General features: G+C 36.6%; 32 protein-coding genes and 1 pseudogene. 31 read left to right on the top strand and 2 right to left on the bottom strand.

Features of this window, described 5'->3' with window-relative positions; translation table 11 throughout:
* From RTP52_RS07990 to RTP52_RS07950, 9 genes and pseudogenes are all read left to right on the top strand, one after another.
* Positions 1-307 (top strand): annotated as a pseudogene (locus RTP52_RS07990) (hypothetical protein); the annotation flags it as partial.
* 32 nt (positions 308-339) lie between these two features.
* Positions 340-2,037 (top strand): hypothetical protein, encoded by a 1,698-nt coding sequence (locus RTP52_RS07985; protein WP_312370347.1) that lies wholly within the window; start codon positions 340-342, stop codon positions 2,035-2,037.
* A 217-nt stretch (positions 2,038-2,254) separates the two neighbouring features.
* Positions 2,255-3,217, top strand: coding sequence for an ABC transporter permease (locus RTP52_RS07980; protein ID WP_312100399.1), 963 nt, complete (start codon positions 2,255-2,257; stop codon positions 3,215-3,217).
* A gap of 12 nt (positions 3,218-3,229) precedes the next feature.
* Positions 3,230-4,456, top strand: coding sequence for a carbohydrate ABC transporter permease (locus RTP52_RS07975; protein WP_312370344.1), 1,227 nt, complete (start codon positions 3,230-3,232; stop codon positions 4,454-4,456).
* Positions 4,457-4,525: 69 nt separating this feature from the next.
* Complete coding sequence (locus RTP52_RS07970; protein WP_312370342.1) at positions 4,526-6,070, top strand: FAD-dependent oxidoreductase; 1,545 nt, start codon at positions 4,526-4,528, stop codon at positions 6,068-6,070.
* A gap of 138 nt (positions 6,071-6,208) precedes the next feature.
* Entirely contained in the window at positions 6,209-7,714 is a 1,506-nt protein-coding gene (locus RTP52_RS07965; protein WP_312370339.1) for a DUF4127 family protein, read from the top strand.
* Between the two features lie 18 nt (positions 7,715-7,732).
* Positions 7,733-8,425, top strand: coding sequence for an N-acetylmannosamine-6-phosphate 2-epimerase (locus tag RTP52_RS07960; protein ID WP_312370336.1), 693 nt, complete (start codon positions 7,733-7,735; stop codon positions 8,423-8,425).
* Positions 8,426-8,436: 11 nt separating this feature from the next.
* The gene (locus tag RTP52_RS07955; protein ID WP_312103157.1) at positions 8,437-9,291 is read left to right on the top strand and encodes a MurR/RpiR family transcriptional regulator; all 855 of its coding nucleotides are present in this window, start codon (positions 8,437-8,439) and stop codon (positions 9,289-9,291) included.
* 60 nt (positions 9,292-9,351) lie between these two features.
* The gene (locus RTP52_RS07950; RefSeq protein WP_312370333.1) at positions 9,352-11,424 is read left to right on the top strand and encodes a family 10 glycosylhydrolase; all 2,073 of its coding nucleotides are present in this window, start codon (positions 9,352-9,354) and stop codon (positions 11,422-11,424) included.
* A 189-nt stretch (positions 11,425-11,613) separates the two neighbouring features.
* Here RTP52_RS07950 and nifJ read toward each other — a convergent pair whose 3' ends face one another.
* Positions 11,614-15,141 (bottom strand): pyruvate:ferredoxin (flavodoxin) oxidoreductase, encoded by a 3,528-nt coding sequence (gene nifJ, locus RTP52_RS07945; protein WP_312103152.1) that lies wholly within the window; start codon positions 15,139-15,141, stop codon positions 11,614-11,616.
* Positions 15,142-15,774: 633 nt separating this feature from the next.
* On the opposite strand from nifJ, the gene greA reads away from it, so the two are divergent.
* From greA to RTP52_RS07875, 14 genes are all read left to right on the top strand, one after another.
* The gene (gene greA, locus RTP52_RS07940; protein WP_312103149.1) at positions 15,775-16,257 is read left to right on the top strand and encodes a transcription elongation factor GreA; all 483 of its coding nucleotides are present in this window, start codon (positions 15,775-15,777) and stop codon (positions 16,255-16,257) included.
* A gap of 104 nt (positions 16,258-16,361) precedes the next feature.
* Complete coding sequence (lysS, locus tag RTP52_RS07935; protein WP_442913530.1) at positions 16,362-17,870, top strand: lysine--tRNA ligase; 1,509 nt, start codon at positions 16,362-16,364, stop codon at positions 17,868-17,870.
* 424 nt (positions 17,871-18,294) lie between these two features.
* Positions 18,295-19,197, top strand: a complete 903-nt coding sequence (locus RTP52_RS07930; RefSeq protein ID WP_312370331.1) for a ComEC/Rec2 family competence protein — start codon at positions 18,295-18,297, stop codon at positions 19,195-19,197.
* A 49-nt stretch (positions 19,198-19,246) separates the two neighbouring features.
* Positions 19,247-19,459 (top strand): DUF3006 domain-containing protein, encoded by a 213-nt coding sequence (locus RTP52_RS07925; RefSeq protein WP_312103144.1) that lies wholly within the window; start codon positions 19,247-19,249, stop codon positions 19,457-19,459.
* 281 nt (positions 19,460-19,740) lie between these two features.
* Positions 19,741-20,175, top strand: a complete 435-nt coding sequence (locus RTP52_RS07920) for a hypothetical protein (protein ID WP_312103141.1) — start codon at positions 19,741-19,743, stop codon at positions 20,173-20,175.
* Positions 20,172-21,233 (top strand): hypothetical protein, encoded by a 1,062-nt coding sequence (locus tag RTP52_RS07915; protein ID WP_312370328.1) that lies wholly within the window; start codon positions 20,172-20,174, stop codon positions 21,231-21,233. Before RTP52_RS07920 ends, RTP52_RS07915 begins: the two co-directional genes overlap by 4 nt.
* A 29-nt stretch (positions 21,234-21,262) precedes the next feature.
* A complete protein-coding gene (gene cdaA, locus RTP52_RS07910; protein ID WP_312103137.1) occupies positions 21,263-22,144 on the top strand; it encodes a diadenylate cyclase CdaA in 882 nt (293 codons plus the stop codon).
* Positions 22,125-23,366 (top strand): CdaR family protein, encoded by a 1,242-nt coding sequence (locus tag RTP52_RS07905; protein ID WP_312103134.1) that lies wholly within the window; start codon positions 22,125-22,127, stop codon positions 23,364-23,366. The genes cdaA and RTP52_RS07905 overlap by 20 nt, the downstream gene beginning before the upstream one ends.
* A gap of 125 nt (positions 23,367-23,491) precedes the next feature.
* On the top strand, positions 23,492-23,767 hold the full coding sequence (locus RTP52_RS07900; RefSeq protein ID WP_312103132.1) for an HPr family phosphocarrier protein: 276 nt from the start codon (positions 23,492-23,494) through the stop codon (positions 23,765-23,767).
* A gap of 98 nt (positions 23,768-23,865) precedes the next feature.
* The gene (leuA, locus tag RTP52_RS07895) at positions 23,866-25,536 is read left to right on the top strand and encodes a 2-isopropylmalate synthase (RefSeq protein ID WP_312370324.1); all 1,671 of its coding nucleotides are present in this window, start codon (positions 23,866-23,868) and stop codon (positions 25,534-25,536) included.
* A gap of 262 nt (positions 25,537-25,798) precedes the next feature.
* Positions 25,799-26,575: an ABC transporter permease gene (locus tag RTP52_RS07890; RefSeq protein ID WP_312103127.1), complete on the top strand. Its 777-nt coding sequence runs from the start codon at positions 25,799-25,801 to the stop codon at positions 26,573-26,575.
* A 40-nt stretch (positions 26,576-26,615) separates the two neighbouring features.
* Entirely contained in the window at positions 26,616-27,359 is a 744-nt protein-coding gene (locus RTP52_RS07885) for an ABC transporter ATP-binding protein (RefSeq protein ID WP_312103125.1), read from the top strand.
* A gap of 26 nt (positions 27,360-27,385) precedes the next feature.
* Entirely contained in the window at positions 27,386-28,561 is a 1,176-nt protein-coding gene (locus tag RTP52_RS07880; protein WP_312370322.1) for a glycosyltransferase family 1 protein, read from the top strand.
* A complete protein-coding gene (locus RTP52_RS07875; RefSeq protein ID WP_312370320.1) occupies positions 28,558-29,748 on the top strand; it encodes a CDP-glycerol glycerophosphotransferase family protein in 1,191 nt (396 codons plus the stop codon). Before RTP52_RS07880 ends, RTP52_RS07875 begins: the two co-directional genes overlap by 4 nt.
* Before the next feature lie 337 nt (positions 29,749-30,085).
* Here RTP52_RS07875 and RTP52_RS07870 read toward each other — a convergent pair whose 3' ends face one another.
* Entirely contained in the window at positions 30,086-31,678 is a 1,593-nt protein-coding gene (locus RTP52_RS07870) for a S1C family serine protease (protein WP_312370317.1), read from the bottom strand.
* Between the two features lie 466 nt (positions 31,679-32,144).
* Between RTP52_RS07870 and RTP52_RS07865 the strand changes: the two genes are divergently transcribed.
* The 8 genes from RTP52_RS07865 to RTP52_RS07830 all read left to right on the top strand — a co-directional run.
* On the top strand, positions 32,145-33,566 hold the full coding sequence (locus tag RTP52_RS07865; protein ID WP_312107185.1) for an undecaprenyl-phosphate glucose phosphotransferase: 1,422 nt from the start codon (positions 32,145-32,147) through the stop codon (positions 33,564-33,566).
* A 248-nt stretch (positions 33,567-33,814) separates the two neighbouring features.
* On the top strand, positions 33,815-34,216 hold the full coding sequence (locus RTP52_RS07860) for a hypothetical protein (protein ID WP_312107184.1): 402 nt from the start codon (positions 33,815-33,817) through the stop codon (positions 34,214-34,216).
* A 254-nt stretch (positions 34,217-34,470) separates the two neighbouring features.
* Positions 34,471-35,919 (top strand): ATP-dependent Clp protease ATP-binding subunit ClpX, encoded by a 1,449-nt coding sequence (gene clpX / locus RTP52_RS07855; protein ID WP_312370315.1) that lies wholly within the window; start codon positions 34,471-34,473, stop codon positions 35,917-35,919.
* A gap of 23 nt (positions 35,920-35,942) precedes the next feature.
* Positions 35,943-37,028, top strand: coding sequence for a C39 family peptidase (locus RTP52_RS07850; protein WP_312370356.1), 1,086 nt, complete (start codon positions 35,943-35,945; stop codon positions 37,026-37,028).
* Between the two features lie 88 nt (positions 37,029-37,116).
* Positions 37,117-38,835: a S8 family peptidase gene (locus RTP52_RS07845; protein ID WP_312103938.1), complete on the top strand. Its 1,719-nt coding sequence runs from the start codon at positions 37,117-37,119 to the stop codon at positions 38,833-38,835.
* Positions 38,836-38,900: 65 nt separating this feature from the next.
* Positions 38,901-39,191: a hypothetical protein gene (locus RTP52_RS07840; RefSeq protein WP_312103936.1), complete on the top strand. Its 291-nt coding sequence runs from the start codon at positions 38,901-38,903 to the stop codon at positions 39,189-39,191.
* A 215-nt stretch (positions 39,192-39,406) separates the two neighbouring features.
* Entirely contained in the window at positions 39,407-40,573 is a 1,167-nt protein-coding gene (locus RTP52_RS07835) for an ABC transporter substrate-binding protein (protein WP_312103933.1), read from the top strand.
* A gap of 103 nt (positions 40,574-40,676) precedes the next feature.
* A partial coding sequence (locus RTP52_RS07830) for a branched-chain amino acid ABC transporter permease (RefSeq protein WP_312370312.1) occupies positions 40,677-41,199 on the top strand: 523 nt, incomplete at its 3' end.

Below are 41,199 nucleotides of genomic sequence, written 5' to 3'. Positions count from 1 at the left end.
AATCGCTCAATCAAAAATTCCCGAAGTATTGAAAAGACTCGACCGATTTTTACGAGATTTTCGGTATCAATGGCATAAGGAGAACAAATCCTTTGGCTTTGAAATACAATTGATACGTCTTGGCGGATTAAAGGAACGACTTTACTACGCGAAGGAACAAATTTTACTATGGACAGAAGGGGGGATAGAACGGATCGACGAATTAGAAGAGGAGAGACTTCCATTTGCTTATTTTGAACAAGAAGATGGAAGTAGACTAAATTATAATTTGTGGAACGTTATTGTATCACCGGCTGTTATGGGATGAGGTTAGACGAAATTTAAAAGGAGGATTATATCATGATCAACAAGAAATTTAAGAAAGTTGTATCTATGCTCTTAGTTGGCGCAATGGTAGTTTCTATGGCTGCCTGCGGTAAAAAGAGTGATGACAACAAAAAGGGTAATGAAGGTAATAATGAAGGCAACAATACTCAGGTTGAAGCAACAGCAACTCCTGCTCCAGAGAAGGAAGCTGCAAAATCTTTAGCAGATTATCCTAAGGTTGATTCCTTTAATTACTACAGTATTGGTGCAGGTATTACGGATGAAGAGTTCAATGCACTTGAATTGGCTAAATTAGTGGAAGGGCAAACCGGATACAAGGTTACTTATGCACAGTCCCCTGCTGATCCGATGGATGCGCAGACTGCAGTCACTAACATCTTTATGTTAAAGCAGGACTACCAGGCAGTAAAGGTTGGTAAGGATCAGTTCTATACTTTATTGGCTATGGGTGCATTAAAACCTATTACGAAGTATGTGGAAGGTTCTACAAACTTAAAAGAACAGATCTCTGAATTTGGTTGGGGAACTGCATCCAAAGATGGTGAAATTTACGCTATCCCACAGAAAAATGCTTTCGCAACTACTTCTGTTGGTATCTGCTATCGTAAGGATTGGTTAGAGGAATACAATGCAGAAAATCCAAATGCTCAGATTCCAGTCCCATCCGAAGAAAATGGTTATTCCATGTCATTAACAGATTATAAAACAATGTTAACATACTTTGCTACCAAGGTTCCAGCAGGTGGATACGCTATGGCAGTTGATACCAATGTCGTTTACATGGAAAACATCTTACCAGCATTTGGCATTTACAATGAATGGGCAGATATTAATGGAGAACTTACTTATGTAGTAAATCAGCCAGGTTTTGCAGAATATGCAGCATATATGGAAGACCTTTATGACAGTGGATTAATTCTTTACCAAGCAACTTCTGATGATGCAGGTGCAGTGAAATCACTTCAGACTAGAAATGTAGGTGCTGGACGTATTGCACACTGGAATGCATATGCAATCGAAACTACGAATGCAAAAGAAGGAACAGATCTTTCTACTTATACAGATGATAGCATTGGCTATATTTCCGCACTTGTTCCAGATGATTGCAAGGGAGATAAGAGTAAAGTTAGAGTTTTTGCAACAGAAGGTTATTCTTACTACACTGTAGTTCCAAACTTTGCTACAGAAGAACAGGCAGCAGCTTATGTTGATTACGCAGATAAGAAATTAGATAAGGATTTCTTCCTTAAGTTAGTACTTGGTACAGAAGGTGATACTTATAGCATTGTGGATGGTCAGTACTATCCAATTCTTCCAGCGTTCAATGATAAGCAGGGCTTCTCTGATAAGTTCATTGATGGTACAAGAGAAAATGACTATGCAGCATACTGGTTATGTCGTGTTAGAAAGACAGAAGCACAGAATAAGATGTTTAGCCAATCTAACTACAATATTGGTGCAACAGGTATTCAAAACCCAGTAACTGTAATGCCTCCAAACGAAGCTTATGACACATATTACAATGCAGCAAATATTGAAGTTAAGAATGCAATTGTAATTTCTATGTTCGAAAAGAACGTTCCATTTGATTTAGCAGCAATTCAAGCTAAATTCGATGAGTTTGAAGGTAAGGCTGTTACAGAATCAGTAAATAACTGGTATGGAACTTGGGATATGAAAGATCAGTTTAATCCAGTAAAAGCAAGATAATTTTAGCATAAAAGGTGCGTTTTATGCATCATCAATCTGGTTATCGTAAACATGATTTTGTTTCGATAATAGGAATTATAATGGTTGGGGCATTTGCTAAGGAATAACTGCAACAGCCCCAATCTTTCAAAATTGCATCACCTGAATACGTAGGTGCCTGACAAAAGGGGTAAGGCCACTACGTATTCTGGTGATGGAACTTAAGGAGGTTAGGATATTGAAGAAAGTTAATCAAAGGACAGGTAAAGAAAGCTTTCGTACTCAGATGAAGCAACACGGTAATTTATTCATCTTCTACATTCCAGCAGTGGTGTTTGCTATATTATTTTCCTACATACCGATGGCTGGTCTTATCATGGCTTTTAAAGCGAATCCGAATCTTTTGGGAAGTTCATCCGCAGTACGAGGTATATTAGATGCAAAATGGGTTGGTTTTGATAACTTTATTAAGATATTTAGTAAGCAAGAAGTAATCAATGCATTATGCAACACCTTAATTATCAGTACTTTAAAAATTGTAATCGTATTCCCAATTCCAATCGCGTTAGCAATTCTCATCAACGAAATGCGTGGTAAAGTAGTCCGCAAGTCATTAGAAGTATCGATGTATATTCCTTATTTCTTATCTTGGGCTACCATTGGAGGTATCTTCATTGCCTTATTAAATAAGGATACTGGTTTTGTAAATAACGTGTTAGCTTATTTTGGACATGACCGTGTAGGTTTTGTTACAAGTAATGATACATTTCGTTCTGTAATAGTAACAACAACTGCGTGGAAGGATATTGGATGGAGTACCATTACTTATATGGCTGCAATCACAGCATTAGATCGTAATCAAATTGAAGCTGCAAAAATTGATGGTGCAAGTAAGTGGCAACAGATTCGTTATGTTACCCTACCTGGAATCATGCCGGTTATTGCTGTTATGTTAATTCTTAGAATTGGTTCTATTATGAATGCAGGTTTTGAACAAGTATTTGTTTTCTATTCACCATACATTCAAGCAAGCGGTGATATCCTTGGAACTTATACTTATCGTTTGGTAAGGGAAGCAGCGTTGATTCCACAATATGCGTTATCAACTGCTGTAGGATTCTTTAACTCAGTTGTCGCATTAATCTTAGTGGTCGGTGGTAACTTCATCTCTAAAAAGTTCTTCAACCGCGGAATATGGTAGGAGGGGTCATAGATGAAAAAGAATAAAGTAAAAGTTCATTTAACCAAAGAAGAAAGAATCAAAAATCATATCCGTAGGGCGATGCTTCTTTGCCTTATGGTATCCCTCGGTATCTTATTTGCACAATTTATTGATAAACGCTTTAGCGAGAGTGCAAAGCGCGGAATGGACATTGCCTTTGTAATCCTATGGGCTGTTATGGCGGTTGAGAGCGTAGTTCGTATTCTTCGTATTAGTAAGAAATCAGGATTTCACGAATATTTTAAATTTGATAAGGCAGAGTTTATTTATCTTTTGACATCTGCAGTGATAGTTCCAGCATCTTTATTTGTACCAAGTCTTCTTGGGGCTAGAATTATCTGTATTTTTAAGTTACCGAATGTACTTCGCAGATATAACGATGAGAATGTATTTCAGATTATAGCAAAAGGAATTGCAATAATATTAATACTTTTCTTTTTTGTTCCGTTTTTAAATGTATTTGCAAGTGCATTATCAGCACCAGGTCAAATCATTAACATTGTTCCAAAAAACGTTGATCTCTTTGCGATGAAATACGTTCTTTCAGACAAAGCCTTCCTTCGTTCCTTTGGAAACTCGATTTTTATTACTTTAGTTGGTACTTTAATATCTGTTGTTTCTATGGGGATGGCAGCTTATCCACTTTCTAAGCCACATATGCCACTTAGAAAAACAATGATGTTGTTCTTTATGATAGTAATGCTTTTCTCAGGTGGTATTGCACCAAATATATTACTGGTTAATGCACTCGGCATAATGGATACCATCTGGGCATTAATCTTACCATCTGTAGTTATGGTTTATTACCTACTGTTATTAAAAGGCTTCTATGAAAGCATCCCGGTGGAATTAGAAGAATCTGCGAAGTTAGATGGTGCAAGTAATTTTAGTATACTTTTTAAGATTATTATGCCAATTGCTTCTCCTATGATTGCAACAGTATCCTTCTTTACTGCAATCAGCTACTGGAATAACATTAACAGTTCAATTCTTTATATAACAAATAACAAATCCATCTATCCGGTTCCTATGTACATTAAAAACTTCCTTGGCCAAAATCCAATGGAGATTGCGATGAACAACCCAACCTTATTAACTTACTGGGATGGAATCAAGATGAGTTATGTATTAATGTCAATTGTTCCAATTGCCATAGCCTACCCATTTATCTTTAAATATTTAAAGAATGATGTGTCAGCGGGTGCAGTAAAAGGCTAAAAAGAAATCATGTGCCTGCGTTACCTTCGGCTAAAATACGATGCACAAAACGCAGGAATGGAGGTAAATATGAAGTATGATATAGCAATTATAGGCGGTAGTTTAGGTGGAGTTCAAGCTGCTATCAGTGCAGCAAAACAAAACAAAAAGGTTTATCTGTGCGAAGAAACAGACTGGATAGGTGGCCAATTAACATCACAGGCAGTTCCACCAGATGAACATCCATGGATTGAGGAATTTGGAGCAACTAAGCGTTATTTGGACTTTCGTAAATCCGTCCGTGACCATTATCGTAGAATACCGGAATTTAAGGAGGAAGTAAGACAAAAGGAATGTTTCTGTCCTGGGAACTCTTGGGTATCTCGTGTTGCACACGAACCTAAGGTAGCACTTAAATTATTTGAAGATATGATTTCTGAGTATCAAAAGGATGGACGTCTAACCGTTGAATACTTCACAGTTGCAGTTGATAGCACTGTAGAAAACGATACAATAAAAAGTGTTACAGTGAAGAACCTTCAAACGAAGGAAAAAAAGGCTATTGAGGCTGAGTATTTTCTTGATGCTACGGATTGTGGTGACTTGTTACCAATCGTTGGTGCAGAATATCGTACCGGTGCGGAAAGTAAGGAGTTAACAGGAGAGTTACATGCACCTGAGGTTTCGGACCCTTATGATATGCAGCCAATTACCTGGGTAGCTGCGCTTGAATTAAATCCTGACGGGGATTATAAAATGGAAAAGCCAGAAAAGTATGACTACTTTGCAAGCTTAGGTGTTCCATACGATGACAATTTACTATTTAGCTGGTATATGGCAGATGCTCATACACAGAAGAAGACATTTCTTCCGATGTTTGACGGAGAGTATGATGGGTATCCCCTTGGACTTTGGAGCTATCGTAGAGTTATAGATACAGCGAATTATACCGATGGAAGAAAAGAAGTCACCTTGTTAAACTGGCCACAAAATGATTTTGCACTAGGTAATGTATTTGATGATAAGGATGCAAAAGAAAACTTAGAATTATCTAGACAGCAGACACTTTGCTCTATTTACTGGTTACAAAACGAAGCTCCTAGAGCTGATGGAGGGAAAGGCTATGCAGTAAAACTTCGCCCAGACATCATGGGAACCGAGGATGGTCTAGCAAAGGCTGCTTATATTAGAGAGTCCAGAAGAATTGTAGCTAAGAAAACAATTTGTGAGCAAGATGTAAGTAAGCGAAATAATGAACTTCCACCTAAGTTAGCAGATTCTGTAGGTGTTGGGCATTATGCAATTGATATTCATATGACCACGAAATCACATAGCTTTTTATACGATGCTACGTATCCATTTGAGATACCATTATCCTCAATGATACCAGTACGTATAAAGAATCTGTTACCAGCTTGTAAAAATATAGGTTCTACCCACTTAACGAGTGGATGTTATCGTTTACATCCAGTAGAATGGAATGTTGGTGAGGTAGCAGGTTATGCAGCAGCATATTGTATTGACCATAAAGTTACATTCGAAGAGTTATTAACTAGCGAATTAAAGACATTCCAAGAGGAACTTGAACGTGAAGGTGTACAGCTTCATTGGGATTTTAGTAAAATGTCAGTATAAGGCGCAGTGGGGCCTGTGAGATTCTTTCATCAATCTTAATAGGTATAAAAAGATGCGCAGGGACTAAAGATGATAGCTTGGCCCTGCGTATCTTTAACACAAGCTTAATATGCGCATACGCGCAGGAATGAGGTAAAAATGAAAAATACAAAGAAGGTGGTCTTATTACCGTTAGATGAGCGACCATGTAATTTTAAATTTCCTTATCAGATTTTTCACAGTGATGATTTTATTATAGATAGGATAGAACCGTTAGGGGATAAGAAGATACCAGCAGATGTCCGTGAAGTTTCTCGGATGTTAAAGGAAAAATGTAAAGAAGCAGATATTGCAGTTTTGGCGATGGATACTTTACTTTATGGTGGACTAATACCATCCAGACTTCATCATTTTAATAAAGAAGAGGTAATGGAACGCCTTAATCTACTACGTGAAATCAAGAGCCAAAATAATAAGTTAAAAATCTATGCTTTCCAGTGTATCATGCGTTGTCCTAAATATTCTAGCAATGATGAGGAACCAGACTATTATGAATATTGTGGGGAGCAGATACATCAATTAGGAAATGCTATTCACAAAGAAAAATTAGGGATTCCTAGTGAATCTGAGGAAGAAGTTCTTTCTCAGACCAAGAAAGAACTACTTTCTCAGACCAAGAAAGAAGAACTTCTTTCTCAGATCAAGACAGAGGATTTAAAAGATTATGAAAATCGTAGGGAGTTTAATCTTTCCTTTAATCTTGAGGTTTTAAAGCTGGCGAAAGAAGGAGTTCTAGAATTCTTAATTATACCGCAGGATGATTCAGCTCCTTATGGATATACAGCAATGGATCAGGTTTCTGTACGTAAAGAAATTTTAGAAAGTTGCCTTTCTGACAAAGTTATAGTTTATCCTGGAGCAGATGAGGTAGAGATGACCTTACTATCTCGTGCTATGAATGTGGTTATGGAAAAGCGTCCGAAAGTATATGTAAAATATGCCTCCGTTCATGCTCCTTACTTAATTCCTTCTTATGAGGATAGATCCCTTGGGGAGACTGTTAGATATCATATTATGGCTGCTGGATGTATCCAGGTGGATAGCGTGGCAGAAGCGGATTTTGTTCTTGCCTTATCTGCACCGAGGGGAAAGATGCTAGAGGCTGCAAGTCAGCCTGCATCCAATACAGACTATGATGTAGAACGCAATCTTACTGAATTTGTATATGCGATTGAAACATTTATTTCTGAGGGGAAACCAGTTGCAATTCTTAACCAAAAAGAGTTATTATTAAAGGTAGCAGGATATGCTGGTTGGAATACCTCATCGAATACGATAGGTACTGCATTGGCTGAAGGGGTTAAATACCTCTATTATGGAAGCAATAAGAAACATATGGAGTTTTTACTTCTTCGATATTTAGAAGATGCAGGTTACTGTGGATTCATTAGAAAAGAAATCACCGAGAAAGAATTGCCCGCATTAGGAATGAATTATTTTGATATCAAAGAACAGAACGGTGTTGTTAGTGAACTGGTAAAGAAATATCTACAACATTTTGCAGATACAAAACTTACATCAATCGCGAAACATATTCTGATTGAGGATATAAAAATGCCATGGCGCCGTATGTTTGAGACAGACATTACGGTATCATATCGATAAAATCTTGGGAGGCTTACTATGAATCAGAACAAAGACATACTTGACCAAATTAGAGGGGGCTTGGTGGTGTCTTGTCAGGCATTATCAACAGAACCTTTATATAGTTCTTATATTATGAGCAGAATGGCATATGCCGCACAGCTTGGTGGAGCTGTCGGCATTCGTGCCAATACACCGGAGGATATTATAGAAATTAAGAAAACTGTGAATCTTCCTGTTATCGGTTTATATAAGCAGGTATTTGAAGACAGCGATGTCTACATAACGCCAACGATGGAAGCTGTTCGTGATATTGTAGCTGCAAACGCGGAGATTATTGCAATCGATGCAACGGACCGCTTACGTCCACATGGAATCTCTTTGGATGCCTTTTTTAAAGAAGTAAGAGAGATGTATCCGAATCAATTGTTTATGGCTGACTGTGCCACTTATGAAGAGGCAATCCATGCGAGGGAGATAGGATTTGATTTGGTTGGCACAACCCTTTGTGGTTATACAGAGCAAACAAAAGGTGTAGCGATTCCAAATTTTGATTTGTTGCAAAGGTTAGCAAAAAATAGTAAAATTCCAGTAATAGCAGAAGGAGGCATTTGGTCACCAGAGCAATTAAAGCAAGCATTGGAATGTGGAGTACATGCAGCAGTTGTAGGTACTGCAATTACTAGACCAATGGATATCACAAAACGTTACGTACAAGCAATTCAAAAATAGGGGAGGTACTTATGGCAGAAGGAATATTTGCAAGAATTGAAAGTTCATATTCAAAATTTACAAAATCAGAGAAGATAGTGGCTGATTTTGTCTTTGAAAATCCGGAAAAGGTATTATATACATCGATTACAGATCTAGCTGAGATTTGTGGAGTTGGGGATACTACGGTATTTCGTTTCTGTAAAGCGCTCAAGTTAAATGGTTATCAGGAGTTTAAGATGTTTTTGGCACAGGATATTGCAGTGAGAACAGGCTCTGATTATACCATTAATGGCTCGGTTAGTCAGGATGATGATATACAAACTATATGCAAAAAAGCATTGGCTGTTGACATCGCTGCTCTAACGGAAACATTTGAGGGCTTAAACTTTGAAGCTGTAACGAAGGTAGTGGATATGATATCCGGTGCGAACAAAGTTCAATTTTTTGGTATGGGTTCCTCTGGCGTTATTGCGCTAGAAGCGAAGATGAAGTTTATGAGAATTCTTCCGAATGTAGAACATATAGCGGACTGCCATATGCAGTTTATGTCTGCTGCACTTTTATCAAGCCGCGATTTGGCGATTATTTTCTCTTACTCTGGGTCTACAAAAGATTCGATAGAGATTGCTAATCTCGCAAAATCCAATGGCTGTAAAGTAGTCAGCATTACAAGATATGTCAACTCACACCTTGCAAATATATCAGATGTTGTTATCCCATGTGGTTCCAATGAAGGACCTTTAGATGGTGGTGCATCCTCTACTTCCATGGTACAATTTTATATTTTGGATATTTTGTATTTATTATATTTTACAAAGCATTATCATCAATCGAAATTAAACAAAGCGAAGACAACGGAATCCATTTCATCTAAGATTTTGTAACTTGGAATGGATGGACTTTTTATGCCCATCGGTGGGCTTTTTCGTTAAATTGGAGGCAAAATGAAAGATTGTCAGGTTCACATCGAAGGTTTGTGCATAGAAACCGCGTTTATATACGATTTCACTAGTCATGGAGAATTATTTCCGATTGATTATGTTTCTATAGAAGCAAAAGAAGGTAATAAAGATGCAAATAATAGCATTCCAATAGATAGGAATCGAAAAGATAAGTTACACCTATTAACAACGGATCAATTAAGTAATCTAACTCGAACTACGCTTTCAAATTCTCTAGTGATTTGTATCGATGAGAATCAAGCGGTATCGGAATCCTTATTTGTTATTGAGGGTGAGGTTTATAGTAATGAAATAGGTTCCTCTGCTTCACTAGAGAAAATAAAAACTGCCAGTGTAGCTATGATTGTATATCTCGAGGGAGATTTAACAACGTTAAAGAATTCTCTAGTAAGCCAGGATAAGAATATAGCGTTAGGAGAGAACAGTTCATTTGCTAAGCAGGTTTTTGAGAGCTTTTTAAAAGGAGATGTTGTTCGTTATAAGCTAGGAGTAAACTATATCAATACTCTTGATCTCGCATCTCTTATTGCAAAACGTATGGATTCTACTAGCGTATTTCTTACCATGGATTCTAAAGAATATGCAACAGTCGAAGAGGATACCTTCTTATTGGAAGGAAAGTTAGAACATTTTCATAAGGAAAAGAAATATGAATTAAGGATTGTATACGGAGATGGTAGAGAAGAGTCATTTAAAGAAATGAAAGCTTCAGTTACAAGTGATAGGTTCTCAGTGTCCGTTCCATTAACTCTTGGTGCAAACTATATCGACTGTACATTGCTAGAAGATGGAGTAGAATTATCGGATTCGAAGCATACGCATATAGTTTTTTATAAACAAGCAAGGAATCAACCAAAAGAAATTATCATGTGGGCAGAACAGTATGTAAATGCGGAGACCACCAAAACAGTGGAAAGAATAGAAGCCTTGATTCAGACAGCAAAGGATGCTGGCATTACAGCTTTTGCACTTGATGTAAAGGGATGTGAAGGGTATGCGGCTTATAGGAAGGCTACCTTAACCAATGTAAAATATATGACAGAAACTACAAATCCAAAGAAAGCCTTCCATATGGAGATTGATTTCTTAGAAGAGTTTGTAAAAGCTGCACATGCGAGTGGATTAAGAGTTTATGCAAGTTTTAACTTCTTTGTAGAAGGAAATATCGCATCGAATGATTTTGCAATCGATTTGCCAAATACTCATCCAGATTGGGCAGAGGTACTTCATGTTCCAGAGGATCAAGGGGAGTTAAAAAGCGTATTAGAAACCAAAAGAAACTGCATGTTATGCTATGTGAATCCAGCAAATAAAGAGGTTCAGGATTTTGAGCTATTGCGAGTAAAGGAATTATTAGATCACTATGAAGTCGATGGCGTTATTATGGACCGTACAAGATATGATAACCAATATGCGGATTTTAGTGAAGTTACTAGAATTCAGTTTGTAGAGTATCTTAAGAATAAAGGAAAAGAGTTAGTTCATTGGCCGGGGGATATTTATTCCTTTGATGCGGAGCAAAAGATGATTTTTGGACCGTTATATCTAGATTGGCTTACCTTTAGAAGCAGTATAATTCAAGGTTTTGCAAAAAGATTAAGAGGAATAGTTGACGAATATGCAGAAAATCAAGAGAGACCAATTGCTTTAGCAGCTTATGTTGGATCTTGGTTTGACTTGTATTATCAAAATGGTGTGAACTGGGGAAGTAAGGACTTTAGATATAATGAGAGACTGAATTTCCCTGTTTCAAAGCTTTATACCGAAGAATACAGTAAAACTAGCTATGTAGATTATATTGATTTCCTTATGATCGGCTGCTACTATGATACTTCAGAGATGATTGAAAAGTATACAACCATCGGTAATATCGTAACAAATAATCAGGTTCCAATGATGGCATCGATGAGTCTTCCAGATCTTAATACCGAGGAATTATTAAAAATCGGAACGAAAGCTTGTATCGATTTCAGTGACGGAACAATGATTTTTGATTTGTGCTATACTGATTGGAATATGTTAAGACCTGCTTTGAAAGCTGCACTTACTAAGTAATTAAATAGTGATAAACAAGGAAAAAGTTCTTCGTGAATTTTCCCTTGTTATGGATTAACACCCTATGGTAAAGAAACCATAGGGTGTTTTGCTGTAGGAACAAAAAAGAAACAGTCCCCTAAGGAACTGTTTCTTTTTATTCTAACAAATAAGATAGTAACTATTTTATTTGCATTAAATTACTTTGGATTACTCAGCCATCTTTACAAGTCTAGCATATTTCTCCGCAGCATCCTTCTCAGCCTTTGCAAATAATTCAGCAGCTCTTTCTGGATTTGTTCTGCTAAGTCTGTTGTAACGAACTTCGCTCTGAAGGAATTCTTGGTAGCTAGCCTTTGGAGCCTTAGAATCTAACACGAATGGATTCTTTCCATCTTCCTTTAAGTTAGGATTGAATCTGAATAAGTGCCAGTAACCAGCTTCAACAGCACGTTTCTCTTCTGTCTGAGCACCTGTCATACCGCCCTTGATACCATGGTTGATACATGGAGCATAAGCAATAATTAAGGATGGACCTGGATAGTTCTCAGCTTCTGTGATAGCCTTGATACACTGATTGTAATCAGCACCCTGAGCGATCTGTGCTACATATACGTAACCATAGCTCATAGCGATTGCAGCAAGGTCTTTCTTCTTAACTTCCTTACCAGCAGCAGCGAACTGTGCAATAGCACCGGTTGGTGTAGCCTTAGAGGACTGTCCACCTGTATTGGAGTAAACTTCAGTATCGAATACCATGATGTTTACATCCTGACCGGAAGCGATTACGTGGTCAAGACCGCCGAAACCGATGTCGTAAGCCCAACCGTCACCACCAAAGATCCATTGAGACTTCTTAGCTAAGAAGCTCTTGTTCTTTAAGATGTTTTCTCTATCTGCATTGTCACATCCGCAAGCTTCTAATGCAGCAACTAAATTCTTAGTAGCAGGAGCATTTGCAGTGGAGTTATTCTGTGTTGCAAGGAACTCTTCAGCAGCAGCCTTAACATCAGCACTTGATGAATTAGCAATTAAGTTCTCTGCAGAATCGATAAGGCGTTTTCTAAGAGCTGTTTGAGCTAATTGCATACCGAAACCGAATTCAGCATTATCCTCGAATAAGGAGTTAGCCCAAGCTGGACCCTTGCCTTCTTTATTAACTGTATATGGTGTAGAAGGTGAAGAACCACCCCAGATAGAAGAACATCCAGTAGCGTTTGCAATGTACATTCTATCACCATATAACTGAGTAACTAATTTAGCGTAAGGTGTTTCACCACATCCAGCACAAGCTCCGGAGAACTCAAGTAATGGCTGTTTGAACTGGCTACCCTTAACAGTTGTCTCTTTGAATTTCTCAAGGATTTCAGCAGGAGTTTCTAATGATGCAGCATAATCAGCGTACTTCTGATCATCGTAGTGGTTCTCAAGTAAATCCATGCTAAGAGCTTTACTACCCTTAACTTCTGGACAAACATGAGCACAGCTTCCACAACCTGTACAATCAAGTACGGAGATAGTGATAGCAAACTTCTTGCCTTCTACTTGCTTCATAGTAACCATCTTCATGCCTTCAGGAGCATTAGCAGCTTGTTCCTCAGTCATAACAACTGGACGGATAACTGCATGAGGACATACATAAGAACAAAGGTTACACTGTAAACAGATTTCTGGATTCCATACAGGAACGTCGATTGCAATACCACGTTTCTCGTATGCAGCTGTTCCTAGAGGTACAGTACCATCTGCATCCTTAACGAAAGCAGAAACTGGAAGACTGTTACCGTCCTGAGCATTTACCTTGTGAAGAATTGTGTTAACATAATCAAGAACTTCTGGTCTACCAACAGTTGCTTTAGCAGCTAAGTCCTCATCGGTAGCGTTAGCCCATTCAGCAGGAACTTTAATTTCAACGATACCTTCAACACCACGGTCGATTGCGGTATGGTTCATCTTAACGATGTCATCACCCTTCTTAGAATAAGAAGCAGTAGCAGCATCTTTCATATATTTTACAGCATCCTCAATAGGAATGATGTTAGCTAATTTGAAGAAAGCAGCCTGAAGGATAGTATTGATACGTCCACCAAGACCAACTTCTTTACCAATCTGGATACCGTCGATGGTGTAGAACTTAATGTTGTTCTGAGCCATATAACGTTTTACCTGACCAGGAAGGTTCTTCTCGATTTCTTCCATGTTCCAAGAACAGTTAAGGAGGAATGTACCATTCTTCTTAAGATCTTGTACCATGTTATATCTTCTAACGTAAGCTGGCATATGACATGCAACAAAGTCAGCTTTGTTGATTAAATAAGTGGATTTGATTGGGCTATCACCGAAACGTAAGTGGGAGATAGTAACACCACCGGATTTCTTGGAGTCATAATCAAAGTAAGCCTGAGCGTACTTATCTGTATGGTCACCGATAATCTTGATGGAGTTCTTATTAGCACCTACAGTACCGTCAGCACCAAGTCCCCAGAATTTACAAGCTGTTGTACCCTTGTTTGCTGTATCTGGATTCTCTGCAATATCAAGAGAAAGATGAGTTACATCATCGTTGATACCAATAGTGAACTTCTTCTTATCCTTGTTGTTATAAACAGCAATAATCTGAGCTGGTGTAGTATCTTTAGAACCTAAACCATAGCGGCCAGTTAATACAGGAAGATTAGTAAACTGTGTATCCTTAAGAGCAGCTACAACGTCTAAGTATAAAGGCTCACCAAGAGCACCTGGCTCTTTTGTTCTATCAAGAACAGTAATCTGCTTAACAGATGCAGGAATAGCCTCTAATAAATGCTTAGCGGAGAATGGTCTGTAAAGACGAACCTTGATAAGACCAACCTTAGCACCACTTGCATTCATATGGTCGATTGTCTCTTCGATAGTATCGCAAACGGAACCCATTGCAATGATAACATGCTCTGCATCAGCAGCTCCGTAGTAGTTGAATAATTTATAATCAGTACCGATTTTAGCGTTAACCTTATCCATGTATACCTGAGTAAGTTCAGGAATTGCATCATAGTATTGGTTACAAGCTTCTCTTGCCTGGAAGAATACGTCAGGGTTCTGAGCAGTACCTCTTTGAACTGGGTGCTCTGGATTTAAAGCTCTGTTACGGAATGCATCTACAGCTTCCATATCAGTCATTTCTTTTAAATCTTCGTAATCCCAAATAGCGATTTTCTGAATTTCGTGTGAAGTTCTAAAACCATCAAAGAAATGGATAAATGGAACACGGCCTTCGATAGCTGTTAAGTGAGCTACAGCACCTAAGTCCATAGTTTCTTGAACATTACCGGAGCAAAGCATAGCAAATCCTGTTTGACGACAAGCGTAAACGTCGGAATGATCTCCGAAGATAGAAAGTGCATGACTTGCAAGAGCACGTGCAGAAACGTTAATAACGCCAGGTAATAACTCACCAGCGATTTTATACATATTAGGGATCATTAATAATAAACCTTGGGATGCGGTGTAGGTAGCTGTTAATGCGCCTGCCTGCAAGGAACCGTGAACAGCACCTGCAGCACCTGCTTCAGATTGCATCTCGGATAACAATACTTCGTGTCCGAAGATGTTCTTTCTTCCCTGAGTTGCCCACATATCTGTGTAGTCAGCCATTGGTGAAGATGGTGTGATTGGATAGATTGCCGCTACATCGGTAAATGCATATGACACGTGAGCCGCAGCGGTATTACCATCCATGGTTTTCATTTTTCTAGCCATGTTTGAATATCCTCCTTATATAATGGTAATTGTAGCTTTCATCAATTACCTAGGTTTAATGTATTTTAAAAAATACCTACATAAAAGAGTATCACTAAACCAATAAATAGTAAAGGCTTTCTTTTGTTTTAAAAGTGAAAAATAAGTGAATTCTACAAATATATAAAGAAATTTAAGGAATTATTAATGGAATATGTAAAAAATGGTAAATAATGGGTCTGTTTTTTTACTTCTATTATAATAGGGAAAGAACTCAAATTAGAAATAATCATTCCAAAAAATAACAGTAACTACCTAAATATAACAAGTATGATTTTTAAATATTCTGTCATACTACTTCCATACAATTGAAAACTATGTATGAAATTCAATTCTTGGACATATAAATGAACAAGAAGATGTGAGGTTAAAGAAGTAGACCAGGTCATAAGTGAACCAAATGTTTTTATGGGGAGAAAGAAGGATTTGTGTCGATAAGGATTTCATAATATATCCCTTTGGTCTTGTTGACAAGAGGTTTTGAATACGATATAATACTTTGAATATTGGTATTATATCGTTTTTATGCTTATTAGCTAGACTGCAGAGATATATTCACAAGAGAATAATGTAGTATGGAGGAAGGGTATTTTAATGGCGGAGAAGAAGAATATTTTGACCTATGAAGGACTGAAACAATTAGAGGATGAATTACAAGATTTAAAAGTAAACAGAAGAAAACAAGTTGCTCAGAAAATCAAAGAGGCCAGAGAACAAGGTGATTTGTCAGAGAATGCAGAATACGATGCAGCGAAAGACGAGCAAAGAGATATAGAGGCAAGAATCGAAGAAATCGATAAGATTTTAAAGAATGCCGAAGTTGTTGTAGAAGATGAGGTTGACGTTGGTACCATAAATATTGGTTGTCTAGTTAGAATCTTAGATATGGAATTTGACGATGAATTATTATACAAGATTGTAGGTTCTACCGAAGCGAATAGCTTAAAGGGTAAAATCTCAAATGAATCACCAGTTGGTAAAGCATTAATCGGCGCAAGAAAAGACGATGAGATTGAAGTCGAGATCAATGGCAACATCTTTAAATATAAAGTTCTTGAGATTCAGAAATCGAATTAAGATTTATAATGGCTGCAATGCGCAGAGAAAAGAGCGACCACAAGAGGTGCAACAGCATTTTAAATGGTCGCTTTCTGCAATATAGTTGCGGATAAACGGAAAGGATGAAAACAGTGGCAGAGGAGAATAAGGTTCAAAACGCAAATAATGTGCAAGATGTAAATGAATTAATTAAAGTAAAAATGCAAAAGCTTGCTGATTTACAAGAAGCAGGAAAAGATCCGTTTCAGATTATGAAGTATGATGTGACTCATCATACTATGGATATCAAAGAAAACTTTGAGAATGTAGAGGGTCAGATTGTAGCGATTGCTGGTAGAATTATGACAAAGCGAGTAATGGGAAAAGCCTCCTTTATCAATATTCAGGACAAGCTTGGTAATATTCAATCCTATATTCAAAGAGACAGCATAGGTGAGGAAGAATACGCTGGATTTAAGAAGTTCGATCTCGGTGATATCGTAGGTATCAAGGGTGAAGTATTCAAAACACACGCAGGGGAAATCTCTGTACGTGCAAATGAGATTATTCTATTATCAAAATGTTTACAGGTATTACCTGAAAAATTCCATGGTTTAACAGATACAGATACAAGATATCGTCAAAGATATGTTGACTTAATGATGAATCCAGAAGTAAAAGAGACATTTATTAAGCGTTCCGCAATCATTCGTGAAATCCGTAATTATTTAGATGGAGAAGACTTTATTGAAGTAGAAACTCCAGTTTTAGTTAAGAATGCAGGTGGTGCTGCTGCAAGACCATTTATGACACATCACAATTCTTTAGATGAGGACTTAAACTTAAGAATTTCCTTAGAGTTATATCTAAAGAGATTAATTGTTGGTGGCTTAGAAAGAGTATATGAAATCGGTAGAGTGTTCCGTAATGAAGGCTTATCTGTACGCCACAACCCTGAATTTACTTTACTTGAGTTATACCAAGCATACACAGATTATAACGGAATGATGGATTTAACAGAAAAATTATTCCGTACTGTAGCAGAGAAAGTGCTTGGTACAACAAAGATTTCTTATGAAGGTGTTGAAATCGACTTAGGTAAGCCATTTGAACGTATTACTATGGTAGAAGCAGTAAAGAAATATACAGGAATTGACTTTGATCAGATTAAGACAGAGGAAGAAGCTAAGGCACTTGCAAAAGAGCGTCATGTTTCCTTTGAAGACAGACATAAAAAGGGCGATATCTTAAGCTTATTCTTTGAAGAATTTGTAGAAGAGCATCTAATACAACCAACCTTTGTAATAGATCATCCAGTTGAAATATCCCCTCTTACAAAGAAGAAACCAGAAAACCCAGAGTTCACAGAGCGTTTTGAGTTATTTGTTACTAAGAGAGAAATGGCAAATGCATACTCCGAGTTAAATGATCCAATTGATCAAAGAGAACGTTTTGTGGCACAAGAAGCATTAAAAGCTGCTGGAGATGAAGAAGCTAACTCCATGGACGAAGATTTCTTAAATGCATTAGCATATGGTATGCCTCCAACAGGTGGTATCGGAATTGGAATCGACCGTCTCGTTATGCTATTAACGGATTCTTCCGCAATACGTGATGTATTGTTGTTCCCTACAATGAAAAGTTTAAGCTAATAGCGAATTGGATATAATTTAACCTAATCAGGGAAATATCTCGCTTCAACAAGCGAGGGACTTACCTGTTTCATAATGCCACGTAGTGGCAATGAGGTTATGAGCAAGTAGCGTAAGCGAATTGCGAATACAGAACCACGATAAGAGGTTGTTACACAGTACAAATCATTGCAAGTGATTTCTTACAATGCGAAGGGGCATAGGAAGATACAACTGCCTTACTGTGTAACAACCTTTTTCTAGCCTAATTAAGGTAGTTTTCTTTCACACTTGAAAACATGCCTTCTCAGTAGTTCGGAAGTTTTCGCCGAGGATGACGCAGGCACAAACTTCTGTGTCTTCTTCTTTATTTTATGATTGACAAGTTATATACTTATTAAGTTTGTAATAACATAAGAGAAAGTAATAAAATGAGGAATTTTAGATGAAAAGAAGTAAGAAGATTAGTACAATTACCAAATTATTACTTATTATTATATTAGTAATTGGACAGTATCTATATACAACAGACCAACGAAGACAAACAGAAGAAAATAAGGAAACAACTGCAGAGGTTACGGACGATCCGTTAATGAAGGTTCACTTCATTGACGTTGGCCAAGCGGATTGTATTTTAGTAGAAAATAACAGTAAATACATGCTGGTGGATGGAGGTAATAATGACGATAAAGATGTTATACTGGATTATTTAAATCGTCTTGGTGTAAAAGAGTTTGAGGCTATTATTATGACACATCCACATGAAGACCATATTGGAAGCATTGATACAGTCATACTTAATTACAAAGTAAAGAAAATCTATGCACCAAAAAAAGAACATACTACAAAGACCTACGAAGATGTGTTAAATGCAGTAATGGAGACTGGAAATACACTCCAGGCACCAAAGCCTGGGGATAGTTTTAGTTTTGGTGCGGTTACGGTAACGTTTTTAGCACCGAGTAAGGATTACGGTAATAATTTAAACAACTGGTCGATCGGAATTAAAGTTAGTAATGGCAAACACTCCTTTGTAATGTGCGGTGATGCCGAGAGGGAAGCAGAGGAAGATATGTTAGCTACAAAACTTGATTTAAGTGCAGACGTTTTAAAGTTATCGCACCACGGAAGTGATACTTCTTCAACGAAAGAGTTTGTAAAGGCAGTAAATCCAAAGTATGCGGTCATTTCTGTAGGAAAAGACAATACCTATGATCATCCAAGTAAAAGTACGATTAAGATGCTTAAGGATAATAAGATTAAATATTTTCTTACGGATGAACAAGGTACTATTGTAATAACATCGGATGGAGAAAAATTAATAAGCAATGTATCACCGATGCAATAACAACCAATTCCATAAGACTTGAAAGCAAAAAAATGCAAGGAGCTTGTTTATGAAATATATAATTGATAGATTTGAAGGAACCTACGCAGTCTGCGAGGATGAGACGAAAAATATGGTAAATATCCCAAAGTATAAGCTTCCAATGGAAGCAAAGGAGGGAGACCCCCTCATTGATGACGATGGTATCATTCGAATCGATGATAAAGAAGCAGATGAACGTCGTAAAAAGGTGAATCAGATGATGAATAAGTTATTTAAATAAAATGGGAATGTATTACAGAATATTTAAATTTTTAAAAACTATCGATATTCAAAAATCATTGTGATATAATATTTACGTTACACTGCCTGTATTATGCGGTAATTGCTTTTTTGCGAAGATGGAATATATCAGTTGAATTAGGTGAAAAATAAAAGTAACTGTTCCTTTTCATTCTGAGGGGACAGTTACTTTGATACATATCTTCGCAAAGGTTAAGATTTTTAACCATAAAGTTCGTGTTACGATATATAACACAAACTAAGTATGTAAGGAGGCGCGAAATGCTAAATAACAGGAAAATTAGGTTGATGACAAAACTTGCTGCTTATGAGAATAAAGAGGGCAAAGAGGACATTCGACTTAGTAAGTATTATAAAACAGATTATGTCAGACTTCAGGTATTAAAATCATTTACAGCAACCACCTTTGGTTATCTGTTGTTATTACTTATGATTTCTATCTATAGGTCAGAATATTTAATTGAGAATGCGGTTTCATTGGATTATCGCTCCATTGGAATGACAGTTCTTGGATACTTTATTGTATTACAAACGATATCAATTATAGGGACCATGATTGGATACTCTATAAAGTACGATCGTTCAAGGAAAAAATTATCCAAGTATTTCAATTTATTAAAAAGGCTTCGTATCATCTATAAAGAAGAAGACGGCAGCCTTATGAATGAGCTGCAAAGGGAGGATACGTCAATATGATGCAAATTCTTGAATTTCGTGAGAAACTTCGCGAAATCTATCAAAAATATCAGAACTATTTAAATCCATTGTTAAAATTTATCGTTGGATTTGTCGTATTTCTGGTAATCAATAAAGCAATAGGATATAATGATAAGCTTAACAAGATAACTATTTCCTTTTTACTAGCCGCAGTAAGTGCGTTTACACCATCCGCTATTTTAGTATTGTTAGCGATGATATTATCTTTAGCGCATGTCTACTCGGTAGCAAAGTTTCTTGCAATTTTATTGGTGTTTATTTATCTTATTTTATATTGCTTTTTTATAAGATATACTCCAAAATACGGGTATGTAGTTTTAGGTATTCCGATATTATATATACTTCATATTCCATATGTGATACCGTTGCTACTTGGATTAATTGCTAGTCCAATCACGATACTACCAACATCTTGTGGTGTAGCGATCTATTATATTATCCATATTATTCAGGAGGAAGTGGCAACAGCAACGGATATTACCAAAATGGATGATATTTTCCCGATTTTTATTAATATTATTGATAAAATCGTTGCAAATAAACAATTGATTATGTCAATTATCGTATTTGCTTTAGTTATAACTTTAGTTTATGTGATACGTCGATTAAAAATTGAGTATGCGTTTGAAATTGCAATCGGTGCTGGAACCATAACTACCATTATAGGCTTTTTAATCGTAGACCTTCGACTTGGCATACCAAAACAGATTGGTGCAATGATTTTAGGAACCTTAATTTCCGCTCTGATTGTAATTATAATACAATTTTTCCGCAGAGTACTTGATTATACAGCTGTAGAAAATGTTCAATTTGAAGATGATGATTACTATTACTATGTAAAGGCAGTTCCTAAAATAAAAGTAAGTATGACGAATGTCAAGGTGAAAAGAATCAATGCACAACATGATTCTGAAGAAGAACTTGACGATTCCTTCGACGATGATGACAGAGAAGATACAAAAGAAGTAGAACGTCAAATTCGTGATACTAGAACAAGAGAAGCTAGATTACAGGATAATATGAATCGAAGACGATAAGAAAGATACGAATAGGTGGGGATGTAAGCATGGAATCAATTAAGACGTTTATACAAGACTATTTAGTACGCCTTTCTTTACCACAATTAAAGATAACGGATATCATTGAGATATTCTTACTGGCATTCTTAATCTATAGTGTGATTAAGTGGGTAAAGACAACACGTGCATGGTCCTTAATGAAAGGATTAGTAATCTTGTTTGCCTTTTGGGTCATTGCCTACATCTTTAAATTTAATGTGATTATTTGGATATTTGTGAATACGATTAATGTTGGTATCATAGCATTAATTATTGTATTCCAGCCAGAGTTTCGAAAGGCGCTAGAACAACTAGGGCAAAGGAGTATTATTTCTCCGATGTTCTATCTTAGTGATACCAAAGAAAAACCAGAACGATTTTCTGATGAAACTTTAAATGAGCTTGTAAGAGCAACATTTGAATTAGCAAAAACAAAAACTGGAGCTTTGATGGTGATTGAGCAAGAGGTATCCTTAGGTGAGTTTGAACGAACTGGCATTTCACTTGATGCTGTATTAAGTAGCCAGTTGTTAATTAATATTTTTGAACACAATACACCGCTCCATGATGGAGCGATCACAATTCGTGGAAATAGAATTACAGCAGCAACTTGTTATCTACCGCTCTCTGACAATATGAGACTTTCAAAAGATTTAGGAACAAGGCACCGTGCTGCGGTTGGTATTAGTGAGGTGACAGATAGTTTTACAATTATTGTTTCAGAGGAAACGGGAAAGGTATCCATTGCTAAGGGTGGACAATTAATCCGTAGTGTTGATGGAGATTATTTAAGAGCTAAACTTTTAGAGATACAAAAAAAGGTACCGGGCGAAGTTAAGAAGATAAGGTTATGGAGGGGAAAGAGAAAGAATGAAAAAGGTAATAACTAGAAATATACCGCTTAAAATCATATCTTTCCTTATCGCAGTGTTATGTTGGGTAATGATTATGAATATCTCAGACCCCTACATAACCAGTACGATTGATAATATTGAAGTTAAAACCATTAACACAGAGACTATGGAACAACATAACAAGCGTTATGATGTAGAGTCTGGTGATATTATCTCAATTAAGGTTCGGGGAAAACGCTCGATTATCGACGGATTAAAGAATACTGACTTTGAAGCGGTTGCTGATTTTAAAGAGATGTCTATGGTGGATGCAGTACCTATTCATGTATCACCAAAGCAATCTTATAAATACAATGCAAATGAAATAGAGATTCTGGAGCAGACTCAGATGATGACACTGACACTGGAAGAGTTAGATAAGCAAACCTTCCGTGTTAATGTAAGACAAACTGGCGAAGCGAAGGCTGGTTACTATGTTACGGAATTAACCGCTAATCCGAACATTATCGAAATCTCTGGATCGAAAAGAAAGATTGCGAAAATAAAGGACGTTGTTGTAGAGGTTAACGTTGAACAGGTAAGTAATTCCTATCAAGTAACAAGAAAACTAATTGCTTATGATGAAAATGGGTATATTATAGATTCTGATAAACTTGATTTTGAAACCAAAGAAGTAACAGTAGATGTGACGGTATTACCAACAAAGACAATACCAATTCAAGTATCTGCGGTTGGAACTCCAGCATATGGGTATAAGTGCACCGATGTTGTTTGGGAACCAAAAACCATTACAATTGCTGGAGAACAAAAAGATCTGAATAATATTTACTGGTTAAAGCAAGAGATAGACATTAACGGCAAGAAAGAAACCTTCCCAGAGAAAAGAAACATTGAAGCAATCTTAGAAGATACTTATCATGGAGTGTATACCTTAGTCGGTGAAAGTAATACGTTTGACATTACGGTTAAGATTGATCAATTAGGCAGCAAAGATATACCGATACGAATGTCAGACATTCAGGTCAGAAACTTAGATAGTGATTATGAAGTTATTTTTAAAACACTTGGTTATGTAAATGTACGCGTCAGGGGTGTTTCGGGATCTTTAAGTGAAGTATCTGCATTAACGATACGGCCATATATAGATTTATCCAATTATGGTCTGGGAACCCATTCGGTTACAGTACAATATAAAGCGAATGAGGGGCTCACAATTCAGCCTGTTACGATTAGTGTTGAAGTGGTGAGGAGAGAGTAGTGATGTTAAGTTTCTTAAAAAGCTAAAGTGACTATAGGGCTAGGGAGTGTAGAAGATTGATGAGTCTACTACACTCCCTAGGCAATACTCTATTGTAGAGGTGAGTCGCTTAAATGGAGGTAGAAATGATTAGCGGTAAGGTTGTAATCAAAAGTGAAACAGGTCTTCATCTTAGACCAGCCGGGGATCTATGTAAATTAGCTATGGAATTTTCATGCAAGATAGAAATGAAACTAGGCAATCGTACCGTAAATGCAAAAAGTGTATTGGGTGTTTTGTCGGCATGTATTAAGTTCGGTGATGAAGTTGAGGTTATCTGCGATGGGGAGAATGAGGAAGAAGCATTTGATAAGATGATAGATGCTCTTGAATCAGAATTCGTAGAATATCACGAAAAATAAATGAAAATATAGAACTATTTGTACTAAATTTCGAATGACTTATAATACAAGTGTTGATATAATAGTCGAAAGATATTCAGCGCATTGATGAGGTAAGCATGATTAATTATAAGAGGTATCAAAAAAATCCTATAGTTACGTATCCAGAGCGTGAATGGCCAAACAAGGAAATTGTTAAAGCACCTACATGGTGCAGCGTTGATTTAAGAGATGGTAATCAAGCTTTGATCGAACCGATGGTTGTAGAAGAAAAAATCGAATTTTTCAACCTTCTAGTTAAACTAGGATTTAAGGAAATAGAAGTTGGATTTCCAAGCGCATCCCAAATTGAATATGATTTTTTAAGACAGTTAGTTGACCGTAAATTAATACCGGATGATGTTATCATTCAAGTTCTGGTGCAGTGTAGAGATCACTTAATTCAAAGAACTTTCGAAGCTCTCCAAGGAGTAAAACAAGCGGTAGTACATATTTACAACTCAACCTCTACTCTGCAGAGAGATGTTGTATTTCACATGAATCGTGAAGAAATCATTCATATTGCAGAGCAAGCAACGAGGTTAGTCAAGGAATATGTAAGGGATTTTGAAGGCAAAATCATATTAGAGTATTCACCGGAGAGTTTCACCGAAACAGAACTCGATTTTGCATTAGAAATCTGTACTGCGGTTCAAGAAATTTGGGAACCGTCAATAGAGAATAAGATGATATTTAACCTTCCTGCTACGGTGGAAATGAATACACCGAATGTATATGCAGACCAGATTGAATGGATGTCAAAACATTTGAAAAACAGAGAGAGCATTATCTTAAGTGTACATCCTCATAATGATAGAGGAACGGGAGTTGCCAGCACAGAATTAGCAATACTAGCTGGTGCAGAACGTGTGGAAGGTACCTTATTTGGTAATGGAGAACGTACTGGTAATGTTGATATCTTAACGATTGCATACAATATGTTTTCTCAAGGAATTGATCCTAATCTAAATATTGAAAATATAAATGATATCATAGAAATTTATGAACGCTTATGTAAAATGCAAGTACACGAAAGACATCCGTATGCAGGGAAATTAGTATTTACTGCGTTTTCTGGTTCCCATCAGGATGCCATTAATAAGGGAACAAAAGCCATGAAGGATAGGAACAGGGAATTTTGGCAAGTGCCTTATTTACCGGTTGATCCAGCCGATATTGGCAGATGCTATGAACCGATTGTTCGTATTAATAGCCAATCAGGAAAAGGTGGCGTTGCCTTTATTATGGAAACTTATTTTGGATATAAGTTACCTAAGGCAATGCATAAGGAATTTGCAGATGTAATACAACGAATTTCCGAAAAGCAGGGAGAAGTAACTCCAGAGCAAATTATGCAGGAATTTAAAAACTGCTATCTGGAACGAAAGGAACCACTTCATTTTGTACGATGCAAGATGGAGGATGTGACTGACTCGAATAATACCTATGATACTATTGTAACAGTTAGCTACCGTAACAATGGAGAAGAAAAAGTATTTCATGCTACCGGCAATGGTCCGATTGATGCAGTACATCATGGATTACAAGAAGTTGTCGGGAAAAAAATAAAGATACTTGATTATAGTGAGCATGCCCTTAGAGAAGGTGCAAATGCTCAAGCAGCAGCCTATATTCACGTAATGGATAAGGATTCTGGAAAAGCTGCCTTTGGTGTCGGCACCAGTTCCAATATTACAAGAGCTTCTCTAAGAGGGTTATTCAGTGCAATCAACAGATTGTATTATTTATAGTTGGCTTATCAGAAGTTTGTTTTATAAATTTTGATAAAAGGTGCGTATTTTTCACCTCGGGTCCGATAATCAGATCACGATTTTAGTTCCGATTAAATATCGTAGTAACAAATGCTGCTACATAATCTTGTCTATTGACATATCCATTCTTGAATGAGATACTGTCTCTGGTAGATTGTGTAGCAATTTTTAATAACGTTTCTTTACGTTTGGTTTTTACGGCTTCCAATGCGTAAATGCGTGCGCAAGAATGGAGGATAATTTGAAAAGAATATTAAGTAATTTTAAAAAGTATAGATACTTACTAGTGGAACTAATAAAAAAAGACATTAAATTAAAATACCGAAATTCCGTATTAGGTTTATTTTGGACCATGTTAGAGCCTTTGTTAACAATGATTGTTTTAACAATTGTATTTACAACCCTGATGGGACATGACACACCTCATTACCCAGTATTCGTATTATGTGGCCGTTTGTTGTATTCTTACTTTTCAAACGGCACCAAATTAGCTCTAAAATCGATTCGTAGAAATAGTGCAATGATAAGAAAGGTTTATGTACCAAAGTATATCTATCCACTATCTTCTACTTTATCAGGATTTGTAACATTTTTAATATCATTATTTGTTTTATTTGTCGTAGCTATCCAGCAGGATATAAAACCTACCTGGCATCTTTTAGAGGCTATCTTTCCTATGTTAACATTACTTGTTCTAACTATTGGTGTTGGATTTATTTTAGCAACCTTAGGCGTATTTTTCCGTGATACAGAATATCTTTGGGGTGTTATCCTAACGCTTATTATGTATGCATCAGCTGTATTCTACAATCCAGATAAGATACTAAAAAGTAGCAACGCATGGATTTTAAAATATAACCCACTGTTTGGTATCATACAGAATTTCCGAAATGCAGTTTTAGGGGATCCAATGAATACAAAGTATTTTTTGTATTCTGCTGGGATTAGTGTACTCTTACTTATTATTGGCGTATTCATGTTTTATAGAAAGCAAGATAAATTCGTATTATATATCTAAGAGATGCGAAAGGCAAGGTTAGGAACTGAATGGAGGAAGAATGGATAATAATATAGCATTAAAAGTAAATAATGTTGGTGTTAGATTTAATATGAGCGCAGAAAAAGTCGATAGCTTGAAGGAGTTTGCTATTAAGCTAGCTCGAAGAGAAATTCGTTACAATGAATTCTGGGCTCTAAAAGAAGTATCATTTCAGATAAAAAAAGGACAACGTGTCGGAATCTTAGGTTTAAATGGTGCTGGTAAAAGTACTCTTTTAAAAGTTATCGCTGGAGTATTAAAAGCAACCGAAGGCTCGGTAACAAAGTATGGAAGTATTGTACCATTGCTTGAACTTGGAGCCGGATTTGATAAAGAATATACTGGCGCTGAGAATATTTATTTATACGGAGCAGTACTCGGCTATCCTAAGAGTTTTATCAAGGAGAAATTTGATGAAATCGTAGAGTTTTCCGAGCTAGGAGATTTTATTAATGTACCATTAAAAAATTACTCCTCTGGTATGAAATCCAGACTTGGTTTTGCGATTGCGACTGTAGTAGAGCCAGATATTTTAATTTTGGATGAGGTTTTGTCGGTTGGTGATGCTAAATTTAGAAAGAAAAGTGAAAAGAAGATAAAGGACATGTTTGATAAGCAGATTACTGTTTTGTTTGTATCACATAGTCTTGCGCAGGTGCGTTCTATATGCGACCGCGCTATCATTATTGAAAAGGGTCGAATTGTTGCGCAGGGAGATTCGGAAACAGTTTGCAATTTATATGAGCAGAAGCTAAATAAATAACAATAAAGATGCAATGGAGGACTCACATGGAAGCCTTAATTCGAGAGGGAAAGAGAACATTACTCAGCTTGATTCATAGTGCACAAGCAAGGGTAGATGCTTATCGTGTCAACGCTTTATTAGAAAATTATGATCCTTCTGTAGTGGAGAATATTCCACCTAAAAAAGTAAAATCAATTTGCTTTCTATTAACCCGTATGGTTCGTTTTGTTGGTGGGCAGACATCGGTTTTACGTTTAGGAACGGAATTATCAAAACAGGGATATCACGTATATTATGCGGTTTATAAATCACAAAGCAAGGAAGAGATGGAGTATGTTGCTAAATGCAATCTACCAGGAGTGCAAGGAACCTTTTTAACAGCAGCGTCCTTTCGTAAATTTAATGAGAAAAAATGTCCGGACGTTGTGGTTGCTACTGGCTGGGATACCGTATCTCACATCAAGAAGCTAGGCAGTTATAAGATGTATTATGTTCAGGACTATGAGCCATACTTTTATACCTTTGGTGAAATGTTTTTAATGGCAAAAAAGACATATGAGCAGGGTCTGCATATGGTAAGTTTCGGTGCTTGGAATAAACAGATGATTGAGCATGAATGTAAACCGATTTCTCCAATCGATATTGTTGATTTTCCATATGAAAGAGCAGAATATCCGTTGAAAGAAAGAGATTTTGGTAGCTATTCAGATAAGAAAGAGATTGTAATTGCTGTATATCTTAAATATTATGGAAAGCGCCTTCCATGTGTAGTTCAATACATGATTGAAAAAGTTAGTAAGATGCTAAAGGAAGATGGTATTAAACTTACTGCGAAGTATTACGGGGAAGCGAAGACCTTTAAGGTTCGTGGCGGTGAAAATATAGGGATGTTAAACAAACAAGAGCTTCGCTCCTTATACGAGGAAGCTGATTTTGGTCTAGTAGCATCCATGACCAATATCTGTACTGTACCATATGAGATGTTAGCTACTGGATTACCGCTTATTGAATTTAGTGAAGGTACATTTGAATATTTCTTCCCAAAGAATTGTGCTACTTTAGTTGAGATGTCAGCAGATGATTTATATCATAAATTAAAAAATGTAATTTCCACACCAGAAGTTCTTAGGGAACAGCAAGAGAATGCACAAGAATATTTAAATACACTAAGCTGGGAGAAGACAGGAAAGCAGTTTGGTGAGATTTTGGAGTGCTTATGAGAGAACGAATTAAGAGGCTAATGCCAAAACCTCTTATTGAACTATATAAAGGAATACGGTATGGATTCATTACCGTATTCTTTTATCTGTTTCGAATCTTCCCTATTAGGAAGAATCGAATCGTATTGATGAATGTATGGGGATTCGGCGATAATGTAAAGTATGTGACAGAAGAGCTTATAAGCAGAAAGAAACCTTATGAGCTTATTTTTATATGCAATCGTCCAGAGAATGTAACCATATCAAAATCGGTGAAGGTAAAAAAGACAAATACGTTATCTGCAATCTATTCACTTGCTACCGCTAAGTTGTGGGTCGAGTGTAACCGAAAAGAAGGTTATATTAAAAAGAGGAAGAACCAGTATTATATACAGTTGTGGCACGGAGGATTTGCGCTAAAGAAAATAGAAGGCGATTGTGAAGACTATCTTGGTGAAACTTACATTAAACGCGCAAAAAAGGATTCTTTGATGACGGATTTGTATGTATCTAACAGTACTTATTGTACCAAGATGTATCGAAGAGCATTTTGGTTTACTGGTGAAATAGCAGAGTGGGGAAGCCCTCGAATGGATCTTTTACTTTCCACAAATGATAACTTAAAGAATCAGATCAAATCAAGATTAGGTATTGATAAGACGAAAAAGATTGTATTGTATGCACCAACCTATCGAAGTTCAGAGGATTTATCGGTATACGAACTTCATTATGATGTTCTCTGTAGTGAGTTATCGAAGAGATTTGGTGGAGAGTTCATTGCAATGGAACGCCTTCATCCACTGGTTAGAGAGCAAAGTACACAGTTAAAGAAATTAGGTAACCGTATTGATGCTAGTTCCTACAAAGATATGTATGAACTGATGTTGATTGCAGATGTATTAATTACAGATTATTCGAATACCATGTTTGAATTTTCCTTGATGAATCGTCCTGTCTTTTTATATGCGAAAGATTACAAAAACTATATGAAAGAGAGAGGTTTTTATTTTGACTTTCCTACACTTCCGTTTCCAATCGCTTATACGGAAGATGAATTAAACGATAAGATTAGATTTTACGAGGATTCAGAACAAGAGAAAGTGAAACGTTTTTTGTCGGAGCTTGAGGTAAAAGAAACAGGGGCAGCTTCAATAAAAGTTGCTGATCGTATTGAACAAGTGGTAAAAAGAGCTTATAAGAAGAAATAAGTTATATAATAAAATAAGTTTTATTATATAATAAGAAAAGGTACGCTTTGTGAACTTTTCTTTTCATGAATAAAAAGACCGAAGATTTTACGATATGAATATAACATAATCGTATTAATCCTTCGGTCTTTTTCTATAACTATTAATTAACAAATTCTCATTGTTTAAATTTATCGACTACTTTAGAATAAAGATTTATCGACTACTTTAGAATAGAGATTTATCAACTACTTTAGAATAAAGATTTATCCACTACCTTAGAATAAAAATTTATCAACTACTTTAGAATAATGATTTATCAAATACTCTCTATCTAAGATTTTAATAATATTTAGAGCTATGGTTGTGGTACTACTGTAATCTCAGGAACTTGTTTGTTATCATCCGCTGGAGTCTCTGCTGGAGCCTCTGTTGGAGTATTTGTTTTTTTGTCAGTCGTATTTGCCTGAAGAACTACATCAACAGTCATTTCTTTATATTCTCCATCTATTAAACGCATTAATGTTACCTTTACTGTCGTACCATATCGATAAGAGGTTACCGCTTCTCTTAATTCATCACCTGTTTTTACGGTTGCTCCATTCACCGAAGTAATGATATCACCTTGATAGATGCCTGCTTTTTCTGCAGCACCACCTTCTACTAATTGGTAGACATAGGCTCCAACTGGCCAATTGTAGGCCTGTGCATATTCTGCATTTACATCTTTTGGGTAAACACCAAGGTATCCTTTTTCATTGTCAGTAAGAACTTCACGGTTCATTAACTCATCGACGATTGGGGATGCTTTTGAAATTGGGATTGCATAACCCATTCCTTCTACTTCTGCGCTAGCAAGTTTTGCGGAATTGATACCGATAACTTCACCTTTTATATTAATTAAGGCACCACCGCTGTTACCTGGGTTAATTGCTGCATCAGTCTGGAGAACTTCTAATTTGTTACCATTATCAACGGTAATCTCACGCTCTTTGGCACTGATATAACCAACAGTTACTGTCTGACCATAACCAAGTGCGTTACCGATTGCAATCGCCATCTGACCTACCTTAATATCATCAGAATTACCAAGCTTAGCAACTTTTATTTTATCGAGTGTATCTTTCCCTAATTTACTTACATCGATAGAAATAACAGCAAGGTCAGCAGAGGAGTTACGCCCCTTGATGGTTGCCTCTGCAGTGGAATCATCAATAAAAGTTACAAGAATCTTGGTTGCATCAGCTACTACGTGATTGTTCGTTGCAATAAGTAATTCTTTGTCGGTTTTTCCAATAATAATACCGGAACCTCCTCCACTTACTTCTTGACCATAATTCTGTCCCCAAATATTAAAGTTTTGATTCATAGTACTGGTAATCGCTACAGTAGCAGGCATAGTTTGTTCTACAATATCGGAAACGTCGGTACTTTGTATGGTGACGTCTTGAGAGACAGTTGTGGAAGCAAGCTTATTGTCTTTGCTAGCAGGCTCTAGAAATAATCCATTACTATTTAATGAAGTTCTTCCTTGAGAATCAGAACCTTCATAATTACGATATAAAGCATTGCAGCCAAGGAAAGTTAAGGAAGCAATGACACCAAAGGATACCGCTTTTAGAAGAAAACCTGTAGCTTTCCCTACTTTAGATCCTTTCTTTTTTGGAGGGTTATCATTTGCAGGAGGTACATTATAAAAATTTTGGCTTCCTTGGTTAGCGCTATAAATGTGAGAGTTTAGTGTTTGTTCATTGGCATTGTTATTGTTTGTTTCTTTATTCTGAGAAGAGAAACTAGAGGCACTTTGATTTTGTCCAATTTGCTCCGCCCAGAAGCTGTAGGTATTTTGCGGTTTTTGTTGATTATCATTTAAATTACCAGATACGTTATCATTTGAATTATTAAGTTGATTATCATTTGAATTACTAAAATTAGAATTATTCTCTGTCATATCGCATTGCTCCTTTATAAATAAAATAATACTTGCATATTTAATAAAAGTGTCTATAATTGAAATCTGACGTAACAGCAGTAGCTGTTTTGGATTTCTTTGTTCCATAGTATCAATAGTTTGTGAATATAATGTGAAGAAATGTTTAAAAATCTGTATAATTGTAAATTATTTGATATAATCAGTAAAGTACTTACTGGTTGCATAATTATTGTAGTAGTAAGAAATTCTTAAACATACTGCAATAATTTTGCCATAAATTTCAATTATTTTAAATATGACACATATGGCAGTATTCTATCTTTTCTTATAAACAATGTGATGATTGGATTCATTTAAAGAGCAAAGAAAAAAAGATTTTTCAATCTATCACTCATCAAGTTTGTATCTGCATCGCATCCACTAACTTGATGATATTCATTGTCTTACAAGCAAGACAATGAGCTGCGCAGAAATGAGGTAATGAATGATAAAGGATAATCAGAAAATATTAAACCGAATTCATATAATTATAGATGGGATCTTAATTATTTTGGCTTATATATCCGCCTATTACTTACGATTCCGTTTACTAATAGGAATGCCTTTCTTTGAGTTAGAGGATGGTGAACAATTTTATAAGTTATATAAATTATTGCCTTATCTCTATATCTTAGTTCCAGCATATTTAATAATATATTCTTCTTGTAATATGTACAAGCCTCAACGAAGCCATAGCAAACGTATTATGGTATGGAATTTAGTGAAGGCGAATTTCCTTGGTATTTTAGTATTTATATCGATACTATATTTAACAAAGGAGTTGGATGTATCTCGTAAATTCTCTGCTACCTTTATGACGGTAAGTGTTTTATATGGAGCATTATTTCGATTAATCCTAGCGAAAATTCTTAGTGAAATGAGAAAGAAGGGATTTAATCAAAAGCATATACTTATCGTTGGGTATAGCCGTGCTGCAGAAGGGTATATTGATCGACTTACTGGAAACCCGGATTGGGGTTATCACATCTATGGTATTCTTGACGATACCATGGAGGTAGGTACTACCTATAAAAAGGTGAAAGTAATAGGTACAACCGATGAGTTGCAGACGATTCTTGATCAAAATGATTTGGATGAGATTGCAGTAACTCTTAGTATAAACGAATATGCAAAATTAGAGTACCTAGTAGGAGTCTGTGAAAAAGCGGGAGCTCATACGAAGTTTGTTCCTGATTATCACAATATAATTCCAACAATACCTGTAATGGAAGATCTGAATGGTCTACCAGTGATTAATATACGTAATGTTCCTTTAAATAATTCATTTAATGGTATTGTGAAGCGGTTGGTAGATGTCTTTGGGGTCGTTGTTGCTCTTATCTTGTTCTCAATACCAATGGCTATCGTTGCTCTGATAATTAAGTTTACTTCCCCGGGCCCTATTATCTACTCTCAAGTACGTGTAGGTCTTCACAATAAGGAATTTAAGATGTACAAGTTCCGTTCGATGGTCGTACAATCTGAGAAGAGTGAAAAGAAGGCATGGACAACAGCAAATGATACCAGAGTGACTTCGATTGGCCGTTTTATTCGAAAAACAAGTATTGATGAATTACCACAGCTCTTTAACGTTTTGCGTGGAGATATGAGTTTGATTGGTCCTAGACCAGAACGCCCTTACTTTGTGGAGAAGTTTAAGGAGGAAGTTCCTCGCTATATGATTAAGCATCAAGTCCGCCCAGGTCTTACCGGTTGGGCTCAAATCAATGGATTTCGTGGAGATACTTCAATTAGGAAACGTATTGAATGTGATTTATATTATATAGAAAACTGGACGCTTGGTCTTGACGTTAAGATATTATTCTTAACCGTATTTAAAGGATTTATAAATAAAAATGCCTATTAAGCATGAATACGCTAGTGTAAGGAAGGATATTGTAGCATAGAATGTTACAGTATCCTTTTTTTAATATTAATTAAGATGATTTAACGAAAATTTAATTTGAATGTTTGAGTTTTAAGGTCTACAATAAAGAACATCATATCAAATAACTGGGTAAAGCAATTCGGGAATTGCTACGCACAATTCATCTCCCACCTAAGGGGTTGGGAGCGTTTTTGTAAGCATATAGATAAAAAATTGGAGGTAAGAGTATGAGATGGAGAGAGTCATTTGCTAGGTTTATGGTGGGAAGGTATGGTTCGGACGCGTTTTCGCGAGCAATGTCTGTGATAGCCATGGTCTTTTTGCTATTATCTTGGTTTGTGTTACCACAGGTATTTTACACATTAGCACTAATTTTAATTATTTATAGTACATTTCGTGTATTTTCAAGAAATCATCAGCAAAGATATAAAGAAAATCTATTTTACACAAAACAAGTAGATAAAATAAAGTATTATATTAGTAAAATAAAATATCGAAAAAGTCAAAGCAAGACTCACCATATTTACTCTTGTCCTCAGTGTAAGCAAAAGATTCGTGTACCAAGAGGAAAAGGTAAGATTATGGTTCGTTGTCCAAAGTGTCAAACTGAGTTTATGAAAAAGAGTTAAGTGTGAATTGTGAAGAGAATTTCTAAGGTGCCAAAAGACGCCACCTAAGAAATTCTAAAACTTCACAATGGAAGAATAAAAATGAAATCCATTGGAATTTCATTTTCATTCTTCCGGTTACTGAGAGGGCATGTATTCAAGTGTTTTAGTACCTATTGTCTAATACCAAGGATTACGCTATAATGACCATATTAGATGCTTTCTTTTGTTGATACTAGACATCCTAGGCTGTAAGATTGGAAGGAGAACTATCCATGAGTGATGAAAATAAAAAGGATAATGACCTCGATCATAACGAGGATAATAAAAAAAATAAATATGAAGAAATTTGTTATATTTGTAGAAGACCAGAAAGTAAAGCTGGGAAGATGATTAACATACCAGGGAATATCTGTATCTGTCAAAGCTGTATGCAAAAGACCTTTGATACAATGAACAATGGTAATAATCCTTATATGGATATGTCTGCATTAAATCCTGCGATGATGGGATTTATGATGCAACAGGATATCCCAAACCGTCAGAAAATTAAGAAAAAAGCAGAAGAACCAGCGAAAAAAACAGAGGACAAGGAAAATGAAAAGGAAAAAGTAATCGATATTAAAAAACTCCCTGCCCCTCATATTATTAAGGCATCGTTGGATGAATTTGTTATAGGACAAAACCATGCAAAAAAGGTAATCTCTGTTGCTGTATATAATCATTATAAACGTGTGGCGAAGCAAAAAGATACCGGCAATCCTTTGATGGAGGATGTAGAAATAGAAAAATCCAATATGTTAATGATTGGACCAACTGGTAGCGGAAAAACTTATTTAGTAAAGACACTAGCTAGAATACTTAATGTACCGCTAGCAATTACGGATGCTACTTCCTTAACGGAAGCTGGTTATATTGGAGATGACGTTGAGAGTGTTCTTAGTAAATTATTAGCGGCTGCTGATAATGATGTAGAAAAAGCAGAGCAAGGAATTGTCTTTATCGATGAAATTGATAAGATAGCGAAGAAAAAGAGTACAAATAATCGTGATGTAAGTGGAGAGTCTGTACAACAGGGATTATTAAAGTTGTTAGAAGGTAGTGAAGTAGAAGTTCCAGTTGGAGCCACCAGTAAGAACGCAATGGTTCCACTCACTACAATTAATACAAAAAATATTCTGTTTATCTGTGGGGGAGCATTCCCAGATCTAGATAAGATTATCAAAGCGCGTTTGAACAAACAATCATCCATCGGTTTTTCGGCTGATTTGAAAGATAAATATGATGATGATCCAAACTTATTTCAAAAAGTATCTGTGGATGACTTACGTGAGTTTGGAATGATTCCTGAATTTCTAGGAAGACTTCCGGTTGTTTATTCTTTAGAATCTCTAACAAAAGATATGCTAACTAAGATATTAATTGAGCCTAAGAACGCAATATTAAAACAATATAAGAAATTATTAGCACTCGATGAGGTTGATCTGAATTTTGATCAGAGTGCACTAGAAGCAATTGCAGAGAAGGCAATGGAGAAAAAAACTGGTGCACGTGCACTTCGTGCCATTATAGAAGAGTTTATGTTAGATATCATGTATGAGATACCAAAGGATGACAGTATAGGTCGTGTTACAATCACAAGAGATTATATTGAGAAAAAGGGAGCTCCAATGATAGAAATGCGTGGTAGTGTTAGGACACCTATGCTAACGCAAAAAGGATAAGACTCTAGGAGAAGGGGCCAGTGATGAAAGTGAAGAAGATTAGTAAGGGAGCAAAGCTTAACCGCATAATAGCGGTTGAGCTTTTGTGTTTAATAATTCTCATTGGATTATATGCAGGAATAAAGATTACAAGAAACGGAAGTGTTGAGGCAGGAACGAAGCCAAACAAGGAAAATGGGATAACAATCACTCCGGAAGCTACCCCTGAAATAACAGAGGTACCAGAGACAGAGGGCCAGAATACTTCCTCAGGAAAAGAGGATGAGGCATCACAAAATGGGGACAATCAATCAAATTCTAAGAAGGATGATCAATCAGGCTCAAACAAAGATGATGCGATAGACAATTCAGGAAACCGAAATCAAAATAACGGTGATCCTTCTAGTGACGCTAACCAAAACAATGGTAATAAGGAAGGGGCATTAGACAATGCTGGTATACCAGAAGGAGATGCGGGAGGAAATTCCTCGAGTTCTGAAGATTCCAAGGGAGGGAATGAGAATTCTGCTTCTAATAAATTAAGTCAAGAGGCATTTATAGCGAACTTGTCCGAAGCACAAACAGGAGAGTCTTTGAGTAGTAGCGGGGCAGTCGACTTAACTTATTATATGCAAACAGACCCAAGGTGGGGGCAAAAGTTTTATGGTGGTTCCGATACCATAGCAGAATATGGTTGTGGACCTACTTCGCTTGCAATGGTAATATCAGCCTTTACTAACGTTAACATTGATCCTGAGCAAATGTGTAAATGGGCCTATGATCGCGGTTATTGGTATTCTGGTAGTGGTTCGATTCATGGATTAATTCCGGATGCAGCAAAAGCCTTTGGACTTAAGGTAGAAGGGGTTGAAAATACACCGGATGCAGCTGATAAAATAAAGAGTGCGTTATCTTCTGGCAATTTGATTATTGCTTTAATGGGAAAGGGAACTTTTACAAAAAGTGGGCACTTCATTGTTCTTCGAGGCATTACAGAGGACGGAAAGATTTTGGTCGCAGACCCGAATAGTAAAGAATTAACGAACGAGTCCTTTGAGGCATCCCTTATAGTGAATGAGGCAAAAGCTTGGGCAGCTGAAAATGGGCCTTTTTGGGTAATTAGTAAGTAAATAATTATATTCATGTAAAAAAATAGAAATATGATTACGGCTAGGCTACAGCGCATAGATTATAGAAATGAAACTATGTGGTGATAGAATGAATGGTGATTCTGATTTTAATTCCCAATGTAAAGAAGCCATTCTCTCTGAGAATGTGATAGATTCCTTTGCTCTGGTACGTGGATCAATAGCTGAAATGATGACATTTTATGGAGCTGACTGTATACAAGTTGTGAATCCAAGATATACAATAGTCCATCAGCCAATTGCTGATTTTTCAGATATACAAAAGTACAATTTTTATTACAGTTCTTTTCCTAAGTGTTATGGGTTGATGGACGAAACTAATATGGAGTATATAGGTGTTCATAATGTTCGTAGACAGCCATTTCTGAATTTATTGGGAAGGGATGTTATCGTTGGGTTTATTGACACAGGAATTGATTATCAACATGAGATTTTTAAGAATGCAGATAACACCTCACGCGTGGTACGTATATGGGACCAGACCATACAAACGGGAACACCACCAAAGGGATATTATTATGGGACCGAGTATACGAGGGAACAAATAAATGAGGCACTAAAAAGTGATGATCCGTTATCTGTTGTACCTTCTACCGATACGAATGGTCATGGTACATTCATAGCAGGGATAGCAGCTGGTAATATTGATATTAAAAATGACTTTACCGGAGCAGCTCCTCTGGCGGATATTGTAATGGTAAAGTTAAAACAAGCAAAAAAATATTTAAGGGATTTTTACTATATCCGTGATGATGTGGAGTGCTTTCAAGAAACAGATCTTGTAATGGGTACAAAGTATCTGCTTGATTTAGCAATTGAGCTTAAAAAGCCACTTGTTATTTGTATTGGGGTTGGAACAAATTCCGGAGGACATGATGGCAGCGGGATCTGGGATGAGTATTTGGAGAATTTATCCGACAATACTGGTTTCTGTGTTGTACTCCCGACTGGTAACGAGGGAAATAGTGGAGGACATTACCGTGGGATTGTCCCTCAAACAGAGGATTATGTAGATGCGGAAATTAACGTAGGAGAGGGAGAAAAAGGTTTTACATTAGAATTTTGGGTCAGGGCACCTAGCATTTACTCTATTGGTTTTATTTCACCGAGCGGAGAGTATATCAATAGGATTCCACCAAGGGTTAATAACAATCGGGTGATTTCCTTTCTATTTGAGCCTACGGTTATTTATGTTGATTATCGAGTAATAGAACGACGAACCGGTGACGAATCAGTTATTATTCGATTCGAAAGCCCAACGCCAGGGATATGGAAAATCCGGGTTTTTCGGGAACAGTCTTTTAATAATGAATTTGATCTTTGGTTACCAATCAAGAAATTTTTGACTTCCAATACATATTTTATACAACCAAACCCTGATATTACAATCACGGATCCTGGGAATACTATGAGACCTATTACGGTAGCGGCATGCAATCATGTTAATAACAGTATCTATATTAATTCTGGGCGTGGTTATACAAGAAGAGGGAATGTGAAACCTGATATTGCAGCACCAGGAGTGAATATCTATGGCCCTGCACCTGGGAATACCTTTTCTATTAAGAGTGGAACAAGTATTGCAGCAGCTCATACAGCAGGTGCAGCGGCACTTTTATTGGAGTGGGCTATCGTTAGAGAAAACAGCTTTAATTTTAATACGACGAATATTAAAACTCTAATGATAAGGGGAGCAAAAAGAATAGGTACGGAGTACCCAAACAAACAATTTGGTTATGGAATTCTTGATATTTATGGCGCATTTGAAAGCTTGCGTCTCACGGTATAATTTACTTGCGAAGAAGTCACATCCATACTATAATTGTGCTAGATGAAAGAAAAGGATGCGAGTATATGACGTTAATGAATAAGCTGCTTCGTGTATTCCCAAAGAAAAAGGTAGACATCGCTGAGTTAGAACGTAAGAATACAGCGCCTGAGGAGACAAAAACCGTAACCGTACCAAAGGTAACGACTGTGAATAACAACCCTTCCGTTTCTCAGGGAAATACAAAGGACTGTGAGTATGAGATCATTGAGATGGAGATTATGCCGGAAAAAATTATTTGTCCGGACTGTGGAGGAATTACGTTAGAAGGATTGGAATATTGTGATAAATGCGGTGGGGACTTGACAAACAATTAGCTCAAGAGTATTATAGTGACATAAAAAGGCGTCTTACGGCGTCTTCTTTTTCAACCATGACGCTTTAACATATTGACGTTTATAAGTATTAAAGTGGTACAGAGGAGAAATAAAAATAGTATCTTTTAAGTGAAATAATTTCTTAAAAGAAACATTCTGCAATTTCTATTGGGATGAGGATTTGTAACGACATGAAAAGAAAAGGGGATAAAATTATGAAGAAAAGTCTTAAAAAGTTAGCAAGCTTAGGTCTTGTGGCAGCTATGGCGGCATCTTTGGTTGGTTGCGGTACCAAGGATGGTGGATCTACAACAGGAAATGAAAATGGTAGTGGAGCAGCTACTTTTAAAATCGGTGGTATTGGGCCATTGACCGGAGATGCAGCATCTTATGGAAACTCGGTTAAGAATGGTGCTACGATAGCAATCAAAGAAATTAACGATGCAGGTGGAGTAACTGTTGGCGATAAGAACTATATGTTAGAGATGAATTTCGCAGATGATCAAGCAACTCCTGATGTCGCAGTTACCGCGTTTAATACAGTAATGGATTGGGGAGCACAAGCAATCCTTGGTGCCGTAACTTCTGGCTCTTGTCTTGCAATTACGAAGGATACTTTTGAAGCAGGAATTCTTCAGTTAACCCCTTCTGGATCTGCAGCGGAATGTACGGAATATGAGAATGCATTCCGCTTATGTTTTACAGATCCAATGCAGGGAGTAACCCTTGCAAATCTTGCAAGGGAATTAGGCTACGAAAAAATTGCTATTATTTATAACAGCTCGGATGAATACAGTACCGGTGTTATGAATGCATTTTCCGAGCAGGTAGCTGTAAATGGTGGTACTATTGTTGCCGCCGAAGCCTTTACAAAGGGTGCGATTGATTTTAATACTCAATTAACAAAGATTAAAGCAACGGATGCGGAAGTAATCTTTGTACCTGCTTATTATAATGATGCAGCATACATTACACAGCAGGCAAGTGATCTTGGTATGAACCTCCCATTCCTTGGAAGCGATGGTTGGGATGGTGTGTTATCTCAAGTTAAGGACCCAGCTGTTCTTGAAGGTGCAATCTTCTTAAGCCCATTCTTTGCGAGTGATGAAGCTCCTGCTATTAAGAAATTTGTAGAGGCTTATCAGACAAAATACGGTGCTGTACCAGATCAGTTTGCAGCAGATGGCTATGATACTGTATATGTAATAAAAGCAGCTATGGAAAAGGCTTCTTCTGTAGAAAGCAAAGATATGATTTTAGCAATGACGCAAATTACAGTAGATGGTCTTACAGGTAGTGTATCCTTTACCGCAGATGGTGAGCCAAATAAAGGTGCAAAATACATCGAAATAAAGGATGGAAATTACACTTCAAGACAGTAATTGTAGGTCAAACGACTTGATGTAGCAATGTGGCAGAATTACATTTCCGAATCAGTAAACGGTGCTGTTTCGGAAATGTTTTGCTTTTAGATGAGGTGAAAGTATGGAGTTTGTGGAACAATTGATTAATGGACTAAGATCCGGTAGTATATTTGCTTTAATAGCAATCGGCTATACCATGGTATATGGTATTGCAAAGATGATTAATTTCGCTCACGGTGACATTATCATGGTGGGAGCATATTCTTTATATATATTTATAGAAAAACTTAGCCTGCCTCCAGTAGTAGCGGTTATATTTACCATGTTAGTATGTACCATACTTGGTATTACCATTGAAAAAGTGGCATACAAACCACTACGTAAGGCTCCATCCTTAGCGGTTTTAATTACTGCTATCGGTGTTAGTTACTTATTACAAAGTGTAGCTCTTTTGATATTTAAAGCGACCCCAATTCCTTTTTCTACTTTTATTGAGGTACCTGCTTTACATATCGGAAAAATAACCATCTCTGGTATTACGATAGTAACCTTTATAGTCACTACAGTATGCATGATCTTATTAACACTATTTGTCAAGTATACGAAGATCGGTAGTGCAATGAGAGCAGTATCGGAAGATAAAC

It is taken from the genome of Lachnoclostridium sp. (genome assembly GCF_031997925.1).
Taxonomy (GTDB): Bacteria; Bacillota; Clostridia; order Lachnospirales; family Lachnospiraceae; genus Lachnoclostridium.
The sequence above is the reverse complement of the archived record's forward strand: the minus strand, read 5'-3'. Positions and strand labels throughout refer to the sequence as shown.

Coding starts and splice junctions, on each gene's coding strand:
- RTP52_RS07840 (WP_312103936.1), top strand. CDS start 38,901: ATGACGTTAATGAATAAGCTGCTTCGTGTATTCCCAAAGAAAAAGGTA.
- RTP52_RS07960 (WP_312370336.1), top strand. CDS start 7,733: ATGAATCAGAACAAAGACATACTTGACCAAATTAGAGGGGGCTTGGTG.
- cdaA (WP_312103137.1), top strand. CDS start 21,263: ATGGAATCAATTAAGACGTTTATACAAGACTATTTAGTACGCCTTTCT.
- RTP52_RS07915 (WP_312370328.1), top strand. CDS start 20,172: ATGATGCAAATTCTTGAATTTCGTGAGAAACTTCGCGAAATCTATCAA.
- greA (WP_312103149.1), top strand. CDS start 15,775: ATGGCGGAGAAGAAGAATATTTTGACCTATGAAGGACTGAAACAATTA.
- nifJ (WP_312103152.1), bottom strand. CDS start 15,141: ATGGCTAGAAAAATGAAAACCATGGATGGTAATACCGCTGCGGCTCAC.
- RTP52_RS07955 (WP_312103157.1), top strand. CDS start 8,437: ATGGCAGAAGGAATATTTGCAAGAATTGAAAGTTCATATTCAAAATTT.
- RTP52_RS07875 (WP_312370320.1), top strand. CDS start 28,558: ATGAGAGAACGAATTAAGAGGCTAATGCCAAAACCTCTTATTGAACTA.
- RTP52_RS07885 (WP_312103125.1), top strand. CDS start 26,616: ATGGATAATAATATAGCATTAAAAGTAAATAATGTTGGTGTTAGATTT.
- RTP52_RS07850 (WP_312370356.1), top strand. CDS start 35,943: ATGAAAGTGAAGAAGATTAGTAAGGGAGCAAAGCTTAACCGCATAATA.
- RTP52_RS07975 (WP_312370344.1), top strand. CDS start 3,230: ATGAAAAAGAATAAAGTAAAAGTTCATTTAACCAAAGAAGAAAGAATC.
- clpX (WP_312370315.1), top strand. CDS start 34,471: ATGAGTGATGAAAATAAAAAGGATAATGACCTCGATCATAACGAGGAT.
- RTP52_RS07925 (WP_312103144.1), top strand. CDS start 19,247: ATGAAATATATAATTGATAGATTTGAAGGAACCTACGCAGTCTGCGAG.
- lysS (WP_442913530.1), top strand. CDS start 16,362: ATGAAAACAGTGGCAGAGGAGAATAAGGTTCAAAACGCAAATAATGTG.
- RTP52_RS07860 (WP_312107184.1), top strand. CDS start 33,815: ATGAGATGGAGAGAGTCATTTGCTAGGTTTATGGTGGGAAGGTATGGT.
- RTP52_RS07870 (WP_312370317.1), bottom strand. CDS start 31,678: ATGACAGAGAATAATTCTAATTTTAGTAATTCAAATGATAATCAACTT.
- RTP52_RS07920 (WP_312103141.1), top strand. CDS start 19,741: ATGCTAAATAACAGGAAAATTAGGTTGATGACAAAACTTGCTGCTTAT.
- RTP52_RS07930 (WP_312370331.1), top strand. CDS start 18,295: ATGAAAAGAAGTAAGAAGATTAGTACAATTACCAAATTATTACTTATT.
- RTP52_RS07965 (WP_312370339.1), top strand. CDS start 6,209: ATGAAAAATACAAAGAAGGTGGTCTTATTACCGTTAGATGAGCGACCA.
- RTP52_RS07865 (WP_312107185.1), top strand. CDS start 32,145: ATGATAAAGGATAATCAGAAAATATTAAACCGAATTCATATAATTATA.
- RTP52_RS07835 (WP_312103933.1), top strand. CDS start 39,407: ATGAAGAAAAGTCTTAAAAAGTTAGCAAGCTTAGGTCTTGTGGCAGCT.
- RTP52_RS07845 (WP_312103938.1), top strand. CDS start 37,117: ATGAATGGTGATTCTGATTTTAATTCCCAATGTAAAGAAGCCATTCTC.
- RTP52_RS07985 (WP_312370347.1), top strand. CDS start 340: ATGATCAACAAGAAATTTAAGAAAGTTGTATCTATGCTCTTAGTTGGC.
- RTP52_RS07880 (WP_312370322.1), top strand. CDS start 27,386: ATGGAAGCCTTAATTCGAGAGGGAAAGAGAACATTACTCAGCTTGATT.
- RTP52_RS07950 (WP_312370333.1), top strand. CDS start 9,352: ATGAAAGATTGTCAGGTTCACATCGAAGGTTTGTGCATAGAAACCGCG.
- leuA (WP_312370324.1), top strand. CDS start 23,866: ATGATTAATTATAAGAGGTATCAAAAAAATCCTATAGTTACGTATCCA.
- RTP52_RS07905 (WP_312103134.1), top strand. CDS start 22,125: ATGAAAAAGGTAATAACTAGAAATATACCGCTTAAAATCATATCTTTC.
- RTP52_RS07900 (WP_312103132.1), top strand. CDS start 23,492: ATGATTAGCGGTAAGGTTGTAATCAAAAGTGAAACAGGTCTTCATCTT.
- RTP52_RS07970 (WP_312370342.1), top strand. CDS start 4,526: ATGAAGTATGATATAGCAATTATAGGCGGTAGTTTAGGTGGAGTTCAA.